This is a genomic window from Pseudomonas sp. YQ_6 (assembly GCF_043103245.1).
Classification (GTDB): Bacteria; Pseudomonadota; Gammaproteobacteria; order Pseudomonadales; family Pseudomonadaceae; genus Aquipseudomonas; species Aquipseudomonas alloputida.
In genome coordinates this window covers 1-57,411 of sequence record NZ_JBICJR010000009.1, presented here as the reverse complement: position 1 = coordinate 57,411, position 57,411 = coordinate 1, and the positions used below count along the sequence as shown (strand labels likewise).

The 57,411-nt window shown below is 62.3% G+C and carries 56 protein-coding genes; 53 read left to right on the top strand and 3 right to left on the bottom strand.

The genetic code is table 11. From position 1 onward, the window contains the following. Positions 1-418: 418 nt before the first annotated feature. From flgB to ACF8FG_RS03005, 53 genes are all read left to right on the top strand, one after another. Positions 419-829, top strand: a complete 411-nt coding sequence (flgB, locus tag ACF8FG_RS03265; RefSeq protein WP_392518604.1) for a flagellar basal body rod protein FlgB — start codon at positions 419-421, stop codon at positions 827-829. 2 nt (positions 830-831) lie between these two features. Continuing rightward, the gene (gene flgC, locus ACF8FG_RS03260; protein ID WP_003254469.1) at positions 832-1,275 is read left to right on the top strand and encodes a flagellar basal body rod protein FlgC; all 444 of its coding nucleotides are present in this window, start codon (positions 832-834) and stop codon (positions 1,273-1,275) included. Between the two features lie 12 nt (positions 1,276-1,287). Next, entirely contained in the window at positions 1,288-1,989 is a 702-nt protein-coding gene (gene flgD, locus ACF8FG_RS03255) for a flagellar hook assembly protein FlgD (RefSeq protein WP_014590121.1), read from the top strand. A gap of 28 nt (positions 1,990-2,017) precedes the next feature. Beyond that, entirely contained in the window at positions 2,018-3,340 is a 1,323-nt protein-coding gene (gene flgE, locus ACF8FG_RS03250; protein WP_014590122.1) for a flagellar hook protein FlgE, read from the top strand. A 71-nt stretch (positions 3,341-3,411) separates the two neighbouring features. Then, positions 3,412-3,603 carry a hypothetical protein gene (locus ACF8FG_RS03245; protein WP_003254464.1) on the top strand — a complete coding sequence of 64 codons (192 nt, stop codon included), beginning with the start codon at positions 3,412-3,414 and terminating at the stop codon, positions 3,601-3,603. A 160-nt stretch (positions 3,604-3,763) separates the two neighbouring features. After that, positions 3,764-4,504, top strand: a complete 741-nt coding sequence (gene flgF, locus ACF8FG_RS03240; protein ID WP_010955101.1) for a flagellar basal-body rod protein FlgF — start codon at positions 3,764-3,766, stop codon at positions 4,502-4,504. Positions 4,505-4,551: 47 nt separating this feature from the next. Continuing rightward, positions 4,552-5,337 (top strand): flagellar basal-body rod protein FlgG, encoded by a 786-nt coding sequence (flgG, locus tag ACF8FG_RS03235; RefSeq protein ID WP_003254462.1) that lies wholly within the window; start codon positions 4,552-4,554, stop codon positions 5,335-5,337. Between the two features lie 36 nt (positions 5,338-5,373). Continuing rightward, positions 5,374-6,069 carry a flagellar basal body L-ring protein FlgH gene (flgH, locus tag ACF8FG_RS03230; protein ID WP_003254461.1) on the top strand — a complete coding sequence of 232 codons (696 nt, stop codon included), beginning with the start codon at positions 5,374-5,376 and terminating at the stop codon, positions 6,067-6,069. Positions 6,070-6,081: 12 nt separating this feature from the next. Continuing rightward, on the top strand, positions 6,082-7,191 hold the full coding sequence (locus ACF8FG_RS03225) for a flagellar basal body P-ring protein FlgI (protein ID WP_004575771.1): 1,110 nt from the start codon (positions 6,082-6,084) through the stop codon (positions 7,189-7,191). Between the two features lie 11 nt (positions 7,192-7,202). Further along, a complete protein-coding gene (flgJ, locus tag ACF8FG_RS03220) occupies positions 7,203-8,357 on the top strand; it encodes a flagellar assembly peptidoglycan hydrolase FlgJ (protein WP_318081823.1) in 1,155 nt (384 codons plus the stop codon). A gap of 12 nt (positions 8,358-8,369) precedes the next feature. Continuing rightward, a complete protein-coding gene (gene flgK, locus ACF8FG_RS03215; RefSeq protein WP_318081824.1) occupies positions 8,370-10,412 on the top strand; it encodes a flagellar hook-associated protein FlgK in 2,043 nt (680 codons plus the stop codon). 13 nt (positions 10,413-10,425) lie between these two features. Continuing rightward, a complete protein-coding gene (locus tag ACF8FG_RS03210) occupies positions 10,426-11,988 on the top strand; it encodes a flagellar hook-associated protein 3 (protein ID WP_014590126.1) in 1,563 nt (520 codons plus the stop codon). Positions 11,989-12,407: 419 nt separating this feature from the next. Further along, positions 12,408-13,337, top strand: coding sequence for a ketoacyl-ACP synthase III (locus tag ACF8FG_RS03205; RefSeq protein ID WP_003254453.1), 930 nt, complete (start codon positions 12,408-12,410; stop codon positions 13,335-13,337). Positions 13,338-13,730: 393 nt separating this feature from the next. Beyond that, positions 13,731-15,176: a flagellin gene (locus ACF8FG_RS03200; protein ID WP_064491814.1), complete on the top strand. Its 1,446-nt coding sequence runs from the start codon at positions 13,731-13,733 to the stop codon at positions 15,174-15,176. A 76-nt stretch (positions 15,177-15,252) separates the two neighbouring features. Further along, the gene (locus tag ACF8FG_RS03195) at positions 15,253-15,609 is read left to right on the top strand and encodes a flagellar protein FlaG (RefSeq protein WP_190869603.1); all 357 of its coding nucleotides are present in this window, start codon (positions 15,253-15,255) and stop codon (positions 15,607-15,609) included. 83 nt (positions 15,610-15,692) lie between these two features. Next, a complete protein-coding gene (gene fliD / locus ACF8FG_RS03190; RefSeq protein WP_119714055.1) occupies positions 15,693-17,081 on the top strand; it encodes a flagellar filament capping protein FliD in 1,389 nt (462 codons plus the stop codon). 126 nt (positions 17,082-17,207) lie between these two features. Continuing rightward, positions 17,208-17,609: a flagellar export chaperone FliS gene (gene fliS, locus ACF8FG_RS03185; RefSeq protein ID WP_019438376.1), complete on the top strand. Its 402-nt coding sequence runs from the start codon at positions 17,208-17,210 to the stop codon at positions 17,607-17,609. 16 nt (positions 17,610-17,625) lie between these two features. Beyond that, positions 17,626-17,919 carry a flagellar protein FliT gene (locus ACF8FG_RS03180; RefSeq protein WP_318081825.1) on the top strand — a complete coding sequence of 98 codons (294 nt, stop codon included), beginning with the start codon at positions 17,626-17,628 and terminating at the stop codon, positions 17,917-17,919. 168 nt (positions 17,920-18,087) lie between these two features. After that, complete coding sequence (gene fleQ, locus ACF8FG_RS03175) at positions 18,088-19,563, top strand: transcriptional regulator FleQ (protein ID WP_119714053.1); 1,476 nt, start codon at positions 18,088-18,090, stop codon at positions 19,561-19,563. Between the two features lie 202 nt (positions 19,564-19,765). Beyond that, positions 19,766-20,983 carry a PAS domain-containing sensor histidine kinase gene (locus ACF8FG_RS03170; protein WP_076402696.1) on the top strand — a complete coding sequence of 406 codons (1,218 nt, stop codon included), beginning with the start codon at positions 19,766-19,768 and terminating at the stop codon, positions 20,981-20,983. Continuing rightward, positions 20,983-22,338, top strand: coding sequence for a sigma-54 dependent transcriptional regulator (locus ACF8FG_RS03165; RefSeq protein ID WP_064491809.1), 1,356 nt, complete (start codon positions 20,983-20,985; stop codon positions 22,336-22,338). The genes ACF8FG_RS03170 and ACF8FG_RS03165 overlap by 1 nt, the downstream gene beginning before the upstream one ends. A 262-nt stretch (positions 22,339-22,600) precedes the next feature. Continuing rightward, positions 22,601-22,933, top strand: a complete 333-nt coding sequence (gene fliE, locus ACF8FG_RS03160; protein WP_003254438.1) for a flagellar hook-basal body complex protein FliE — start codon at positions 22,601-22,603, stop codon at positions 22,931-22,933. A gap of 15 nt (positions 22,934-22,948) precedes the next feature. Further along, positions 22,949-24,727, top strand: a complete 1,779-nt coding sequence (gene fliF, locus ACF8FG_RS03155; protein WP_014590150.1) for a flagellar basal-body MS-ring/collar protein FliF — start codon at positions 22,949-22,951, stop codon at positions 24,725-24,727. After that, positions 24,720-25,739 carry a flagellar motor switch protein FliG gene (fliG, locus tag ACF8FG_RS03150; RefSeq protein ID WP_003254434.1) on the top strand — a complete coding sequence of 340 codons (1,020 nt, stop codon included), beginning with the start codon at positions 24,720-24,722 and terminating at the stop codon, positions 25,737-25,739. The genes fliF and fliG overlap by 8 nt, the downstream gene beginning before the upstream one ends. A 162-nt stretch (positions 25,740-25,901) precedes the next feature. Then, positions 25,902-26,693 (top strand): flagellar assembly protein FliH, encoded by a 792-nt coding sequence (gene fliH / locus ACF8FG_RS03145; RefSeq protein WP_019438391.1) that lies wholly within the window; start codon positions 25,902-25,904, stop codon positions 26,691-26,693. Then, the gene (gene fliI / locus ACF8FG_RS03140) at positions 26,683-28,038 is read left to right on the top strand and encodes a flagellar protein export ATPase FliI (protein ID WP_014590152.1); all 1,356 of its coding nucleotides are present in this window, start codon (positions 26,683-26,685) and stop codon (positions 28,036-28,038) included. Before fliH ends, fliI begins: the two co-directional genes overlap by 11 nt. Before the next feature lie 6 nt (positions 28,039-28,044). Beyond that, positions 28,045-28,497: a flagellar export protein FliJ gene (fliJ, locus tag ACF8FG_RS03135; RefSeq protein WP_003254427.1), complete on the top strand. Its 453-nt coding sequence runs from the start codon at positions 28,045-28,047 to the stop codon at positions 28,495-28,497. A 172-nt stretch (positions 28,498-28,669) separates the two neighbouring features. Further along, complete coding sequence (locus ACF8FG_RS03130; RefSeq protein WP_003254426.1) at positions 28,670-28,975, top strand: STAS domain-containing protein; 306 nt, start codon at positions 28,670-28,672, stop codon at positions 28,973-28,975. An 8-nt stretch (positions 28,976-28,983) separates the two neighbouring features. Next, positions 28,984-30,675: a fused response regulator/phosphatase gene (locus tag ACF8FG_RS03125; RefSeq protein ID WP_014590153.1), complete on the top strand. Its 1,692-nt coding sequence runs from the start codon at positions 28,984-28,986 to the stop codon at positions 30,673-30,675. Positions 30,676-30,723: 48 nt separating this feature from the next. Next, a complete protein-coding gene (locus ACF8FG_RS03120) occupies positions 30,724-31,071 on the top strand; it encodes an Hpt domain-containing protein (protein ID WP_004577674.1) in 348 nt (115 codons plus the stop codon). Between the two features lie 71 nt (positions 31,072-31,142). Further along, positions 31,143-32,408, top strand: coding sequence for a flagellar hook-length control protein FliK (locus ACF8FG_RS03115; protein ID WP_014590154.1), 1,266 nt, complete (start codon positions 31,143-31,145; stop codon positions 32,406-32,408). Positions 32,409-32,626: 218 nt separating this feature from the next. Then, on the top strand, positions 32,627-33,124 hold the full coding sequence (gene fliL, locus ACF8FG_RS03110) for a flagellar basal body-associated protein FliL (RefSeq protein ID WP_010955083.1): 498 nt from the start codon (positions 32,627-32,629) through the stop codon (positions 33,122-33,124). Positions 33,125-33,133: 9 nt separating this feature from the next. Then, positions 33,134-34,102 carry a flagellar motor switch protein FliM gene (gene fliM, locus ACF8FG_RS03105; RefSeq protein ID WP_003254418.1) on the top strand — a complete coding sequence of 323 codons (969 nt, stop codon included), beginning with the start codon at positions 33,134-33,136 and terminating at the stop codon, positions 34,100-34,102. Between the two features lie 47 nt (positions 34,103-34,149). After that, positions 34,150-34,617: a flagellar motor switch protein FliN gene (fliN, locus tag ACF8FG_RS03100; protein WP_029615633.1), complete on the top strand. Its 468-nt coding sequence runs from the start codon at positions 34,150-34,152 to the stop codon at positions 34,615-34,617. Positions 34,618-34,629: 12 nt separating this feature from the next. Further along, a complete protein-coding gene (gene fliO / locus ACF8FG_RS03095; protein ID WP_010955081.1) occupies positions 34,630-35,064 on the top strand; it encodes a flagellar biosynthetic protein FliO in 435 nt (144 codons plus the stop codon). Then, on the top strand, positions 35,064-35,819 hold the full coding sequence (fliP, locus tag ACF8FG_RS03090) for a flagellar type III secretion system pore protein FliP (protein WP_003254415.1): 756 nt from the start codon (positions 35,064-35,066) through the stop codon (positions 35,817-35,819). The genes fliO and fliP overlap by 1 nt, the downstream gene beginning before the upstream one ends. A 21-nt stretch (positions 35,820-35,840) precedes the next feature. Beyond that, positions 35,841-36,110, top strand: a complete 270-nt coding sequence (fliQ, locus tag ACF8FG_RS03085; protein WP_014590156.1) for a flagellar biosynthesis protein FliQ — start codon at positions 35,841-35,843, stop codon at positions 36,108-36,110. A 7-nt stretch (positions 36,111-36,117) separates the two neighbouring features. Further along, the gene (fliR, locus tag ACF8FG_RS03080; RefSeq protein WP_014590157.1) at positions 36,118-36,894 is read left to right on the top strand and encodes a flagellar biosynthetic protein FliR; all 777 of its coding nucleotides are present in this window, start codon (positions 36,118-36,120) and stop codon (positions 36,892-36,894) included. Positions 36,895-36,896: 2 nt separating this feature from the next. Next, positions 36,897-38,039 (top strand): flagellar biosynthesis protein FlhB, encoded by a 1,143-nt coding sequence (gene flhB / locus ACF8FG_RS03075; RefSeq protein ID WP_014590158.1) that lies wholly within the window; start codon positions 36,897-36,899, stop codon positions 38,037-38,039. A gap of 218 nt (positions 38,040-38,257) precedes the next feature. Next, on the top strand, positions 38,258-40,387 hold the full coding sequence (flhA, locus tag ACF8FG_RS03070) for a flagellar biosynthesis protein FlhA (protein ID WP_014590159.1): 2,130 nt from the start codon (positions 38,258-38,260) through the stop codon (positions 40,385-40,387). Between the two features lie 11 nt (positions 40,388-40,398). Further along, positions 40,399-41,706, top strand: a complete 1,308-nt coding sequence (flhF, locus tag ACF8FG_RS03065) for a flagellar biosynthesis protein FlhF (protein ID WP_014590160.1) — start codon at positions 40,399-40,401, stop codon at positions 41,704-41,706. 93 nt (positions 41,707-41,799) lie between these two features. Then, positions 41,800-42,633, top strand: a complete 834-nt coding sequence (gene fleN, locus ACF8FG_RS03060; protein WP_003254408.1) for a flagellar synthesis regulator FleN — start codon at positions 41,800-41,802, stop codon at positions 42,631-42,633. Next, positions 42,630-43,370, top strand: coding sequence for an RNA polymerase sigma factor FliA (fliA, locus tag ACF8FG_RS03055; protein WP_003254406.1), 741 nt, complete (start codon positions 42,630-42,632; stop codon positions 43,368-43,370). The genes fleN and fliA overlap by 4 nt, the downstream gene beginning before the upstream one ends. Before the next feature lie 107 nt (positions 43,371-43,477). After that, positions 43,478-43,852, top strand: coding sequence for a chemotaxis response regulator CheY (locus ACF8FG_RS03050; protein ID WP_010955070.1), 375 nt, complete (start codon positions 43,478-43,480; stop codon positions 43,850-43,852). 22 nt (positions 43,853-43,874) lie between these two features. Continuing rightward, a complete protein-coding gene (locus ACF8FG_RS03045) occupies positions 43,875-44,663 on the top strand; it encodes a protein phosphatase CheZ (protein ID WP_392518603.1) in 789 nt (262 codons plus the stop codon). Positions 44,664-44,675: 12 nt separating this feature from the next. Then, entirely contained in the window at positions 44,676-46,919 is a 2,244-nt protein-coding gene (locus tag ACF8FG_RS03040) for a chemotaxis protein CheA (protein ID WP_014590162.1), read from the top strand. Positions 46,920-46,965: 46 nt separating this feature from the next. Beyond that, positions 46,966-48,078 carry a chemotaxis response regulator protein-glutamate methylesterase gene (locus tag ACF8FG_RS03035; protein ID WP_003254400.1) on the top strand — a complete coding sequence of 371 codons (1,113 nt, stop codon included), beginning with the start codon at positions 46,966-46,968 and terminating at the stop codon, positions 48,076-48,078. Continuing rightward, the gene (locus ACF8FG_RS03030; RefSeq protein WP_014590163.1) at positions 48,078-48,818 is read left to right on the top strand and encodes a flagellar motor protein; all 741 of its coding nucleotides are present in this window, start codon (positions 48,078-48,080) and stop codon (positions 48,816-48,818) included. The genes ACF8FG_RS03035 and ACF8FG_RS03030 overlap by 1 nt, the downstream gene beginning before the upstream one ends. 3 nt (positions 48,819-48,821) lie before the next feature. Beyond that, positions 48,822-49,679 carry a flagellar motor protein MotD gene (gene motD, locus ACF8FG_RS03025; RefSeq protein ID WP_012051647.1) on the top strand — a complete coding sequence of 286 codons (858 nt, stop codon included), beginning with the start codon at positions 48,822-48,824 and terminating at the stop codon, positions 49,677-49,679. A gap of 223 nt (positions 49,680-49,902) precedes the next feature. Beyond that, the gene (locus ACF8FG_RS03020) at positions 49,903-50,691 is read left to right on the top strand and encodes a ParA family protein (RefSeq protein ID WP_010955064.1); all 789 of its coding nucleotides are present in this window, start codon (positions 49,903-49,905) and stop codon (positions 50,689-50,691) included. Then, positions 50,691-51,584: a CheW domain-containing protein gene (locus ACF8FG_RS03015; RefSeq protein WP_019438396.1), complete on the top strand. Its 894-nt coding sequence runs from the start codon at positions 50,691-50,693 to the stop codon at positions 51,582-51,584. The genes ACF8FG_RS03020 and ACF8FG_RS03015 overlap by 1 nt, the downstream gene beginning before the upstream one ends. A 41-nt stretch (positions 51,585-51,625) precedes the next feature. Then, on the top strand, positions 51,626-52,105 hold the full coding sequence (locus ACF8FG_RS03010; protein ID WP_003254393.1) for a chemotaxis protein CheW: 480 nt from the start codon (positions 51,626-51,628) through the stop codon (positions 52,103-52,105). Position 52,106: 1 nt separating this feature from the next. Further along, positions 52,107-52,502, top strand: coding sequence for a DUF2802 domain-containing protein (locus ACF8FG_RS03005; protein WP_010955062.1), 396 nt, complete (start codon positions 52,107-52,109; stop codon positions 52,500-52,502). Between the two features lie 107 nt (positions 52,503-52,609). Here ACF8FG_RS03005 and ACF8FG_RS03000 read toward each other — a convergent pair whose 3' ends face one another. From ACF8FG_RS03000 to ACF8FG_RS02990, 3 genes are all read right to left on the bottom strand, one after another. Next, complete coding sequence (locus ACF8FG_RS03000) at positions 52,610-55,321, bottom strand: dermonecrotic toxin domain-containing protein (protein ID WP_318081692.1); 2,712 nt, start codon at positions 55,319-55,321, stop codon at positions 52,610-52,612. A 68-nt stretch (positions 55,322-55,389) separates the two neighbouring features. Next, positions 55,390-55,728 carry an EscU/YscU/HrcU family type III secretion system export apparatus switch protein gene (locus ACF8FG_RS02995; protein WP_014590166.1) on the bottom strand — a complete coding sequence of 113 codons (339 nt, stop codon included), beginning with the start codon at positions 55,726-55,728 and terminating at the stop codon, positions 55,390-55,392. After that, entirely contained in the window at positions 55,725-57,281 is a 1,557-nt protein-coding gene (locus tag ACF8FG_RS02990; protein ID WP_014590167.1) for a flagellar hook-length control protein FliK, read from the bottom strand. Before ACF8FG_RS02990 ends, ACF8FG_RS02995 begins: the two co-directional genes overlap by 4 nt. Positions 57,282-57,411 lie beyond the last annotated feature (130 nt).

Here is a 57,411-nt window from a genome sequence, read left to right as displayed (position 1 = left end):
TTCCTGCCGAGATCCCCGTAGGAGCGGGTTTACCCGCGAAGAGGCCGGCCCTGCTGGCCAATTTCCACCCGCCGTTCAGCGTTGTCGCCGCCACCGTATTCGCGGGTGAACCCGCTCCTACACAGATTGGTGGTGGACACACCTCGGAGGTTGGACACAGCCCGCCGTAGGAGCGGGTTCACCCGCGAAGAGGCCCGCACAGGAAAACACTGACGTCAATTTTTTGTTTTGCCGCTTTTGCCGCCCATCAATTGCCGCTTTTGTCACCTCAGGCGGAAGGCCTTTGCCGCTTTTCTGGCATCAATCTGACAGTACTGCGCTGCAAAACCCCATAAATACGGGCTTTCCAGTGGTTGGCACAGCCCTTGCTATACCTTGCTCAACGAAATTCCGGTCAACCTCTGAAGGTTTCCCCGACATGAGCATCAGTTTCGACAAGGCGCTTGGTATCCACGAAAAGGCCCTGGGCTTCCGCGCCCAGCGTGCCGAGGTGTTGGCCAACAATATCGCCAACGCCGACACGCCCAATTACAAGGCGCGTGACATGGATTTTTCTTCGGTGCTCGCCGCCGAGACCAGCAAGCAGCAAGGCGGCCGCTTCGCCATGGACCGTACCAACAGCCGGCACATCGAAGCCGAAGGCCTCACCATCGCGGCTGACGATACCCTCAAGTACCGCACGCCGCTGCAGCCGTCGATCGACCAGAACACCGTGGATGCGCAGATCGAGCAATCGAACTACACGGAAAACGCGATTGGCTTCCAGGCCAGCTTCACCTTGCTCAACAGTAAATTCAAAGGGCTGGTTTCCGCCCTGCGGGGAGAATGACCATGTCCCTTTCCAGTGTCTTCAATATTGCCGGTAGCGGCATGAGCGCACAGAACACGCGTCTGAACACCGTGGCGTCCAACATCGCCAACGCCGAGACCGTGTCTTCGAGCATCGACCAGACGTACCGCGCCCGCCACCCGGTGTTCGCCACCACCTTCCAGAATGCGCAGGCCGGCAGCAGCCAGTCGCTGTTCGAAGACCAGGGCGAGGCAGGGCAGGGCGTGCAGGTAAAAGGCATCGTCGAAGACCAGAGCACTCTGGAAGCACGCTACGAGCCGAACCACCCGGCGGCGAACAAGGACGGCTACGTCTACTACCCGAACGTCAATGTGGTCGAGGAGATGGCTGACATGATCTCCGCCAGCCGCGCGTTTCAGACCAACGCTGAACTGATGAACACGGCCAAGAACATGATGCAGAAAGTGCTGACCCTGGGGCAGTGATAGGAAGCCGACATGACCACCACCAATTCCACTACAGACGTCGGCAGCGCATACCTGACCTCGCTGCAGAAGCAGACGTCCAAGACTGACAGCTCTACCGGCGCCGCCGGCAGCGCGTTGGGCAAGGACGCGTTCCTGCAGTTGCTGGTCACCCAGATGCAGAACCAGAACCCGCTCGACCCGCAGGAAAACGGCGAGTTCGTAGCCCAGTTGGCGCAGTTCAGCAGCCTGGAAAGCATGCAGTCGCTGAACGACGCAGTGACCTACATCGCGGCTGGGCTGCAATCTTCCCAGGCCTTGCAGGCCTCCTCGCTGGTCGGGCGCAACGTCATTGTCCAGACCGATAAGGCTGTGGTCGATACCAGCAAGGACATGAAGGGCTCGGTCAACCTGACGTCGTCCAGTACCTCCACCTCGGTGGGGATCTACGACAAGGACGACAAGCTGGTGCGCACCATCGAGCTCGGGACCCAGAAGGCTGGCAGCATCGACTTTACCTGGGATGGCCTGAACGATGACGGTGAAGTCGCGGCCGCCGGGACCTACACCTTCAAGGCCACCGCCTCGATCGATGGCAAGGCCACGGCCATGACCACCAACCTGCCGGCCTCGGTTACCAGTGTGACCATGGGTAGCAACGGTTCGGAGATGACGCTCAACCTGGCCGGGCTGGGCAGTGTTGCGCTTTCCAAAATTCAAAGCATCGGCATCTAGGGCCTGAGCAAAACGACAGGAGTTACACATGTCTTTCAATATCGGCCTTAGCGGCCTCTATGCAGCAAACAAGGCCCTGAACGTTACCGGCAACAACATTGCCAACGTTGCCACCACTGGCTTCAAGTCGTCGCGTGCCGAGTTCGCCGACCAGTACTCCAACTCCATTCGCGGCACCAGCGCAGGCAAGACCGTGATCGGCACCGGGGTAAAGACTGCCGCGGTTTCGCAGCTGTTCACGCCAGGCAATATCAACGCCACCGGCCAGGCGCTGGACATGGCTATCGATGGCAACGGCTTCTTTGCCCTGAACGATAACGGCTCGAAGATCTACACCCGTGCGGGCGCTTTCTACAGCGACAAGGCCGGTTATGTGGTGAATGCTTCGGGTGCCAACCTGCAGGGTTATGCGGTCGGCGAGGATGGCAAGATCATCCAGGGCATCCTGACTGACCTGCAGATCGATACTTCCAACCTGACGCCGAAGCCGACCAGCCTCATCACCGAGAAGATCAACCTGAACTCGGCCGCGACCTCCCCGTCGGTGACGCCCTTCGATCCCACCAATGCCAGTTCCTACAACTTCACGTTCAATACCCCGGTGTACGACAGCCAGGGTAATGAACACCAGATGAATCAGTACTTCATCAAGGACGACGCGACCAATACCTGGTCCATGCACACCACTATCGATGGCCGCAACCCGGCCAATCCGGCTTCCACCACGCCGCTGGTCAACGCCGTGCCGTTCAAGTCCGATGGTACGCTGGACAAGGATGCAATGACTGCGGGTGACGTCGCGGGCGGCCTGAGCATTGGCGAAGACAAGATCTTCCAGCTCAACGACTGGATCCCGGCGCAGAAGAACGCCGCTGGAGAGTGGTCGGCCAATGGCGCCATCGCCAACGCGGACGGTGTGAAGCTGGACATGCTGGGTGCCACCCAATACAACGCGTCGTCCGCAGAAATCGCCAAAACCCAGGATGGCTTCGCCACCGGTGAGCTGTCGGGGCTGAGCATCGACCAGAACGGCTACCTGTTTGCCAGCTTCACCAACGGCAAGGACAAGGTGATCGGCCAGGTGGCGATTGCCAACTTCGCCAACCTGCAGGGCCTGACGCCGATTGGCGGTACCAACTGGAAAGAGTCCTATGCCTCGGGCGTGCCGGTGATCGGCGCTCCGGACACCGGTACCCTCGGCCAGATTTCCGGTGGTGCCCTGGAGGACTCCAACGTCGACCTGACCGGCGAGCTGGTCAACCTGATCAAGGCGCAGAGCAACTACCAGGCCAATGCCAAGACCATTTCCACTGAAAGCACCATCATGCAGACCATCATTCAGATGACCTGATGATTGTTTTTGCTTTGGGTGTTTGTAATTGGGGCCGCAAAGCGGCCCCAAGAATGTGAAGGTTCACGCGAATGAAGCGGCTGTCGTTACTGGCCTTGTTCCCCTTGCTGGTGCTGGTTCTGCCGGCCCCCGCTGCCCCCGCCCCGTTCTATCAATGGCAAAGCCTGGTCACCGGCCGCTACCTGTGTTCGGCCCACAACCCGGGCAAAGGCTGGGTGCGCCACTCTGGCCCCTACAACAACGCCGCCTGCCGCGCCCATTGAGCAAGCCCTTGCCGCAGGCGGCAAACATCCGCCGACAAACTGACGGTTATTGCCCCTTGCCGCGCTGAAAGCCCCGTAAACCGGGTGTTTCAGACTTGGTTCAATTATTGCTTGGAACCTGCCCAGTGACAGCGCGGCAGCTACGCGCAGAGGAGAAACTGTGGACAAGTTGCTTTATGTGGCCATGACCGGCGCCAGCCAGAACGCGCTGGCGCAGAAGGCCCACGCCAACAACCTGGCGAACATTTCCACCAACGGTTTTCAGCGCGACCTGGAGCAGGCCCGTTCGATGCCGGTGTTCGGTGACAGCTTTCCGGCGCGCGCCTTCGCCATGACCGAGCGCCCGGCCACCGACTTCAGTGAAGGCCCGTTGGTCGAAACTGGCCGCGACCTTGACGTGGCGGTGACCGGCAAAGGCTTTATCGCCGTGCAGGCGCCGGATGGCAGCGAAGCCTATGTGCGTACCGGTAGTCTGAACATCGATGCCCTCGGTGTGCTGCGTGCCGGCAATGGCATGCCGGTGATCGGCAACGGTGGCCCGATCGCCATCCCGCCGGAGCAGAAAGTGGAAGTGGGTGCCGACGGCACCATCAGCATCCGCTCCATGGGTGAAGACCCGCGGGTGATGGCCGAGGTCGACCGCATCAAACTGGTCAACCCGGACACCAAAGGCCTGACGAAGGGCCTGGACGGTCTGATCCATACCACTTCCGGCCAGCCGGCCGATGCCGACGTCAACGTGCGGGTGGTGGCTGGCTTCCTGGAAGGCAGCAATGTCAACGCTGTCGAGGAAATGACCTCGGTGCTGGCGCTGTCCCGCCAGTTCGAACTGCACGTCAAGATGATGAATACGGCCAAGGAAGGCGACGAAGCCATGGCTCGGGTTTTGCAAATCGGCTAATCACTTTTGAACGGGTGCCGTAAAACAGGCGCACGAGGAGAACTCACATGCTTCCGGCTCTTTGGGTCGCTAAAACCGGCCTGTCCGCTCAGGACACCAACCTGACGGTCATTTCCAACAACCTGGCCAACGTCTCGACCACCGGCTTCAAGCGTGATCGCGCCGAATTCGCAGACCTGCTCTACCAGATCAAGCGCCAGCCTGGTGCCCAGTCGACCCAGGACAGCGAGCTGCCCTCGGGCCTGCAGGTCGGTACCGGTGTGCGTATCGTGGGCACCCAGAAAAGTTTCGTCGCCGGCAGCCTGCAAACCACCGAAAACCCGTTGGACATGGCAGTCAACGGTCGCGGTTTCTTCCAGGTCCTGCAGCCGGACGGCACCGTGTCGTACACCCGTGACGGCACCTTCCACCTGAACTCCGATGGCCAGATCGTCACCGCCAACGGCTACGCCCTGGAACCTGCCATTGTCGTGCCTAACGACGCCCAGACCTTCACCGTAGGCCAGGACGGCACCGTGTCGATCACCACCGCCGGCAACCCGGCTGCACAGGTGATCGGCAACATCCAGACCGCCGACTTCATCAACCCGGCCGGCCTGCAGGCGATCGGTGACAACCTGTTCCTCGAGACCGCCGCCAGTGGCGCACCGCAGGTCGGCACCCCAGGCCTGAACGGTTTTGGCACCACCTTGCAGCAGACGCTGGAGAACTCCAACGTCAGCACCGTGGAAGAGCTGGTGAACATGATCACCACTCAGCGTGCCTACGAGATGAACTCCAAAGTCATTTCCACGGCCGACCAGATGCTGTCGTTCGTTACTCAACAGCTATAAGCCCTGTCACTCAGCTGCGCCCGTGAGGTAAGTGTCATGAATCGTCTGTTGTCCGTTTTCGCCCTGGGGGGGGCGGTGTTGCTGGCAGGTTGCGTCGCACCGACGCCCAAGCCCAACGACCCGTACTATGCGCCGGTGTTGCCGCGCACCCCGTTGCCGGCAGCGGCCAACAACGGTTCGATCTACCAGGCCGGTTTCGAGCAGAACCTGTACAGCGACCGCAAGGCGTTCCGGGTGGGTGACATCATCACCATCACGCTCAATGAGCGCACGTCCGCCAGCAAGAACGCGGGCTCACAGATCGCCAAGACCAGCAAGACCGACATCGGCCTGACTTCGCTGTTTGGTAGCACGCCCAACACCAATAATCCGTTCGGTGGCGGCGACCTTTCGCTGGAGGCCGGTTATAGCGGCGATCGCGCGACCAAGGGCGACAGCAAGGCCACCCAGGGCAACACGCTGACCGGTTCGATCACCGTCACCGTGGCCGAGGTGCTGCCCAACGGCATCATCGCCGTGCGCGGCGAGAAGTGGCTGACCCTGAACACCGGCGAAGAGCTGGTGCGCATTGCCGGCATGGTTCGCGCTGACGATATCGCCACCGACAACACCGTGCCGTCCACCCGTGTGGCCGACGCGCGCATCACCTACTCCGGCACCGGTTCGTTCGCCGATGCCAGCCAGCCCGGGTGGCTGGACCGCTTCTTCATCAGCCCGCTTTGGCCTTTCTGAGTACGGATGACCATGTTCAACGTGAGGCAGCTGATTGCCACAACCCTGCTTTTGTCCTGCGCCTTCGCTGCCCAGGCCGAGCGCCTGAAGGACATTGCCAGCATTTCTGGCGTACGTTCCAACCAGTTGATTGGTTACGGCCTGGTGGTGGGCCTCAATGGCACGGGTGACCAGACCACCCAGACGCCGTTCACCCTGCAAACCTTCAACAACATGCTGTCGCAGTTCGGCATCAAGGTGCCGGCCGGTTCCGGCAACGTGCAGCTGAAGAACGTTGCCGCAGTGTCGGTGCATGCCGACCTGCCACCGTTCGCCAAGCCGGGCCAGGTGGTGGACATCACCGTGTCGTCGATCGGTAACTCGAAGAGCCTGCGCGGCGGCAGCCTGTTGATGACCCCGCTCAAGGGTATCGACGGCAATGTCTACGCCATTGCCCAGGGCAACCTGGTCGTGGGCGGCTTTGATGCCGAAGGTCGTGACGGCTCGAAGATCACTGTCAACGTTCCGTCGGCTGGCCGTATTCCGGGTGGTGCCAGTGTCGAGCGTGCGGTGCCGAGCGGCTTCAACCAGGGCAATACCCTGACCTTGAACCTCAATCGCCCCGACTTCACGACCGCCAAGCGCATCGTGGACAAGGTCAACGACCTGCTCGGCCCTGGCGTGGCCCAGGCCGTGGATGGTGGTTCGGTACGGGTCAGCGCGCCGATGGACCCAAGCCAGCGCGTGGATTATCTGTCGATCCTCGAAAACCTCGAAATCGACCCGGGCCAGGCGGTGGCCAAAGTCATCATCAATTCGCGTACCGGCACCATCGTCATCGGCCAGAACGTCAAGGTGTCGCCGGCGGCGGTCACCCACGGCAGCCTGACCGTGACCATCACCGAAGACCCGATCGTCAGCCAGCCGGGGGCCTTCTCCAATGGCCAGACTGCCGTGGTGCCACGCTCGCGGGTCAATGCCGAGCAGGAAGCCAAGCCGATGTTCAAGTTCGGCCCGGGTACCACGCTGGATGAAATCGTCCGCGCGGTGAACCAGGTGGGCGCAGCGCCCGGCGACCTGATGGCAATCCTCGAAGCCTTGAAGCAGGCCGGCGCCTTGCAGGCCGACCTGATCGTGATCTGAGGACGGCGCGGATGAATATCAAAAGCCAGGTATCCGGTAGTGCCGACAGCGGCGCCTATACCGACCTCAACCGCCTGAGTGCCCTCAAGCACGGCGACCGCGACAGCGAAGCCAATGTGCGTAAGGTGGCCCAGGAATTCGAGTCGCTGTTCATCAGCGAAATGCTCAAGGCCTCGCGCAAGGCCAGTGACGTGCTGGCCGACGACAACCCGATGAACACCGAAACGGTCAAGCAGTACCGTGACATGTACGACCAGCAGTTGGCCGTGAGCATGTCCCGCGAAGGTGGCGGCATCGGCTTGCAGGACGTACTGGTGCGCCAGCTGACAAAGGGCCGCAGTGCAACGGCCAATACCAGCCCGTTCCCGCGCGTCGATAGCGGTGGCCCGGCATTGTGGGGCAACAAGGTTGCGGAGCCAGCGCATGCCATGGCCTCGTCCGCTACGCGCAATGACGTTGCTGCACTCAACGCGCGGCGCCTGGCCTTGCCCAGCAAGCTCACCGACCGCCTGTTGGCCGGTATCGTGCCGTTGGCGGAAACTGCCAATAACGCCGCCGTGCCTGCCCGTGACGGTCAGCCAGTCGCCAAGGCCTTCGCCGTGCCGGACAACGGCCTGCGCATTGTCGGCCGTGCCGTGGCCCAGCCACCGCTGGCGCCGAACAAGGCTTTCAGCGACAGCGACGCCTTCGTCGCCACCATGCTGCCAATGGCCGAACAGGCCGCCCGGCGCATTGGTGTCGACCCACGCTACCTGGTGGCCCAGGCCGCGCTGGAAACCGGTTGGGGCAAGTCGGTGATGCGCAACAGCGACGGCAGCAGCAGCCACAACCTGTTCGGTATCAAAGCCACCGGCAGCTGGCAAGGCGAGCAGGCGCGGGCGATCACCAGCGAATTCCGCGATGGCCAGTTCGTCAAGGAAACCGCGGCGTTCCGCAGCTACGACTCCTACCAGGACAGCTTCCACGATCTCGTTACCTTGCTGCAGAGCAATGCTCGCTATCAAGGTGCGCTGGATGCGGCCGATAACCCTGAGCAGTTTGCAAGAGAGCTGCAAAAAGCAGGTTATGCGACCGACCCGGGCTATGCGAAGAAAATCATCAGCATCGCCCAGCAAATGCAGTCAACCCCGCAATACGCCATGGCTGGCAGAACCACGAACTTATAAAAGGACTAAATCATGTCGAGCCTGATTTCCATCGGCCTGAGTGGCCTGAGTGCCAGCCAGGCGGCCTTGTCGGTAACCAGTAACAACATCGCCAACGCCGCGACCAGTGGCTACTCGCGCCAGCAGACGGTTCAGGCGGCGGGGCCTTCGCACAACATAGGCGCAGGGTTTCTGGGTACCGGGACCACGCTGGCGGATGTGCGTCGCATCTACAGCTCCTACCTGGACAACCAGCTGCAGACGGCCACCTCGTTGCAGGCAGACTCGCTGACGTTCCAGGATCAGATCACCAGCGTCGACAAGCTGCTGGCTGACCGTGACACCGGTATCAGTTCGGTCCTTACCGCCTTCTTTTCGGCGCTGCAGACTGCAGCGGCGAAGCCGGGTGACGTTGCCTCGCGTCAGTTGCTGCTGACCCAGGCGCAAACCCTGAGCAACCGTTTCAACGCGGTGAGCACCCAGCTGACCCAGCAGAACGCCACGATCAACTCCCAGCTCGACACCATGGCCGGCCAGGTGAACAAGCTCACCGCTAACATTGCCGAGTACAACAAGCAGATCACCGCGGCCAGCGCCTCCGGCAACACCCCCAACAGCCTGCTGGATGCGCGCAGCGAAGCCGTGCGCCAGCTCAACGAGCTGGTAGGGGTGACGGTGCAGGAGCGTGATGGCAACTACGACGTGTACCTGGGCAGTGGCCAATCGCTGGTCACCGGAACCAAGGCCAACACCTTGTCGGTGGAGCCGGGTGTGGCCGACAAGAGCCAGGTTGCCCTGCGCATCAACTATGACTCGTTCAGCTCGGACGTGACCTCGGTGGTGTCCGGGGGCGCCATTGGCGGCCTGTTGCGTTATCGCCAGGACGTGCTGACGCCGTCGATGAACGAGCTTGGTCGCGTTGCCCTGGTCGTCGCCGACAGCATCAATAGCCAGCTGGGTCAGGGCCTGGATGCCAACGGCCAGTTCGGCAGCTCGCTGTTCTCCAGCATCAACAGCGCCACTGCCATTGCCCAGCGCAGCCTGGCCTCGTCGAACAACAGTGCCGGCTCCGGCAATCTGGATGTCACCATCGCCAACAGCGGTGCGTTGACCACCTACGACTACGAGGTGAAGTTCACCAGCGCCAACCAGTACAGTGTGCGCCGCTCGGACGGCACCGACATGGGCAGCTTCGACCTGAATGCCGACCCGGCACCGGTGATCGATGGTTTCAGCCTGGCGTTGAAAGGCGGCGGCCTGGCGGCCGGCGACAGCTTCAAGGTCATCCCTACCCGTGCAGCTGCCGGGAGCATTACCACGACCTTGACCGATGCCAACAAGCTGGCCTTCGCCGGGCCCATCAGCGCTACCTCGGGCAGTGGCAACAGCGGTACTGGCACCATCACCCAGCCGACCCTGGGCGAGTCGCTGGACATCTACGGCGGTGCCGATACCGTGCTGATCCAGCAGTCGATTCGCGATTCGATGCCTGTGCGCGTGGTGTTCGACGCTGCCAGCGGTGGCTCCCAGGGCTACAAGCTGTTCGATGCCAAGGGTACCCAGATTGGTACCGGCAGCGTGGTGCCAGGTACCGACAACAAACTGTCGGTGACCGTGCCGATGCTCGATGCGGCCGGCGACCCGATTCTGGATGGCAGCGGCAACCCGCGCACGTTCGCCGTCGAGACCACCATCGGCGGCAGCCCTGCGGCCAATGACAGTTTTACCCTGTCGTTCAATGCCGACGGCAAGGCCGATAACCGCAACGCAACGGCGCTGCTCGACCTGCAGACCAAGTCGACGGTGAATACCGGTTCCGGTGGCGGTACCAGCTTCACTTCGGCCTACGCCTCGCTGGTCGAGCGCGTGGGTGCCAAGGCGAACCAGGCGTCCATCGACAGCACCGCGACCGAGGCGGTGCTCAAGTCCGCCAGCGAAAGCCGCAGCGCGGTGTCCGGGGTCAACCTGGATGACGAAGCGGCCAGCCTGGTCAAGTTCCAGCATTACTACACGGCGTCCTCGCAGATCATCAAGGCGGCGCAAGAAACCTTCAGCACCCTGATCAACGCTTTGTAAGGAGAAGACTATCGTGCGTATTTCCACTGCTCAGTTCTATGAGGCCAGCGCCAGTAGCTACTCCAAGAACTTCTCCAGCATGAACAAGACCAACGACCAGGTGACGTCGGGTATCCGTATCCAGACCGCAGCCGATGACCCGGTCGGTGCTGCGCGCCTGCTGCTGCTGCAACAGCAGCAATCGTTGCTGGACCAGTACAGCGGCAACATCAACACCGTGAGCAACTCGCTGTTGCAGGAGGAGAGCGTGCTCTCCACCATCAACGAGGCCATGCAGCGCGCCAGCGAGTTGGCGATCCGTGCCGGTGGCGCCGGGGTGACCGATTCTGACCGCGTGGCCATCGGCACCGAGCTGAAAGAGATCGAGGCCAACATCTTTGGCCTGCTCAACTCGCGCGATGCCAACGGCGACTACATGTTCGGAGGCTCCAAGAGCACCACGCCGCCCTATGTGCGTAACTCCGATGGCACCTATAGCTACCACGGCGACCAGACCCAGCTGAGCCTGCAGGTATCCGATACCCTGAGCCTGGCCACCAACGACACCGGTTTCAGCATCTTCGACTCGGCCAGCAACAAGAGCCGCACCCAGTCGACCCTGCTGGTGCCGGCGACTGACGATAGCGTGGTCGGGGTGTCGTCTGGTCTGCTGGCCTCGAGCACCACCTACAACAACAGTTTCACGGCAGGCCAGCCCTACAAGCTGACCTTCACCAGCGCGACGCAGTACACCATCACTGACGCCAACGGTAATGACATCACCTCGGAAACGCCCACCAACGGTACCTTCGACAGCAAAACCGAAGGTGCCAACAAGATTGCCCTGCGTGGCGTGGAGTTCGAAATAACCGTTACCTTGGAGGAGGGTGCCGATGCCGACGCCGCCGTGGGCGGGCGCGAGTTCTCTCTGGAAGCACGCCCGGATTCGTTCAATACCACCCGAAATGGCAGCAACACCTCCAGCGCCCAGGTCACCAGCAGTAGTGTGACTGATGAGGCCGCCTATCGCAGCACGTTCCCCAGTGATGGTGCGGTGATCAAGTTCACGGGGCCGGGTGCTTACGAGTTCTATGCCCAGCCGCTGACGGCCGACAGCAAGCCGGTCGCCAAAGGTACCTTTACGGCACCGTCGTTGACGGTGGCCGGGGTGACCTACCAGGTGTCCGGTTCGCCGGAGGCAGGCGACCAGTTTGCGGTCACGGCCAATACCCACCAGAACCAGAACGTGCTGGAAACCCTCAGCCAACTGCGGGCGGCACTGGAAACACCGGTGACCGGCGCTGGCGCGGCGAATGCGCTGAAAGATGCGGCGGCCTCGGCCATTGCAAACCTGGCCAGTGCCCGTGAGCAGGTCGATATCACCCGTGGTTCGATCGGTGCTCGCGGCAACTCGCTTGAGATTCAACGCCAGGAGAACACCAGCCTGGGGCTGGCCAACAAGACCACCCAGAACGCCATCGGCAACACCGACATGTCGCAGGCGGCCATCACTCTGACCTTGCAGCAGGCCATGCTGGAGGCCTCGCAGCTGGCCTTCTCGCGTATTTCCCAGCTGAGCCTGTTCAACAAGCTCTGATCTGCGTGCCTGTTCCTGGGGCTGCTGTGCAGCCCTGTCGCGACGCAAGGCCGCTCCCACAGGTCCTCCTCTCTCCTGAAGGTGGCGTATTTGTGGGAGCGGCCTTGCGTCGCGAAAGGGCCGCGAAGCGGCCGCATCGATATCGGCTGCGAAGCTGATCATTCGGGGTCCAGTGCCCGCCCGGTCATTCCGCAAATTCCCCAGTCCCCACACCCTCGCCACGGCTTTCGTAGCATTTCAATGTGACCAATGAGTCAAAACGCTCATCTTCCCTGTATTCTATGCAGCAGCTGTTGCAGCATTTTGTTACCGGTGCGCAGGCGAGCCCTGGCTACAACCCCTGGCGGTGACCGCTCCGGTATTTGGCGCCCTCAATTCATCGAGTGGTGGTCTTTGGCTGTTTTCATTGGGAAGCCAGAATGATTGGCATCAAAAGCATTGCGAGTTACGTGCCCACCGCTGGCCTGGACAACTACGTTCAGGGTGCGAAGTTCGGCAAGGACGAAGAGTTCATGTTCGGCAAGATCGGTGCGTCGTTCCTGCCGCGCAAGGCCGAAGAGCAAGAAACCTCCGACTTGTGCGTAGAGGCCGCCCAGGCGCTGTTCGCCAGCAACCCCGACCTTGATCCGCAATCGATCGATGCGTTGATCGTGGTCACCCAGAACGGCGACGAAGAAGGCCTGCCGCACACCGCAGCCATCGTCCAGAGCAAACTTGGCCTGTCTACCCGCGTGGCGGCATTCGACGTGTCGCTGGGCTGCTCCGGCTATGTGTATGGCCTGTATGCGATCAAAGGCTTCATGGAAGCGGCAGGCCTCAAGAACGGCCTGCTGATCACCGCCGACCCGTATTCGAAGATCGTCGACCCGGAAGACCGCAACACCACCATGCTGTTCGGCGACGCCGCCACCGCTACCTGGATGGGTGAAAACGCGGTTTGGAACCTGGGCCAGGCGCGTTTCGGCACTGACGGTTCCGGTGCCGAGCACCTGAAAGTCAGTGACGGCAAGTTCTTCATGAACGGCCGCCAGGTATTCAACTTCGCCCTGATCAAAGTGCCAGCGCACCTGCACGAGCTGCTGGATGCCAGCGGCCTGAAGTCGTCGGATATCGACGCCTTCTGCATCCATCAGGGCAGTGCGGCGATTGTCGACGCCGTGGCGCGACGCTTTGAAGAGCAACACCCGGAGAAGTTCGTCAAAGACATGCTGGAAACCGGCAATACGGTGTCCTCCAGTGTTCCGCTGCTGCTGCAGAAGCACATGCTCGATGGCAGCTGGAAGCGCGTGGCGATCAGTGGCTTCGGCGTGGGCCTGTCGTGGGGCTCGGCCATCCTGTACCGCGACTGATCCCCAGTCAGCCCACAAAAGCGCCCGGCGGCCCCCGCCCGGCGCTTTTTTTCTGCCGAAAATAAACTTCTGCCTGACGCAGCCCATTGTAGGAGCGGGTTTACCCGCGAAGAAGGCAGCTCGGTCTATGGCACCGGCTTCGCCGGTATTCGCGGGTGAACCCGCTCCTACAGACGGAATGAGGCATTCAGCCCAGCTCGAACAGTTTTTGACGCCAATAAACCGCCCTTAACCCCTTGATTTCTCAGGGCTGGCCCCATGCCAGTATTTTTTTTTTGAAAAAACCCTCAAGCAACCCGCGCACCCGACGATAACCATTACGAAGGTTCTCTAGGCCAATCCGGCGGTTGCCAAGGCCGGAAGCCGCAGTACCCATCCAACGAGGATTTCGTCATGGCTTTAACTGTAAACACCAACATTGCGTCGATCACCACCCAGGGCAACCTGACCAAGGCGAGCAACGCTCAGACCACTTCGATGCAGCGTCTGTCCTCGGGTCTGCGCATCAACAGCGCTAAAGACGACGCTGCCGGCCTGCAGATCGCCAACCGTCTGACCAGCCAGATCAATGGCCTGGGCCAGGCTGTGAAGAACGCCAACGACGGTATCTCGATCGCCCAGACCGCTGAAGGTGCAATGCAGGCCTCGACCGACATCCTGCAGAAAATGCGTACCCTGGCCCTGTCCTCGGCTACTGGCTCGCTGAGCGCCGACGACCGTAAGTCGAACAACGACGAATACCAGGCTCTGACCGCTGAGCTGAACCGTATCTCGGATACCACCACCTTCGGTGGCCAGAAGCTGCTGGACGGTTCGTACGGCACCAAGGCCATTCAGGTCGGCGCAAACGCCAACGAAACCATCAACCTGACTCTGGATAACGTTTCGGCCAAGAGCATTGGTTCGCAGCAAGTCAAGAGCGTTGGTATCACCCCAGGCGCAACCGGTATTGCTGGCGGTGCAGTCACCGTCACTGGTAACGGCCAGAGCACTGACGTGACGCTCGCTGCAGGTGCTTCCGCCAAGGAAATCGCCAAGACCCTGAACGGCGCAGTAGGTGGCCTGACCGCTACCGCAAGCACCGAAGTCGAATTCACCATTGACGAAGCAGCTATCGCTGCTGCCACCCCGGCATCCGCCAACTTCAAACTCGAAGTCGGCGGTCAGACTGTCGACTTCGTGGGTGTCACCGACACCGCCGGTCTTGCTGATCAGCTGAAGTCCAACGCTGCCAAGCTGGGTATCAGCGTCAACTATGACGAGACCAAGGGCACTCTGTCGGTCAAGTCCGATACCGGTGAAAACCTCAAGTTCACTGCTGCCGACGCCGGTGCTGTTGCAGGTATCGAAGTTGCTGCCAAAGACGGTTCGGGCAAACTTGGTACTGCCGCCGCGTTGGATGCAGCCACTCTGATCGTTACCGGCGCCGTTAACCTGGACTCCGCCAAGGGCTACTCGCTGACCGGCGCTGGCGTTGAAGACCTGTTCGCGGGTACTGGTGTTACCGCTGTGACTTCGGCCAAGACCTCTATCGCCGAAACCGACGTGACCGACGCCACCAACGCTCAGAACGCTCTGGCTGTTATCGACAAAGCGATCGGCTCCATCGACAGCGTCCGTTCGGGCCTGGGTGCTACCCAGAACCGTCTGCAGACCACCGTCGACAACCTGCAGAACATCCAGAAGAACTCCACCGCTGCCCGCTCCACCGTGCAGGACGTGGACTTCGCTTCGGAAACTGCCGAGCTGACCAAGCAGCAGACTCTGCAGCAGGCTTCGACTGCGATCCTGTCGCAGGCTAACCAGCTGCCATCGTCGGTCCTGAAACTGCTTCAGTAATTCAGGCGCTTGAGTGAAGGGTGAAAGGGTGCGTTTACGTGCCCTTTCACCCTTTTTGACATGAGGAGTTCGAAACATGGACATGAGTGTCAAGCTGAACCAGGTGTATCCAACCGTGTTACCCCAGGCGCCAGGAGCTGATCGCGAGCGGGACCCGGCTATGCCTGCCAAGGTGCAGGAAGCCGCTGCCTCCGATAATCAGCCGCACTCGCGCGAGGACCTGGAAAAAGCGGTTGGCGAAATTCGTGATTTCGTCCAGTCGAGCCAGCGCCAGCTGGACTTTTCCATTGACGATTCCACGGGCCGGATTGTAGTCAAGGTGATTGCTACCCAGTCCGGTGAGGTAATCCGGCAACTTCCATCGGAAGCTGCGCTGAAATTGGCGCAGAGCCTCAGTGAAGCCAGCAGCCTGCTGTTCGACGGTCAGGCATAGGCTGGCATGATTTTTGTTGTTGTCGACTATTTGATGGATTTATCCGCCAAGGATCCGGCAGCTACTGAACAAGGAGAGCAATGATGGCAGGTACAACAGTCAGCGGTATTGGCTCGGGCATCGATACCCAGGCGATCGTCGAATCCCTGGTGGCCGCGCAGAAGGCGCCGAAGCAGGCGCAGATCAATACCCAAACGCTGAAGGCAACCACCACGTTGTCCTCTATTGGCAAGATCCAGGCGGCCCTTGATGCGTTCCGCGGCGCCTTGACCAACATGACTGATTCCAACAGCTTTGGTGGCCTGAGCCTGAAGTCTTCGGATGAAAAAGTCGCGACCGTCACCATGGGGACTGGGGCTGCGAACGGCTCGTTCAAGCTGATCGTCGACAAGTTGGCGACTGCGTCAAAAGTTTCGACCAAAGTGTATGCAGATGGTGCGGGATCGGTAGTCAATAGTGGCAGTACCCCGACTACGCTGACCATCAGTCAGGGCGGCAAGGACTTCGACCTCAGTGTGCCCGCCGGCGCCACATTGCAGCAGGTGCGCGACAGCATCAATAGCCAGTTTGGCGTAGCGGGCCTTAGCGCCAACGTGCTGACGGATGCCAATGGCTCTCGCCTGATCGTCACCTCGACGAAAATGGGGGAGGGCTCTGACATTACCCTTTCCGGTAATTCGGGCATCGATACCGGCTATACCGTTGTAGATGAGCCGACGGACGCCGAGTACACCCTGGACGGCATTGCCATGAAGTCCAAGACCAACGACATCACCGATGCTGTCAGTGGTCTCAATATTAAGCTGGTGGGTGTTTCACCGATAAACGCTACCAGTGGCGAGCCTACGGCGACCATCCTCTCGCTGACTACCAGTTCCACAACGTTGAAGTCAGGCCTCAAAGGTTTCATCGATACCTACAATGCCTTGCTCACCGTGATGAACGAGGAAACCAAGGTCACCAAAAACGCCAATGGCACCATGACAGCTGCGGCGCTTACCGGTGATGCCACCATGCGCACGTTGATGACCTCCATTCGTGAGGAGCTCAATGCGGTATCGGGCAACGGAACCTTGAAATCGCTCGCTGCCTTTGGTGTCAGTTCGTCCCAGGATGGCGGTGCGCTGAGCCTGGACGACAAGAAGTGGGACAAGGTTGCCTCCACCAACGCGGCGGACCTGACCAGTATTTTCAATGGCAAGGATGGCCTGCTGGCGCGTCTGCAAAAAGTCACCGAGCCATTCGCCAAGGCCGCAACCGGCACCCTGGCCGAGCGCTCCAAGGTCCTGAGCGAGAGCCTGACCAAGCTCACGGCCGAGCAGGAAACCCTGGATGCTCGCATGGAAGCCCTGCAGAAGAGCCTGCAGGACAAGTACAACAACATGGATACCCTGGTCACCCAGCTGCGTCAGCAGCAGAACTCGGTGCTGAGTACCCTCAACGCACTGAACAAGGCGAACAGCGACGATTGATCCGTGAACCTTGCATGAAGTCCTGCAAGATGCCGGGCTTCATGTCATCGGTCGGTAAAGTTTTTCGCCGCCTGCCCGATACAAGGAATATCTCCCCCTTAAGCCTGCCCGTCACGAGGTCGCAAGATGAATCCCATGAGAGCCCTTCGTCAGTACCAGAAGGTCAATTCCCATGCCCAGATTTCCGAAGCCACGCCCCATCGCCTGGTGCAGATGCTGATGGAAGGCGGCCTCGATCGCATGGCGCAGGCCAAGGGTGCGATGGCGCGTGGCGACATTGCGGAAAAGGGCCTGATGCTGGGCAAGGCGATCGACATCATCATCGGCTTGCGCGATGGCTTGTCGCCTGAAAAAAGCGAAAACCCGGAGTACGTCGAAAAGCTCGACGCCCTCTATGTCTACATGACCAATCGCCTCATGCAGGCCAATGTGGATAACGATGCCAGCATTATCGACGAAGTTGCCCAGCTGCTGATTACCGTGAAAAGTGGCTGGGACGGCATTGCCGACGCCCAGCCTGCCAGCTGATGGCAAGGAGATTACCGTGAGCGCACTGCAACGCCTCGATGACACCTGCGATGCCCTGATCGGGGCCTTGGATGAGCGTGACTGGGAAGCCATTGCCAAGCTGGATGTGGCGTGCCGCGCGTGCATCGACGAGGTGCTGGAAACCCATGCGATGGACCAGGCGTTGCTGCGCGAGAAGCTGGAAGGGGTGCTGCGGCTCTACCGTAACCTGATCGATGTGACAACCGGTGAACGCCAGGCAATTGCCGAAGAGATGATGCAGATCAATCAAGCGAAAAATGCATCGAAGGTTTACCATCTCTTCAGTTAAGATGCGCACGACTTAACAAAAGGCGCCATAAATTTGACTGTGTGGGCCTTTTTGACTTTACTAGTGGCTGTTTTCGAATTTCAGACGTCCGAACACTGACCATTCAGTCGGAATGATGTCGAGCACGCCCCTGCAGGGCGCCGATATGACTAGGGAAGTTGCTATTGCATGTGGCGTGAAACCAAGATTCTGCTGATCGATGACGACAGCGCGCGCCGCCGCGACCTTGCGGTGGTGCTGAACTTCCTCGGCGAAGAAAACCTCGCGTGTGCCAGCCATGACTGGCAGCAGGCGGTCGAGCCATTGTCCTCGAGCCGCGAAGTGCTGTGCGTGCTCATCGGCACCGTAAATGCTCCGGGCAATCTGCTTGGGTTGCTTAAGACAGTGGCTACCTGGGATGAGTTCCTTCCAGTTTTGCTTTTAGGTGAAATTTCTTCCGCCGAGCTGCCGGAAGACCTTCGCCGCCGGGTGCTTTCCAACCTGGAAATGCCGCCAAGCTACAGCCAATTGCTGGACTCGCTGCACCGTGCCCAGGTCTACCGCGAAATGTATGACCAGGCGCGCGAGCGGGGTCGCCAGCGCGAGCCCAATCTGTTCCGTAGCCTGGTTGGCACCAGTCGTGCCATTCAGCACGTGCGGCAAATGATGCAGCAAGTGGCGGATACCGACGCCAGCGTGCTGATCCTGGGTGAGTCGGGCACCGGCAAGGAAGTGGTGGCGCGTAACCTGCACTACCATTCCAAGCGCCGCGAAGCGCCGTTCGTGCCGGTCAACTGTGGCGCGATCCCGGCCGAGCTGCTGGAAAGCGAACTGTTCGGCCACGAGAAGGGCGCCTTTACCGGGGCCATCACCAGCCGTGCCGGGCGGTTCGAGCTGGCCAACGGCGGTACCCTGTTCCTCGACGAAATCGGCGACATGCCGTTGCCGATGCAGGTCAAGCTGCTGCGTGTGCTGCAGGAGCGCACCTTCGAGCGCGTGGGCAGCAACAAGACCCAGAGCATCGACGTGCGCATCATCGCTGCAACGCACAAAAACCTCGAGAACATGATCGAGGACGGCACCTTTCGCGAAGACCTGTACTACCGCTTGAACGTGTTCCCTATCGAAATGGCACCGCTGCGTGAGCGGGTGGAAGACATCCCGTTGCTGATGAACGAGCTGATTTCGCGCATGGAGCACGAGAAGCGCGGTTCCATTCGCTTCAATTCCGCCTCGATCATGTCGCTGTGTCGTCACGGCTGGCCGGGCAACGTGCGCGAGCTGGCCAACCTGGTCGAGCGCATGGCGATCATGCACCCGTACGGGGTCATTGGCGTGTCGGAACTGCCGAAGAAATTCCGCTATGTCGATGACGAAGACGAGCAGATGGTCGACAGCCTGCGCAGCGACCTGGAAGAGCGCGTGGCGATCAATGGCCACACACCAAACTTCAGCAACCACGCCATGCTGCCGCCCGAAGGCCTGGACCTCAAGGACTACCTGGGTAGCCTGGAGCAGGGCCTGATCCAGCAGGCGCTGGACGATGCCAACGGTATCGTTGCGCGCGCGGCTGAACGTTTGCGTATTCGCCGTACCACCCTGGTGGAGAAAATGCGCAAGTACGGCATGAGCCGCCAAGGTGGCGAGGAACAGGCGGAAGATTGAAGCCTGGCGGTTGCCTATGATGGCTTCTTCGCGGGCACGCCCGCTCCCACAGGATCGATACACATCTTCAATTCGGTGATATCCCTGTGGGAGCGGGCATGCCCGCGAAGAGGCCGGCACAAATCCCTATCTCCGGCACGGCTATTGCTACACCGCTGGCAACACACCGTTTTTATGACGGTCAGCCACGCGAGAGAGCACGATGCCCCAGGCCGCCCACGTATCCCGAGCCCCCGATCAGCAGGGGCAAACCCCGGTCGCGCAGGACAGCGGCCAGGGTATCGCGCAAGCCTTTGCCCTGTTCAATCAGGTGTCTAGCCAGCTGAGCCAGTCCTACAGCCTGCTTGAAGCCCGGGTCAGTGAGCTCAAAGGTGAGCTGGCCGTGGTCAGCGCCCAGCGCATCGACGAACTGAGTGAAAAGGAACGCCTGGCCAACCGCCTGCAGAACCTGCTCGACTTGCTGCCCGGCGGGGTGATCGTGATCGACGGCCAGGGCCTGGTGCGCGAAGCCAATCCGGCTGCCTGCGAGTTGCTCGGCGAGCCTCTGATCGGCCAATTGTGGCGCCAGGTGATCACCCGTAGCTTTGCTCCGCGCAAGGACGACGGCCATGAAGTCTCGCTGCGCGACGGTCGCCGCCTGTCGATCGCCACCCGCTCGCTGGATGCCGAGCCTGGCCAATTGGTGCTGCTCAACGACCTGACTGAAACCCGTCGCCTCCAGGACCAGCTGGCTCGCCACGAGCGCCTGTCGTCGTTGGGGCGCATGGTTGCCTCGCTGGCCCACCAGATCCGCACACCGCTGTCGGCAGCCATGCTGTATGCCGGCCACCTGGCCGATAGCGAGCAAGCGCTGAGCGCGGAAACCCGCCTGCGCTTCGCCGCGACCCTGAAGGAGCGCCTTCACGAGCTGGAACATCAGGTGCGCGACATGCTGGTGTTTGCCCGTGGCGAGTTGCCGCTGGGGGATCGGGTGACCCCGAAAGCGCTATTCCAGGCCTTGCAACAGGCGGCCCAGGCACATGTGCAGGGGCACGCCGTGCGCTGGCAGTGCGACAGTCATCTGGGTGAGTTGCTGTGCAACCGCGACACCCTGGTCGGCGCCTTGCTCAACCTGATTGAAAATGCCCTGCAGGCAAGCGATGGCCCGGCACGGCTGAAGGTGCACCTGTACCGCCGCGAACGTAGCTTGCACCTGTGCGTCAGCGATGCCGGCAGCGGTATCGATGCAGGCTTGCTCGGCCGTTTGGGCGAGCCGTTCCTTACCACCAAGGCCACTGGTACCGGCCTGGGCCTGGCCGTGGTCAAGGCGGTGGTGCGTGCGCATCAGGGCACGATCAACCTGCGCTCGAAAGTCGGCCGTGGTACCTGCGTGCGGGTAGAGCTGCCGTTGATCGACGGGCAATTGGCGGAGGGGGTGTAATGGCAATCAAGGTGCTGCTGGTCGAGGATGACCGCGTATTGCGCCAGGCGCTGGGCGATACCCTGGAAATCGGCGGTTTCGCCTATCAGGCAGTGGGCAGTGCCGAAGAAGCGCTGGAGGCCGTACTCGAAGACGCGTTCAGCCTGGTGGTCAGTGACGTCAACATGCCCGGTATGGATGGGCACCAGTTGCTGAGCCAGCTGCGCCGCCAGCAGCCACAGTTGCCGGTGCTGTTGATGACGGCGCATGCCGCCGTCGAGCGTGCGGTCGAGGCCATGCGTCAAGGCGCCGCCGACTACCTGGTCAAACCGTTCGAGCCCAAGGCGCTGCTCAACCTCGTGGAGCGGCATGCCGCCGGGCGTGTGACCGGCGAAGAAGGGCCGGTGGCCTGCGAGCCGGCCAGCCGCCAATTGCTGGAGCTGGCGGCCCGTGTGGCGCGCAGTGACTCGACCGTGCTGATTTCCGGCGAGTCCGGTACTGGCAAAGAAGTGCTGGCGCGCTACATTCACCAGCAGTCCCCGCGTGCGGCGCAGCCCTTCGTGGCGATCAACTGCGCGGCGATCCCCGACAACATGCTCGAGGCCACCCTGTTCGGCCACGAGAAGGGTGCCTTCACCGGTGCTATTGCGGCTCAGGCTGGCAAGTTCGAGCAGGCCGAAGGCGGCACCTTGCTGCTCGACGAAATCTCGGAAATGCCCATGGCCTTGCAGGCCAAGCTGCTGCGTGTGCTGCAGGAGCGCGAGGTGGAGCGGGTAGGCGGGCGCAAGCCGATCAGCCTGGACATTCGGGTGCTGGCCACCACCAACCGCGACCTGGCCGGCGAGGTGGCGGCCGGGCGCTTCCGCGAAGACCTGTACTACCGCCTGTCGGTGTTCCCGCTGGCCTGGCGCCCGCTGCGTGAGCGGCCGGGCGATATCCTGCAGTTGGCCGAGCGCCTGCTGGCGCGCCATGTGGCCAAGATGAAGCATGCCCCGGTGCGCCTCTCGCCAGCGGCTCGGGCCTGCCTGCAAGCCTATGCCTGGCCGGGCAACGTGCGCGAACTGGACAACGCCCTGCAGCGGGCGTTGATTCTGCAGCAGGGTGGCGTGATCGAGGCGGCGGATTTTTGTCTGGCAGGCGCCATTCCATTGTCGGCTGGCACCGAGCCATCTCTCGAGGTGGTTGCTGATGCCGGCGGCCTGGGGGATGACATGCGTCGCCATGAGTACCAGATGATCATCGACACCCTGCGCGCCGAGCGCGGCCGCCGCAAAGAGGCGGCCGAACGCCTGGGGATCAGTCCGCGGACGTTGCGCTACAAGCTGGCGCAGATGCGGGATGCCGGGTTTGACGTCGAGGCCAGCCTGTTCGGCTGATTGGCCAATCATCTGCAACTGGCGCGGACCTCTGGGGAGCGGCCTTGTGTCGCGAATGGGGCGCGAAGCGGCCCCAGGTCTTCAGCTCCGCCGCAAAGATCGCCGGGGCCGCTTTGCGGCCCATTCGCGACGCAAGGCCGCTCCCACAGGAATTGTGTGATCCCAGGGAAATTAGTCGCGAAGGCTGGCACCTTTGTTGCTTTAGGTAGGTCATTCGCCGCATGACTGTCAAAAAAATGCGGCCGCAGGAGAGAGAAGGGTCATGAGCCAAGGTGTTGAATTCAATCGTCTGATGTTGGACATGCGGGCCATGCAGGCCGATGCCATGTCGTTGCCCAAGGTCACTGCCGCCCCCGAGCTGGCGCCAGGGCAAAGCACCTTCGCCGACATGCTCGGCCAGGCCATCGGCAAGGTGCATGAGACGCAGCAAGCTTCGACCCAACTGGCCAACGCGTTCGAAATCGGCAAGAGCGGCGTCGACCTGACTGACGTGATGATCGCTTCGCAAAAGGCCAGCGTGTCGATGCAAGCCATGACCCAGGTACGCAACAAGCTGGTCCAGGCGTACCAGGACATCATGCAGATGCCGGTTTGAGGACGGATGTAACCCATGGCTGAAGCAGTCGTCGAAAACGCCCCCGCCAAAGCTGGCTCGCCAGCGGCCAAGCCGCCGCTGTTTGGCATGGCGTTTCTGGAAAACATCTCGCAGATGCCCATGCTGCGCCAGATCGGCCTCATGGTCGGCCTGGCGGCCAGCGTGGCCATCGGCTTTGCCGTGGTGCTGTGGTCGCAACAACCCGATTACCGTCCGTTGTACGGCAGCCTGTCGGGCATGGACACCAAGCAGGTCATGGACACCCTGGCTGCTGCTGACATCCCCTATAACGTGGAGCCCAACTCGGGTGCCCTGCTGGTCAAGGCCGACGACCTCTCCCGTGCGCGCCTGAAACTGGCAGCCGCCGGCGTGGCGCCGAGCGACGGCAATGTCGGCTTCGAACTGCTCGACAAGGAGCAGGGCCTGGGCACCAGCCAGTTCATGGAAACCACCCGCTACCGCCGCAGCCTGGAAGGCGAACTGGCACGTACCGTTTCCAGCCTCAACAACGTCAAGGCTGCGCGCGTGCACCTGGCCATTCCGAAAAGTTCGGTGTTCGTGCGTGATGAACGCAAGCCCAGCGCCTCGGTACTGGTCGAGCTGTACCCAGGCCGGGCACTGGAAGCCGGGCAGGTGATGGCCATCGTCAACCTGGTCGCCACCAGCGTGCCGGAACTGGACAAATCCCAGGTCACCGTCGTCGACCAGAAGGGCAACCTGCTGTCCGAGCAGATTCAGGATTCCGCGCTGACCCAGGCCGGCAAGCAGTTCGACTACAGCCGCCGGGTGGAAAGCATGCTCACCCAGCGTGTGCACAACATTCTGCAGCCGGTGTTGGGCAACGACCGCTACAAGGCCGAAGTGTCCGCCGACCTCGACTTCAGCGCGGTCGAGTCCACCTCCGAACAGTTCAACCCCGACCAGCCGGCGTTGCGCAGCGAGCAGTCGGTCGACGAACAACGTGCCAGCAGCCAAGGCCCGCAAGGCGTGCCTGGCGCGCTGAGCAACCAGCCACCCGGTGCCGCTTCGGCACCGCAGACCACCGGTGGCGCGGCTACCCCGGCTGCCGCCATTCAGCCTGGCCAACCGCTGGTGGATGCCAACGGCCAGCAGATCATGGACCCGGCCACCGGTCAGCCGATGCTCGCGCCGTACCCGTCAGACAAACGTCAGCAAAGCACCAAGAACTTCGAGCTGGACCGTTCCATCAGTCACACTCGCCAGCAGCAGGGGCGCATGACCCGCCTGTCGGTAGCGGTGGTGGTGGACGACCAGGTCAAGATCGACCCGGCCACTGGCGATACCACGCGGGCACCGTGGGGTGCCGAGGACCTGGCGCGCTTTACCCGCCTGGTGCAGGACGCAGTCGGCTTCGATGCCAGCCGTGGCGACAGCGTGACGGTAATCAACGTGCCGTTCGCCGCCGACCGTGGCGAGGAAATCGCCGATATCGCTTTCTACCAGCAACCCTGGTTCTGGGACATCGTCAAGCAGGTGCTGGGTGTGGTGTTCATCCTGGTGCTGGTGTTCGGCGTGCTTCGGCCAGTGCTGAACAACATTACCGGGGGCGGCAAGCAGGCTGCCCCGGACAGCGACATGGAGCTGGGCGGCATGATGGGTCTGGATGGCGAACTGGCCAACGACCGCGTCAGCCTGGGTGGCCCGACAAGCATTCTGCTGCCTAGCCCGAGCGAGGGTTACGAGGCACAGCTCAACGCAATCAAAGGCCTGGTGGCCGAAGACCCGGGCCGTGTGGCTCAGGTCGTGAAAGACTGGATCAACGCCGATGAGTGATAACCGAGCCGTTACCGCCAAGCTGAGCCGCGTCGACAAGGCGGCGATCCTTCTGCTCTCGCTGGGCGAGACCGATGCGGCCCAAGTGCTGCGGCACATGGGCCCGAAGGAAGTGCAGCGGGTAGGTGTGGCAATGGCGCAGATGGGCAATGTGCACCGTGACCAGGTCGAACAGGTGATGAGCGAGTTCGTCGACATTGTCGGCGACCAAACCAGCCTGGGCGTCGGTTCTGATGCGTACATCCGCAAGATGCTCAACCAGGCTCTGGGCGAGGACAAGGCCAACGGCCTGGTCGACCGCATCCTGCTCGGTGGCAATACCAGCGGCCTGGACAGCCTCAAGTGGATGGAACCGCGTGCCGTGGCCGACGTGATCCGCTACGAGCACCCGCAGATCCAGGCCATCGTGGTGGCCTATCTCGATCCTGACCAGGCCGGTGAAGTGCTGAGCAACTTCGACCACAAGGTGCGCCTGGACATCGTCTTGCGCGTGTCATCGCTGAACACCGTGCAACCCGCGGCGCTGAAGGAGCTGAACCAGATTCTCGAGAAGCAGTTCTCGGGCAACTCCAACGCCGCGCGCACCACCCTGGGTGGCATCAAGCGGGCGGCGGACATCATGAACTTCCTCGACAGTTCGGTGGAAGGCGCACTGATGGACGCGATCCGCGAAATCGACAGCGACCTGTCGGAGCAGATCGAAGACCTGATGTTCGTCTTCAACAACCTGGCCGACGTCGACGACCGGGGCATCCAGGCGCTGTTGCGCGAAGTGTCCTCCGACGTGTTGGTAGTGTCGCTCAAGGGCGCCGACGAGCGGGTCAAGGACAAGATTTTCAAGAACATGTCCAAACGTGCTTCGGAGCTGCTGCGCGACGATCTGGAGGCCAAAGGGCCGGTACGGGTCAGCGACGTGGAAACCGCGCAAAAAGAAATCCTCACCATTGCCCGGCGTATGGCCGAGGCCGGCGAAATCGTCCTCGGCGGCAAGGGCGCCGAGGAAATGATCTAAGGTATTCGCGATCCCATAGCCGACGTCGCCTTTTGTAGGAGCGGGTTTACCCGCGAAGGCGTCGGTCCTGGCAATCGAGGTTGTCGCTGCCGACGCATTCGCGGGTGAACCCGCTCCTACAAGGGGCCGTGTCGGCCGAACATGGTTTGAGAACATGACAGCATGTCCACTAAAGAACACCACCCCAGCGACTTGATCCGCGCCCGCGACCTTGAGGGCGTGGACGTGTGGGCGCTGCCCAGCTTCGACCCGGAACCGGAGCCCGAACCGGAGCCTGAGCCTGAGCCCGAGGTCATCGAGGAAGTCGAGGAAGTGCCGCTGGAAGAAGTCCAGCCGCTGACCCTGGAAGAGCTCGAAGCCATCCGTCAGGAGGCCTACAACGAGGGTTTCGCCACCGGTGAGCGCGAGGGCTTCCACAGCACCCAGCTCAAGGTCCGGCAGGAGGCCGAAGAGGCCCTGAAAACCAAGCTCGACAGCCTCGAACGGCTGATGGCCAACCTGATGGAGCCTATCGCCGAGCAAGACACGCAGATCGAGAAAAGCCTGGTGCACCTGATCGCGCACATGAGCCGCCAGGTGATTGGTCGCGAACTACGCAACGATTCCAGTCAGATCACTCAGGTGCTGCGCGAAGCGCTCAAGCTGCTGCCCATGGGCGCGGACAATATCCGCATCCACCTCAACCCGCAGGATTTCGAGCTGGCCAAGGCCCTGCGCGAACGCCATGAGGAGAACTGGCGGCTGCTGGAAGACAGCGCGCTGCTGCCGGGTGGTTGCCGCATCGAGACGGCCCACAGCCGTATCGATGCCACCATGGAAACGCGTATCGAAAAAGCGGTGGCGCAGCTGTTCGACCAGTTGCACGATCATTCCCTGCACCCGGCGGCGCCAGACATGTCGATAGACCTGGATGCGCCGGTCGAGCGTACCGTGGGCCGCCCAGATGCGCCTTGAACGCACCAGCTTCGGCAAGCGCCTGGGCACTTACGCTGAGGCCATCGAGCTGCCGGCCCAGCCCATCGTCGAAGGCCGCTTGCTGCGTATGGTCGGCCTCACCCTGGAAGCCGAAGGCCTGCGCGCAGCAGTGGGCAGCCGCTGCCTGGTGATCAACGATGACAGTTATCACCCGGTGCAGGTCGAGGCCGAAGTCATGGGCTTTTCCGGGCCCAAGGTGTTTCTGATGCCGGTGGGCAGCATCGTCGGCATCGCTCCGGGGGCCCGGGTAGTGCCGCTGGATGACGGCGGCCGTTTGCCCATGGGCATGAGCATGCTGGGCCGGGTGCTCGACGGCGCCGGCCGTGCGCTGGATGGCAAGGGCGGGATGAAGGCCGAGGACTGGGTGCCGATGGACGGCCCGGTGATCAACCCGCTCAACCGCGACCCTATCAGCAAGCCGTTGGATGTGGGCATTCGCAGTATCAATGGCCTGCTTACCGTCGGCCGTGGCCAGCGGTTAGGCCTGTTCGCCGGTACCGGGGTGGGTAAATCGGTATTGCTGGGCATGATGACCCGTTTCACCGAGGCCGAAATCATCGTGGTCGGCCTGATCGGTGAGCGGGGGCGCGAGGTAAAGGAGTTCATCGAGCACATCCTCGGTGAGGAGGGCCTCAAGCGCTCGGTGGTGGTGGCTTCGCCGGCCGACGATGCGCCGCTGATGCGCCTGCGCGCCGCCATGTATTGCACACGCATTGCCGAGTATTTCCGCGACAAAGGCAAGAATGTGCTGTTGCTGATGGACTCGTTGACCCGTTTCGCCCAGGCCCAGCGGGAAATTGCCCTGGCCATCGGCGAGCCGCCGGCCACCCGGGGTTATCCGCCCTCGGTGTTCGCCAAGCTGCCCAAGTTGGTGGAGCGGGCAGGCAATGGCGAACCTGGCGGTGGTTCGATCACTGCGTTCTATACCGTGCTGTCTGAAGGCGACGATCAGCAAGACCCGATCGCCGACTCGGCGCGGGGCGTGCTTGACGGCCACTTTGTGCTGTCGCGTCGGCTGGCTGAGGAAGGCCATTACCCGGCCATCGACATCGAAGCGTCTATCAGCCGGGTCATGCCCCAAGTGGTTGATGCCGACCATTTGCGCCAGGCACAGAAGTTCAAGCAATTGTGGTCGCGTCTGTCGCAAAGCCGCGACCTGATCAGCGTGGGGGCTTATGTCGCCGGCGGTGATCCGGAGACCGACCTGGCCATTGCCTTGCAATCGAAGCTGGTTGAGTTTCTGCGCCAGGGCCTGCGCGAGAACGTGGGCATGGCGCAGAGCCGCGAACAGCTGGGGGCGATTTTCACGCCCCCGGCAGGTTGATAGGCCGTGGCGCTGCCCGGACGTGCCGCGCGCCTGGCGCCGGTGGTGGACATGGCCGAAGAGGCCGAGCGCAAGGCGGCTCAGCGCCTTGGCCATTTCCAGCAGCAGGTGGCCACGGCCCAGGCCAAGCTGGCCGAACTGGAGCGCTTTCGCGAGGATTACCAGCTGCAGTGGATCAACCGCGGCGGGCAAGGGGTCAATGGCAGCTGGCTGGTCAATTACCAGCGTTTTCTCGGCCAACTGGAAACGGCCATGACCCAGCAGCGCCAGAGCCTGGTCTGGCACCAGAACAACCTCAATAACGCCCGGGGTACCTGGCAGCAGGCCTATGCCCGGGTGGAGGGTTTGCGCAAGCTGGTACAGCGCTACCAGGACGAGGCCCGGCGCGCTGAAGACAAGCGCGAGCAGCGCTTGCTGGATGAGCTGTCGCAGCGCCTGCCGCGGCAAAACCATCTATAGGTGTTCGCCGCAGGCCTTGCAGCGGAATAATTGGCCCGAAACAAATGAGAGGTCTTGCCCGCGAATGCGCCGCACGGGCGCCGCAGGTACCAGGGTGAACACTTGCCTCCCCCAGCATCGCCTGCTAAACCTTAAAGCAGTTGCATCCGCCATCATCGAAGGAATCGCTAGCATGGCAGTCGAGACTGATTTTTCGCAGGACGGGAAAAAGCTGACCATCAAGATCAAAGGGCGCTTCGATTTCGGCAAGCATCAGGAGTTTCGCGACGCCTACGAACGCCAGCCCAGGCGGCCGGATTCGGTGGTCGTCGACCTGAAGGACACCACCTACCTCGACAGCTCCGCGCTTGGCATGCTGCTGTTGCTGCGCGACCACGCGGGCGGCGACGAGTCGGATGTGCGGGTAGTGCATGCCAGCTCCGACGTGCGCAAGATTCTCGCTATCTCCAATTTCGAAAAACTCTTCGATATCAGTTGAGCGCCGACATGCCGGCCGAACAGGCGTTAACCGTGCTGGTCGCCGAAGACAGTGCTGTCGATCGCCTTCTACTTGCGCAGATCGTACGCCGCCAGGGGCATCAGGTATTCACTGCGGAAAACGGCGAGCAGGCGGTAGCGCTGTACCTCGAGCGGCGCCCGCAACTGGTGCTGCTGGACGCCCTGATGCCGGTCATGGATGGCTTCGAGGCGGCGCGGCAGATCAAGGCATTGGCTGGCGAAGCGTTGGTGCCGATCATTTTCCTGACATCGCTGAATGAAGAAGAAGGCCTGGTGCGTTGCCTGGAGGCGGGGGGCGATGATTTCATGGCCAAGCCCTACAGTGCGGTGATCCTCGCTGCCAAGATTCGCGCCATGGATCGTCTGCGCCGCTTGCAGGCAACGGTACTGGAACAGCGTGACCAGATCACCCGGCATCACCATCACCTGCTTAACGAACAGCGGGTCGCCAAGGCGGTGTTCGACAAGGTGGCCCACTCTGGTTGCCTTTCTGCGCCCAACATTCGCTACCTGCAATCGCCCTACGCGCTGTTCAATGGCGACCTGATGCTGGCGGCATTTACCCCGGCCGGCGACATGCGTGTGCTGCTTGGCGATTTCACCGGTCACGGCCTGCCGGCGGCGGTCGGCGCCATGCCGATGGCAGAGGTGTTCTACGGCATGACCGCCAAGGGCTACGGCATGGCGCAGATCCTGCGCGAGATGAATGCCAAGCTCAAGCGCATCCTGCCGGTGGACATGTTCTGCTGTGCGCTGTTGCTCAACCTCAGCATGCAGCGCGGCTCGGTGGAGGTGTGGAATGGCGGTATGCCTGATGGCTATCGCCTGTCGGTGGATGGCCAAGTGCTGTCGGCACTGAGTTCGCGGCACCTGCCGCTGGGCATTCTGGCCGCTGAGCGTTTCGATGACAGCACGGAGGTGTTGCCGCTGGCACCGGGCGAGCGCCTGTTGCTGCTGTCAGACGGTGTGATCGATACCGCCGACGACCAGGAACGTCTGTTTGGCGTACAGCGCCTGCGAGCGGTGCTGGCCGACAACCGCGACCCGGTGAAGTTGTTCGATGAGCTGATGCTGGCCCTGGAGCGTTTTGGTGGGCAGCCACGCGATGACATCAGCTTGTGCGATATTCGCATGTTCACTGCCGAGGAGCGGGTGGCGGCCCCGATGATCTACTCTGATAGTGGCCGCTCCAGCCCGCTGGACTGGTCGCTGAGCTTCGAGGTGCGTGGCGAAAGCCTGAAACGCTTCAACCCTGTGCCGTACCTGGTGCAGTTGTTGCAGGAAATTCATGGCCTGCGCGCACGTACCGGCAACCTGCACAGTGTGCTTAGCGAGTTGTATTCCAATGCGCTGGAGCATGGTGTGCTGGGCCTGGACTCACAGCTCAAGCGCGATGTGCAAGGCTTTACCGACTATTACCAGGAGCGTGCCCGGCGCCTGGAATCGCTGACCGAAGGCTTTGTAAGCATCGATTTCAAGGTTGAACCGCATGGTGGCGGTGGGCGTCTGATGATCAAGGTGCGCGACAGCGGTGCCGGCTTCGACGTGCAGCGCGTGCTTGCGCGGCCTTCGCCGGACCAGGGGCTGAGCGGCCGCGGTCTGAATCTGGTGCGGCAGTTGGCCAGTGACGCGCGCTGGAGTGAAGGCGGGCGTTGCGCGCATGTGGAGTTCGTATGGTGAGCCACGGGTTGGCTCGGGCATAATCTGGCTTGATCAAGGAGTGAACAAGTGACTGACATGCATATTGACCACAAGGTACTCAGTGACCTGCGTGAGGTCATGGAAGATGGCTACCTGCAGTTGGTGCAGACTTTTCTGGACGACTCGGAGCGGCGTCTTGGGCAGTTGCACGCGGCCAAAAGCGCCGAGGAACTTGGCGCGGCAGCTCACAGTTTCAAGGGCAGCAGCAGCAACATGGGCGCGGTGGCCTTGGCCAGCCTGTGTCAGCAGCTCGAAGAGCGCGCGCGGCGGCCCCCGTTGTACGGTATTGAAGACTTGATCAGCCGCATCGACATGGAATTCGTCGTGGTGCAGCACTTTTACCGCGGTGAGCAGCAACGTATTTCCGCAGGCTGATACGTGAGTTGGCGCGAGTCTTGCCTGTCTCTGCCTCGATGATTTTTTGTTTCTGGCGCGGAGACCGCTCGATGCCTGTCGCACCCAACCCTTTGCTGCAAGCCAATGCCATTGCCAAAACCTCGCGCTCGGCCACCGTGCAGGCGGACAAACCGCTGCAGGCGCTGGGTGACAAGGGCGATGCCTTTGGCCAGGTGATGGCCAGGCAGGGCCGCGACAAGGTTACCGGGCAGGACGACAAGGTCGCTCAGGCCAAGCCCAAGGACAAACCTGATGCGGCAGTTGGCGGCAAGAAAGACCCGGCTGGCAAAGCTGCAGTTGCCGATGACGGCAACAAGTTGCCAGAAGAGGATTCGGCCCAGGCCGATACGGGTGTGCGTGATGCCAGCCTGGTGGCCGGTCAGGTCACTGATGCCCAGCCCGGCGCACAACTGATCCAGGCGCAGGCCGAGGCGGTGGCGCCCGTGCTGCAGGCGGCCACGGCGCAAACCCAGGTTGCCGCGGTACTGCCTGAAGAGCCGTCCGCGGAGGAGGCCTTCGATCCGGATGCTGACCCCCTGGCCAACCTGCCGACCCTGCGCCTGGCGCTGGAGCACAGTGCCCAGGCTAAAGGTGGCACCTCGGCACATGCCCTTGATGCTGCCCAGGCTCAGGGCGAGGAAGGGCAGGCAGCCGTCAATACCTTGGCGAATCTGGTCGAGAATACCGATGGCGAGAGTGGCGAACCCGGTGGCAAGGCCTTTGGCGCCTTGCTTGAAGACGGCCTGAAAGACACCAAGAGCGCCAGCAGCGACACCCGCATCGATGATTTTGCCAACCGCCTGGCCAGCCTGACCCAGGCGGCCACGGCCAAGACCGCCAACGCCGTACCGGCCACTGCGAACCCGCTGCATCAGCCATTGCCGATGAACCAGAACGCTTGGGCCGAGGGCCTGGTCAACCGGGTCATGTACCTGTCCAGCCAGAACCTCAAGTCGGCTGATATCCAGCTGGAACCGGCAGAACTCGGTCGCCTCGACATTCGCGTCAATGTTGCGGCGGACCAGGCCACCCAGGTCACCTTCATCAGCGGCCACGCCGGCGTACGTGACGCCCTTGACAGCCAGGTGCACCGCCTGCGCGAACTGTTTGCCCAGCAGGGTTTGGCGCAGCCGGATGTCAACGTGGCTGACCAGTCGCGCGGGCAGCAACAGCAGCAGGGGCAGGCCCAGGGCAGCAACCTTTCCGGGGTGGCGGCGCGCCGGGCCGAGCAGGGTGCGGCCGAGGCGGTCGATAGTGCCCGGCCTTTGGAGCAGCAGGTGGTTGTCGGCGACAGTGCGGTCGATTACTACGCCTGATAACTGTTGGCCTGGGCTGGCTTCTTCGCGGGCGAGCTCGCTCCCACAGGAATTTCGTTGATTTCGAGCCCTGTGCGGTACCTGTGTGAGCGGGCGTGCCCGCGAAGAAGCCAGCACCGCAAAACCTGCTGGAATCCATCCCCTGCAAAATCTGGCATAACACTTGCTCAAGCCAAGCCATTCTCCTTTGAACCCCCGATGGACGACGGATTATTGGCATGGCGAAGAGCGAAGCAGTCAAAGACCCCGCCACTAAAGGCAAACTCAAGCTGATCCTGCTGGCTGTCGTCGGCCTGTTGCTGGCGATCGGCCTTTCGGTGGGCGCTACCTGGTTCATCATGCACAAGAGCGAGCCGGCTCCGGCCGCCGAGGCCACGGCCAGCAACGTCAAGCCAGGGGCGATCTACGAGGCGCTGACCCCGGCCTTCGTGGTCAACTTCAACCAGAACGGCCGCCAGCGCTACATGCAGCTGAGCATCACCCTGCAGGCGCGTAACCAGGCCGACCTGGATGCCCTCAAGGTGCACATGCCGGTGATCCGCAACAACCTGGTGATGATGTTCTCCGGGCAAGGGTTCGACACCCTCGCCAGCAGCCCGGTAGGGCAGGAGATGCTGCGCCAGAAGGCCACCGCAGTGGTCCAGGAAGTGGCGCAGAAGGAAGTCGGCAAGCCGGTCATCGACCAGTTGCTGTTCACCAATTTCGTATTGCAGTAGGAGTCCGCAATGGCCGTACAGGACCTGCTGTCCCAGGATGAAATCGATGCCCTGTTGCATGGTGTCGACGACGGGCTGGTGCAGACCGAGAGTGCATCCGAGCCTGGCAGTATCAAAAGCTACGACCTGACCAGTCAGGACCGTATCGTGCGGGGTCGCATGCCGACCCTGGAAATGATCAACGAGCGCTTCGCCCGCTATACCCGTATCAGCATGTTCAACCTGCTACGCCGCTCCGCAGACGTGGCCGTGGGGGGCGTGCAGGTCATGAAGTTCGGCGAATACGTGCACTCGCTGTACGTGCCGACCAGCCTCAACCTGGTCAAGATCAAGCCGTTGCGCGGCACCTCGCTGTTCATCCTTGACGCCAAGCTGGTGTTCAAGCTGGTAGACAACTTCTTTGGCGGCGATGGCCGCCACGCCAAGATCGAAGGGCGTGAGTTCACCCCGACCGAACTGCGTGTGGTGCGTATGGTGCTGGACCAGTGTTTCGTCGACCTCAAGGAAGCCTGGCAGGCGATCATGCCGGTCAGCTTCGAGTACATGAACTCCGAGGTCAACCCGGCCATGGCCAACATTGTCGGCCCCAGCGAGGCGGTGGTGGTGTCCACCTTCCACATCGAACTGGACGGCGGCGGCGGCGATCTGCACGTGACCATGCCGTACTCGATGATCGAGCCGGTGCGGGAAATGCTCGATGCCGGCTTCCAGTCGGACCTGGACGACCAGGACGAGCGCTGGGTCAAGGCCCTGCGCGAGGACGTGCTGGACGTGGCCGTGCCAATGACCGCCACGGTCGCGCGACGCCAGCTGAAGCTGCGCGACATCCTGCACATGCAGCCGGGTGACGTGATCCCGGTCGAGCTGCCCGAGCACCTGGTGCTGCGCGCTAACGGGGTGCCAGCGTTCAAGGCGCGGCTGGGCTCGCACAAGGGCAACCTGGCCCTGCAGATCATCGACCCGATCGAACGCCGCTGACGGTGTGCCGGTCGCTTACAACGAATTGAATGCCTGTCGAGGAAATCATGGCTAACGAAAACGAGATCACCTCCCCAGAGGACCAGGCGCTGGCCGATGAGTGGGCCGCAGCGTTGGAAGAAACCGGTTCTGCCGGGCAGGCCGACATCGATGCACTGCTGGGCGGGGACACCGGCAGCAGCAGCGGCCCGGGCCGCCTGCCGATGGAAGAATTCGCCAGCTCGCCGAAGCCGAACGAAAATGTCAGCCTCGAAGGCCCGAACCTGGACGTGATCCTGGACATCCCGGTGAACATTTCCATGGAGGTGGGCAGCACCGAGATCAACATCCGCAACCTGCTGCAGCTCAACCAGGGCTCGGTGATCGAGCTCGACCGCCTGGCCGGCGAGCCGCTCGACGTGCTGGTCAACGGCACGCTGATCGCCCATGGCGAAGTGGTCGTGGTCAACGAAAAGTTCGGCATCCGCCTGACCGACGTGATCAGCCCCAGCGAACGTATCAAGAAGCTGCGCTGAGTGAAGGGCACGATGCGCGCCATCGCCGCGGCAGCGGTGCTGTTCGCCAGCCACGCCTGCCTGGCTGCGGCCACGCCAGCAGCCACCCCGGCGGCTCAACCTGGCAGTCTCGGCGGGCAGCTGGCGCAGATGGTCTTGGGCCTGCTGCTGGTGGTGGGCCTGATCTTCTTCCTGGCCTGGCTGCTGCGGCGGCTGCAGAGCACCGCAGTGAAGGGTGGGCAGGTGATCGAGATTGTCGGCAGCCGTGCCATCGGCCCGCGTGACCGCCTGCTGTTGGTGCAGGTGGGCAAGGAGCAGATCCTGATCGGCCATACCCCCGGCACCATTGAGGCCCTGCACGTACTGGCCGAACCCGTGGAAGTGCCGGCAAGCGCCCGTCAGGCGACGCCGGAGTTTGCCCAGCGGCTGATGGAGCTGATGGGCAAGGACCCTAAGGACAACAAGTGATGAGCGGCGCGCTGCGTACGTTGTTGACTCTGGCGCTGCTGCTGGCTGCGCCGCTGGCCCTGGCCGCCGACCCGCTGTCGATCCCGGCCATCACCCTGTCCAACACCCCGGACGGGCAACAGGAATATTCGGTCAGCCTGCAAATCCTGCTGATCATGACCGCGCTGAGCTTCATCCCGGCGTTCGTCATTCTGATGACCAGCTTTACCCGCATCATCATCGTGTTTTCGATTTTGCGCCAGGCGCTGGGCCTGCAGCAGACGCCGTCCAACCAGTTGCTGACTGGCATGGCGCTGTTCCTGACCATGTTCATCATGGCGCCGGTGTTCGATCGGGTGAACCAGGACGCGCTGCAGCCTTACCTGAAGGAGCAGATGACTGCCCAGCAGGCGATCGACAAGGCTCAGGGGCCGCTCAAGGACTTCATGCTGGCGCAAACCCGGCAAAGCGACCTCGACCTGTTCATGCGCTTGTCCAAGCGTACTGACATCGCCGGCCCCGACCAGGTGCCGCTGACGATCCTGGTGCCGGCGTTCGTCACTTCCGAGCTGAAGACGGCGTTCCAGATCGGTTTCATGATCTTCATCCCGTTCCTGATCATCGACATGGTCGTGGCCAGTGTGCTGATGGCCATGGGTATGATGATGCTGTCGCCGCTGATCATCTCGCTACCGTTCAAGATCATGCTGTTCGTGCTGGTCGATGGCTGGGCGTTGATCATGGGCACCCTGGCCAGCAGTTTCGGCGGCGTCTGACGCCGTCAAGGAGAGCCGCCGATGACACCTGAAGTAGCTGTCGACCTGTTTCGTGATGCCCTGTGGCTGACCACCCTCATGGTCGCCGTGCTGGTGGTGCCGAGCCTGTTGGTGGGCCTGGTGGTGGCGATGTTCCAGGCTGCCACGCAGATCAACGAACAGACCTTGAGCTTTTTGCCGCGCCTGCTGGTGATGCTGATCACGCTGATCATCGCCGGGCCGTGGCTGGTGCAGAAGTTCATGGAGTACTTCACCACCCTTTACACCAACATCCCGCAGCTCATTGGTTGATGCGGCGATGCTGGAGCTGACCGACACGCAGATTGGCACCTGGGTCGCCACCTTCATCCTGCCGTTGTTCAGGGTGACTGCGGTGCTGATGACCATGCCAATCTTCGGTACCCGCATGTTGCCGGCGCGGATTCGCCTGTACGTGGCGGTGGCGGTGACCGTGGTGATCGTGCCGGCATTGCCGCCGCTGCCCGAGTTCGACCCGTTGAGCCTGCGCGGTATGCTGTTGTGCGCCGAGCAGATCATCGTTGGTGCGCTGTTTGGCCTGGCCTTGCAGTTGCTGTTTCAGGCTTTCGTGGTTGCCGGGCAAATCGTCGCGGTACAGATGGGTATGGCGTTCGCCTCGATGGTCGACCCCGCCAACGGGGTCAACGTCACGGTAATCAGTCAGTTCATGACCATGCTGGTGAGTGTGTTGTTCCTGTTGATGAACGGCCACTTGGTGGTGTTCGAGGTACTGACCGAAAGTTTTACCACCTTGCCGGTGGGGAGTGCGCTGGTGGTCAATCACTTCTGGGAGCTGGCCGGGCGCATGGGCTGGGTGTTCGGTGCCGGTCTGCTGTTGATTCTGCCGGTGATCGCTGCGCTGCTGGTGGTGAACATTGCCTTTGGCGTAATGACCCGCGCCGCGCCGCAGCTGAACATTTTCTCCATCGGCTTCCCGCTGACCTTGGTCATGGGCATGTTCATCTTCTGGGTCGGCCTGGCCGATGTCCTGTCCCACTATCAGGCATTGGCCAGCGAAACGCTGCAATGGCTGCGTGAGTTGGCGAGGGCGCGCTGAGCATGGCAGAAAGCGAGAGCGGTCAGGACAAGACAGAAGACCCCACTGAAAAGCGCAAGCGCGACGCCCGCGAGAAGGGCGAGGTCGCCCGCTCCAAGGAGCTGAACACGGTGGCTGTGACCCTGGCGGGTGCCGGTGGCCTCCTGGCGTTCGGCGGCCACGTGGCCGAGACATTGCTGGCGTTGATGCGCATGAACTTCAGTTTGACCCGCGACATCATCGTCGATGAACGGGCCATGGGTGCCTTCCTGCTGGCCTCGGGCAAGATGGCCATATGGGCGGTGCAGCCGGTGCTGATCCTGCTGTTCGTGATTTCCTTCGTGGCGCCCATCGCGCTTAGCGGCTTCCTGTTCTCGGGCAGCTTGTTGCAGCCAAAATTCAGCCGCATGAACCCGCTGTCGGGGATCAAGCGCATGTTCTCGATGCAGGCCTTGACTGAATTGCTCAAGGCGCTGGCCAAGTTCTTCGTGATTCTGGTGGTGGCGGTGGTGGTGCTCTCCGGTGACCGCCAGGCCTTGCTGTCGATTGCCAATGAGCCGCTGGAGCAGGCGATCATCCACAGCCTGCAGGTGGTGGGCTGGAGTGCCTTGTGGATGTCAGCCGGGCTGTTGCTGATTGCCGCGGCAGACGTGCCGTTCCAGCTGTACCAGACGCACAAGAAAATGAAGATGACCAAGCAGGAAGTGCGCGACGAGTACAAGGACAGCGAAGGCAAGCCCGAAGTCAAGCAACGTATTCGCCAACTGCAGCGCGAGGTGTCGCAGCGGCGCATGATGGCGGCGGTGCCGGATGCAGACGTGATCATCACCAACCCGACGCATTATGCGGTGGCTTTGCAGTACGACCCGGAGAAAGGCGGTGCGGCGCCGTTGCTGCTGGCCAAGGGTAGCGATTTCATGGCGTTGAAGATTCGTGAAATTGGCGTGGAGCACAACATCCAGATCCTCGAATCGCCGGCGCTGGCGCGGGCGATCTATTACTCCACCGAACTTGAGCAGGAAATCCCGGCGGGGCTGTACCTGGCGGTGGCCCAGGTGCTGGCGTATGTGTTCCAGATTCGCCAATACCGCGCCGGCAAGGGCAAACGCCCAGAGCCGCTGAAGGACGACCTGCCGATCCCGCCGGACCTGCGCCGCGACAGTTGACCTTGTGTCATGGCTTCTGGCCCTTTCGCGGGTAAACCCGCTCCTACACTGATCTGGGGGCACATTGGTGGGCATAGTCCGTCGTAGGAGCGGGTTTACCCGCGAATACGGTAGCGGCGGCAACATAAATCCCCCGTCGAGCAAAGTTGGAAAGCTTCTTGCAAAGCCACGCCCAGGCGCCCCCTGGGCGTCAAAGTTTTGCATCAAGAGGACTCGCGGTGGATCGCACTCAGTTAATCAGCAACGCCCGCAACAACCTGGCCGGGCTCGGCCGGGGCAACCTGGGTGTGCCGCTGTTGTTGCTGGTGATGTTGGCAATGATGATGTTGCCGATACCGCCGTTCCTGCTCGACGTGTTCTTCACCTTCAACATCGCCCTGTCGATCGTGGTGCTGCTGGTCTGTGTATACGCCTTGCGCCCGCTCGACTTTGCCGCGTTCCCGACCATCTTGCTGGTGGCCACGTTGTTGCGCCTGGCTCTGAACGTGGCGTCCACCCGTGTGGTCATGCTGCATGGCCAGGAGGGCCATGGCGCTGCCGGTAAAGTGATCCAGGCCTTCGGTGAAGTGGTGATCGGCGGTAACTACGTGGTCGGTGCCGTGGTGTTCGCCATCCTCATGATCATCAACTTCGTGGTGGTGACCAAGGGTGCCGGGCGTATCTCGGAAGTGAGTGCGCGTTTCACCCTCGACGCCATGCCTGGCAAGCAGATGGCCATCGACGCCGACCTCAATGCCGGCCTGATCGACCAGGCCCAGGCCAAGCATCGCCGTGCCGAGGTGGCGCAGGAGGCCGAGTTCTACGGTTCGATGGACGGTGCCAGCAAGTTCGTGCGCGGCGACGCCATCGCCGGCTTGCTGATCCTGTTCATCAACCTGATCGGCGGCATGCTCATCGGCATGCTGCAGCACAATATGTCGTTCAGCGAGGCCGGCAAGGTCTATGCCCTGCTGACCATCGGTGACGGTTTGGTGGCGCAATTGCCATCACTGCTGCTGTCCACCGCCGCCGCGATCATGGTGACCCGCGCGTCGGGTTCCGAGGACATGGGCAAGCTGATCAATCGGCAGATGTTCGATTCGCCCAAGGCCCTGGCGGTGTCTGGCGCGTTGATGATCGTCATGGGCCTGGTGCCGGGCATGCCGCACATTGCCTTCCTCAGCCTCGGCCTGATGGCTGCCGGCGGCGCCTACCTGGTGTGGAAGAAGCAGCAGCAGGCCAAGGTCAAAGCCCAGCAGGAGGCGCAGCGCCAGCAGGACCTGCTGCCCTCGCCTCAGCGCGCGCTGGAAACCAAGGAGCTGGGTTGGGACGACGTCACCCCCATCGACATGATCGGCCTGGAGGTCGGCTATCGGCTGATCCCGCTGGTCGACCGCAACCAGGGCGGCCAGCTGCTGGCGCGGATCAAGGGCGTGCGCAAGAAGCTGTCGCAGGACCTGGGTTTCCTGATGCCCACCGTGCACATTCGCGACAACCTCGACCTGCAACCCAGCGCGTATCGCCTGACCCTGATGGGGGTGATTCTGGCCGAGGCGGAGATCTATCCGGACCGCGAACTGGCGATCAACCCTGGGCAGGTGTTTGGCACCCTCAACGGTATTGCCGCGCGCGACCCGGCGTTTGGCCTGGAGGCGGTGTGGATCGACGTCGGCCAGCGCTCACAGGCGCAGTCGCTGGGTTACACCGTGGTCGATGCCAGCACCGTGGTGGCCACCCACCTCAACCAGATCCTGCAGAAGCACTGCCACGAGCTGATCGGCCACGAAGAGGTTCAGCAACTGCTGCAGGTGCTGGCCAAGGCATCGCCTAAACTTGCAGAAGAGCTGGTGCCGGGCGTCATTTCCTTGTCGGGGCTGCTCAAGGTGCTGCAAGCCCTGTTGTCGGAACAGGTGCCAGTGCGCGATATTCGCAGTATTGCCGAGGCCATCGCGAACAACGCGGGCAAGAGTCAAGATACCGCCGCGCTGGTGGCGGTGGTGCGCGTCGGATTGTGTCGCGCCATCGTGCAAAGCATTGTCGGCGTTGAGTCGGAGCTACCAGTGATTACCCTGGAGCCAAGGTTGGAACAGATTTTGCTGAATAGTCTGCAAAGGGCTGGGCAGGGTCAGGAAGACGGTGTTCTTCTGGAACCTAGCATGGCCGAGAAGCTGCAACGTTCGCTGATCGAGGCGGCCCAGCGCCAGGAAATGCAGGGTCAGCCGGCCATTCTGCTGGTCGCCGGCCCGATCCGCGCCATGTTGTCGCGTTTCGGTCGCCTGGCTGTACCGAATTTGCATGTTCTGGCGTATCAGGAAATACCTGACAACAAGCAAGTCACCATCGTTGCCACCGTGGGCCCTAACGGCTGAGGTAGGGGATAATGCAAGTTAAGCGATTTTTCGCCGCCGATATGCGTCAGGCCATGAAACTGGTCCGTGACGAGCTGGGCGCCGATGCCGCGATCATCGGCAACCGCCGCATTGCCGGTGGTGTCGAGCTGACGGCCGCGCTGGACTACAAGCTGTCCGCCCTGGCCCCGCGTGTGCCCAACGCCGAGCTGGAAGAAGAGCTGCGCAAGACCCATACGCGCATTGCCACTGCCCAGGCCGAGCTGGACCAGCGTCAGGACAGCAGCGACAACAACCGCCAATTGTTCGCCGGGCAATCTTTGACCGCTGCCGAACCGTTGATCGAGCCGCACGTCGAGGCCCCGGAGGCCGCGGCCGTACCGGCTGCTGCGCCGGTTGACCCACGCCTGTTCGATGCCATGCGCTCCGAGCTGTCGGGCCTGCGCGAGCTGCTGGAAGTGCAACTCGGTTCGCTGGCCTGGAATCAGCTGCAGGGCAGCAAGCCGCAGCAGGCCAACCTTTGGCGCCGCCTGCAACGTATTGGCCTGTCCGGGCCGATCGCCCGCGAGCTGCTGGACCTGACCGCCGAGATCGAAGAGCCGCGCCAGGCCTGGCGCATGCTGCTGGCTCACTTGGCACGGATGATCGAAGTGCCTGAAATCGAGCCGATCGAAGAGGGCGGGGTGATCGCCATGGTCGGCCCGGCGGGCATGGGCAAGACTACCACCCTGGCCAAGCTGGCCGCGCGCTACGTGCTCAAGTACGGCGCGCAGAACCTGGCGTTGGTGAGCATGGACAGCTTCCGTATTGGCGCCCAGGAGCAGCTCAAGACCCTGGGCCGCATCCTCAACGTGCCGGTGACTTACGTCGACCCGGGCCAGTCGCTGGCAGCAGCGCTGGAACCACTGCTGCGCAAGCGCGTGGTGCTGATCGATACTGCCGGCCTGCAAGCCAGCGACCCTGCGCTGCGCATGCAACTGGAAACCTTGGCCGGGCGTGGCATTGCCGCGAAGAACTACCTGGTGCTGGCCACCACCAGCCAGAAGCAGGTGCTGACCGCCGCCTACCACAGCTACAAGCGCTGTGGCCTGGCCGGCTGCATCCTGACCAAACTCGATGAAACGGCGAGCCTTGGCGATGTGCTGAGCCTTGCCATCAGTCATGAACTGCCAGTGGCCTATCTTACCGATGGCCCACGCATTCCTGACGACCTGCACCTGCCGCGGGGCCACCAGTTGGTCACGCGGGCGGTGAATGTGCAGCAGCAGGATGAGCCCAGCGAAGAGGCCATGGCCGACATGTTCGCTGATCTCTATCACAACCCACGGCGAGCGGGTTGACCATGAAGCGTGTGCAAAGTCGCTATGCCAAGGGGCACGCAGAATTGCCCTACGTGTGGCCTGAGTCCCAGCGAGACAAGGTAAAGAACAGACATGGGTAGCATGCATCCCGTACAGGTGATCGCCGTGACCGGTGGCAAAGGTGGCGTCGGCAAGACTAACGTTTCAGTGAACTTGTCCCTGGCGCTGGCCGAGCTTGGCCGCAGGGTCATGCTGCTGGACGCCGACCTGGGCTTGGCCAATGTCGACGTGTTGCTGGGCCTTACCCCCAAACGTACCCTCGCCGATGTGATTGAAGGGCGTTGCGAGCTGCGTGACGTGATGCTGCAGGGCCCCGGCGGTGTGCGTATCGTACCGGCAGCCTCGGGCACCCAGAGCATGGTGCATCTGGCCCCGGCCCAGCATGCCGGGTTGATCCAGGCGTTCAGCGAGATCGGCGACAACCTCGATGTGTTGGTGATCGATACCGCTGCGGGTATCGGTGACTCGGTGGTCAGCTTCGTTCGCGCCGCCCAGGAAGTGCTGCTGGTGGTGTGTGATGAACCTACCTCGATTACCGACGCGTACGCGTTGATCAAGCTGCTCAATCGCGACTATGGCATGAACCGTTTCCGTGTGTTGGCCAACATGGCGCAGAGCCCGCAGGAAGGGCGCAACCTGTTTGCCAAGCTGACCAAGGTCACCGACCGCTTCCTTGACGTTGCCCTGCAGTACGTGGGTGCCGTGCCGTACGACGAGTGCGTGCGCAAGGCGGTGCAGAAGCAGCGTGCCGTCTACGAAGCCTTCCCTCGCTCCAAGTGCGCGCTGGCCTTCAAGGCGATTGCCCAGAAGGTCGACAGCTGGCCGCTGCCGGCCAATCCGCGCGGCCATCTGGAGTTCTTTGTCGAGCGCTTGGTGCAACCCACCAGCGCGGGACCCGTACTATGAACGCCAGCGGCTTCAAGATGTACAGCCGGGCGGCGAAGGACGCCCAGTACGAGCTGATCGAACGCTACGCCCCGCTGGTCAAGCGCATCGCCTACCACCTGTTGGCGCGCTTGCCGGCCAACGTGCAGGTCGAGGACCTGATCCAGGCCGGCATGATCGGCCTGCTGGAAGTGGCCAACAAATACGACGCCAGCAAGGGCGCCAGCTTTGAGACCTACGCCGGCATCCGCATCCGCGGGGCCATGCTGGACGAAGTGCGCAAAGGCGATTGGGCACCGCGTTCGGTACACCGCAACACCCGTATGGTCAGTGATGCCATGCGTGCAGTTGAGGCCAGAACAGGCCGTGACGCTAAAGATCATGAAGTTGCTGCCGAACTCCAATTGAGTCTCGATGATTACTACGGGATCTTGAACGATACCCTGGGCAGCCGCCTGTTCAGCTTCGACGACCTGTTGCAGGACGGCGAGCACGAAGGGCTGCATGAGGATGGCGCCAGTGGCCAGGTCGAACCTGCGCGCGGCCTGGAGGAGGAGCGCTTCCAGGCTGCCCTGACCGAGGCTATCGCCAACCTGCCGGAGCGTGAGCGCCTGGTGCTGGCGCTGTACTACGACGAAGAGCTGAACCTCAAGGAAATCGGTGAGGTGCTGGGTGTCAGCGAGTCGCGGGTCAGCCAGTTGCACAGCCAATGTGCCGCGCGCCTGCGCAGCCGCCTGGGGGAATGGCGGGCACGTTGAGCCCACTGTCGTTGCAGTCGTTTTCCACGTTGTACCGAATTGAATGAGTGCGTGCTCGGTAGGCCGAGCGCGTTTGAGACTGCTTGGAGGTCTAATTGGACAAGAACATGAAAATCCTCATCGTTGACGATTTTTCGACGATGCGGCGGATCATCAAGAACCTGTTGCGTGACCTGGGGTTCACCAACACCGATGAAGCCGATGACGGCACCACGGCGTTGCCGATGCTGGAAAACGGCCACTACGATTTCCTGGTGACCGACTGGAACATGCCGGGCATGTCCGGCATCGACCTGCTGCGTAAAGTGCGTGCCAGCGACAAGCTGAAAAGCATGCCGGTCTTGATGGTGACCGCCGAAGCCAAGCGCGACCAGATCATTGAAGCGGCCCAGGCCGGCGTCAATGGTTACGTGGTCAAGCCGTTCACCGCTCAGGTGCTCAAAGAGAAGATCGAGAAGATCTTCGAACGCGTCAACGGCTGAGTCACGTCAGGGGGGGCGCGTCATGGATTCATCACAAACGTCTTTGGGCGAGTTCGAGTCGACCCTGAAGAAGCATGCCCAGGAGTTGGTCGAAAGCCTGGAGCGGGGCCGTTTCGGCGAGGCGGTGCAGTTGATTCACGAACTGAACCAGACCCGCGACCGCGGCCTGTACCAGGAAGTCGGCAAGCTGACTCGCGAGCTGCACAGTGCCATCGTCAGTTTCCAGATCGACCCCACCATGCCGCAGGCAGAAGAGGTGTCGCAGATTACCGACGCCACCGAGCGCCTGTCGTATGTGGTCAAGCTCACCGAGGGCGCGGCCAACCGCACCATGGACTTGGTCGAGGAAAGCACGCCGGTGCTCAATGAGCTGGCCAGCGAGGCCAAGGCCCTGAGCACCGACTGGCAGCGCTTCATGCGCCGCGAAGTGGCTGCGCCGGAATTTCGTGATCTGGTCAAGCGAGTCGACAGTTTCCTGACGCACAGCGCCGAGGGTAACTGCAAGGTTTCCGGGCACCTCAATGACATTTTGCTGGCCCAGGACTATCAGGACCTGACCGGCCAGGTGATCAAGCGCGTCACCGCACTGGTGACCGAGGTGGAAAGCAACCTGCTCAAGCTGGTGCTGATGGCCAGCCAGGTCGACCGCTTTGCCGGTATAAAACATGACCACGATCAATTGCGTGCAGAAAAAGATCGAGAAAAACATCCGACTCGGGGTGAAGGTCCGCAGATTCATGCCGATAAGCGTGAAGACGTCGTGTCCGGTCAGGACGATGTCGATGATCTGCTGTCCAGCCTTGGTTTTTAAGGAGCACGTTTGATGAGCTTCGGCGCCGATGAAGAAATCCTCCAGGATTTCCTGGTAGAAGCCGGCGAAATACTTGAGCAATTGTCCGAGCAACTGGTCGAGCTGGAAAGCCGACCTGACGATGCCGACCTGCTCAATGCGATCTTTCGCGGTTTCCACACTGTAAAAGGGGGCGCCGGCTTCCTTCAGCTGAACGAGCTGGTGGAGTGCTGCCATATCGCCGAGAACGTGTTCGACGTCCTGCGCAAAGGTGAGCGCCGGGTCGATGCGGAACTGATGGATGTGGTGCTCGAGGCACTGGATACGGTCAACAGCATGTTCGGCCAGGTGCGCGAGCGTGCCGAAGTGACACCGGCCACCCCCGCACTGCTGGCAGCGCTGTCGCGCCTGGCCGAACCTGGCGCAGCCGAAGCTGTTGCAGCGCCTGCACCGGCGCCGGTTGCCGACGTGGTGGTTGCAGCACCGGCCGAGGCCGAGGAGCAACACCAGGACATCACTGACAGTGAGTTCGAGCAGTTGCTCGATTCGCTCGATGCGGTCAAGGCGCAAGCGGCGGCCGACGAGCAGATGCAGGGCGAGACTGTCAGCGGTGCTGGTGATGAAATCACCGACGCCGAGTTCGAATCGCTGCTCGACCAGTTGCACGGCAAGGGCCAGTTCAATGCCGAGGTCGCCGCGCCGCCGGTTGCCGTCAGCAGCGAAGCGGTCAGTGATGAGATCACCGACGCCGAATTCGAATCGCTGCTCGACCAGTTGCATGGCAAGGGCACCTTCCAGGCTGGCGCCTTGCCAGCCGCCCAGGCACCAGCACCTGCCGCGCCAGACAACAGCGCCACCAGCGATGAAATCAGCGAGCATGAGTTCGAAGCCCTGCTGGACCAGTTGCACGGCAAGGGCAAGTTCGGTGGCGATGTTGCCGCTGTAGAAGCTCCGGCTGCTGTCCAGGCGCAAGCGCCGGCTGCCGCCAAGGCCGAAAGCCAGCCGGTGGCCAAGCCCGCTGCCGCGCCAGCGCCTTCGCCGGCCAGCAAACCTGCCGCGGCGCCTCGCGCGCCGGCCCCGGCCGCCGAAAAGCATGCCGCCAGCGAAGCGGAAACCACGGTACGCGTCGATACCGCGCGCCTGGACGAGATCATGAACATGGTCGGTGAACTGGTGCTGGTGCGTAACCGCCTGGTGCGCCTGGGCCTGAACAGCGGCGACGAGGCCATGTCCAAGGCCGTGTCCAACCTTGACGTGGTCACCGCCGACCTGCAGACCGCGGTGATGAAAACCCGTATGCAGCCGATCAAGAAGGTCTTCGGCCGCTTCCCGCGCCTGGTCCGCGACCTGGCGCGCCAGTTGAAGAAAGAGATCAATCTGGAGCTGGTCGGCGAAGAGACCGACCTTGACAAGAACCTCGTAGAAGCCTTGGCCGACCCGCTGGTGCACTTGGTGCGCAATGCGGTCGACCACGGTATCGAGATGCCCGACGAGCGTGAAGCGTCTGGCAAGGCGCGTACCGGCCGCGTAGTGCTGTCGGCTGAACAGGAAGGCGACCACATCCTGCTGTCGATCTCGGACGACGGCAAGGGCATGGACCCGAACATCCTGCGCGCCAAGGCCGTGGAAAAGGGCCTGATGGACAAGGACGCCGCCGAGCGCCTGAGCGAGTCGGACTGCTACAACCTGATCTTCGCTCCGGGCTTTTCGACCAAGACCGAGATTTCCGATGTGTCCGGGCGTGGCGTGGGCATGGACGTGGTGAAAACCAAGATCTCCCAGCTCAACGGCTCGATCAACATTTTCTCGGCCAAGGGCCAAGGCTCCAAGATCGTCATCAAGGTGCCGCTGACCCTGGCGATCATGCCCACCCTGATGGTGATGCTGGGCAACCAGGCGTTTGCCTTCCCGCTGGTCAACGTCAACGAGATCTTCCACCTCGACCTGTCGCGCACCAACGTGGTGGACGGCCAGGAAGTGGTGATCGTGCGCGACAAGGCGCTGCCGCTGTTCTACCTCAAGCGCTGGCTGGTCCAGGGCCAGGTGCACGAAGAGCAGCACGAGGGCCACGTGGTGATTCTGTCGGTCGGCACCCAGCGCATCGGTTTTGTCGTTGACCAGCTGGTGGGCCAGGAGGAAGTGGTCATCAAGCCGCTGGGCAAGATGCTGCAAGGCACCCCGGGCATGTCCGGGGCCACCATTACCGGCGACGGTCGCATCGCGTTGATTCTCGACGTCCCGAGCATGCTCAAGCGTTACGCCGCGCGGCGTATTTGATTTCGGTGGCGCGCCCTGGCGGGTTGCGCCGCCTAATGGAGTGTTTATGGCAGTCAAGGTCCTGGTGGTGGATGATTCTGGTTTCTTCCGCCGCCGTGTCTCGGAAATCCTCTCGGCGGATCCAACGATCCAGGTAGTGGGTACCGCGACCAACGGCAAGGAAGCAATCGACCAGGCGCTGGCGCTCAAGCCCGATGTGATCACCATGGACTACGAAATGCCCATGATGGATGGCATTACCGCCGTGCGGCACATCATGCAGCGCTGCCCGACGCCCGTGTTGATGTTTTCGTCGCTGACCCATGAAGGCGCCCGTGTCACCCTCGACGCGCTGGATGCCGGCGCTGTGGACTACCTGCCGAAAAACTTCGAGGACATCTCGCGCAACCCTGACAAGGTCAAGCAGTTGCTGTGCGAGAAGGTGCACACCATTTCGCGCAGCAACCGCAGGATCGGCAGCTATGCCAGAACGGCGCCGGTCGCCGCGCCAGCGCCCGCCAGCACTTTCGCCAGCCAGGCGCAGACGCGCCCGGCAGCGCCTGCCCGTGCAGCGGCCCCGACACCGGCGGCCTCGCAGTCGCCGGCACCCAAGCGCAAACCCTACAAACTGGTGGCCATCGGTACCTCCACGGGGGGGCCGGTGGCGCTGCAGCGGGTACTGACCCAGCTGCCGGCCAATTTCCCGGCGCCGATCGTGTTGATCCAGCACATGCCGGCGGCGTTCACCAAAGCTTTTGCCGAACGCCTGGACAAGCTGTGCCGCATCAGCGTCAAGGAAGCCGAAGACGGCGACATGCTGCGCCCGGGCCTGGCCCTGCTGGCTCCCGGTGGCAAGCAGATGATGATCGATGGCCGTGGCACGGTGAAGATCCTGCCGGGCGACGAGCGCCTGAACTACAAGCCGTGCGTGGACATCACCTTCGGTTCGGCGGCCAAGTCGTATGGTGACAAGGTGTTGTCGGTGGTGCTCACCGGCATGGGCGCCGATGGCCGCGAGGGCGCACGCCTGCTCAAGCAGGGGGGCAGCACGGTGTGGGCCCAGGATGAAGCCAGCTGCGTGATTTATGGCATGCCCATGGCCATCGTCAAGGCCAACCTGGCGGATGCCGTGTACAGCCTGGACGAAATCGGCAAGCACCTGGTGGAGGCGTGCGTCTGATGGACGTCCTCAGCCTGATCGGTCTGATCCTGGCTTTCGTTGCCATCGTTGGTGGCAACTTCCTTGAAGGCGGTCATGTCGGTGCACTGGTCAATGGTCCGGCGGCTCTGATCGTGCTGGGAGGCACCCTGGCGGCGGCGTTGTTGCAGTCGCCGCTGTCGTCGTTCAAGCGCGCCTTGCAGATTTTGCGTTGGATCCTGTTTCCTCCGCGGGTTGATCTGGCGGGCGGCATCGACCGCGTGGTGAACTGGAGCCTGACCGCTCGCAAAGAAGGCCTGCTGGGCCTGGAAGGGGTAGCGGACAGCGAGCCCGACCCCTATGCGCGCAAGGGCCTGCAACTGCTGGTGGATGGCGCCGAGCCGGAAGCCATCCGCAGCATCCTCGAGGTCGACCTCCTTACCCAGGAGGGCCGTGACATCCAGGCAGCCAAGGTATTCGAAAGCATGGGCGGCTATGCGCCGACCATCGGCATCATCGGTGCGGTCATGGGCCTTATCCATGTGATGGGCAATCTGGCCGACCCGTCGCAACTGGGCAATGGCATTGCCGTGGCTTTTGTCGCGACCATTTACGGTGTGGCCAGTGCCAACCTTGTGCTATTGCCGGTCGCCAGCAAGCTCAAGGCTATCGTCATGCGCCAGTCGCGCTACCGCGAAATGCTGCTCGAAGGCCTGCTGTCGATTGCCGAAGGTGAAAACCCGCGCTCGATCGAGCTGAAGCTGCAAGGCTTCATGGAGTAACCCATGCGTCGCCGTCGTCATACCGAGGAACACGAAAACCACGAGCGCTGGCTGGTGTCGTACGCCGACTTCATCACGTTGCTGTTCGCCTTCTTCGTGGTGATGTATTCCATTTCCTCGATCAACGAGGGTAAGTACAAGGTTATTTCCCAGGCGTTGCTCGGGGTATTCAACGACCCCGAGCGCAGTATGAAGCCGATCCCGATTGGCGATGAGCAGCCGCTGAGCGTGCGCCCGGCCGAACCGCTGGTCAAAGACAGCGAGCAGACTGAAGCGGGCCTGGCGGCGACCAATGTCGACCCCTTGAAAACCATCAGCGATGACGTGCGCGATGCCTTCGGTGACCTGATCAACAGCGACCAGATGACTGTGCGCGGCAACGAGCTGTGGGTCGAGATCGAGCTCAACTCATCGCTGCTGTTTGGCAGCGGTGATGCGATGCCCAGTGACAAGGCGTTTGCGATCATCGAGAAGGTGGCCAACATTCTCAAGCCGTTCGCCAACCCGGTACACGTCGAAGGCTTCACCGACAACCTGCCGATCCGCACCGCGCAGTACCCCACCAACTGGGAGTTGTCCTCGGCGCGCGCGGCCAGCATCGTGCGCCTGCTGGCCATGGAGGGCGTCAACCCGGCACGCATGGCTTCGGTGGGCTACGGCGAATACCAGCCGGTGGCCAGCAACGATACCGCCGAAGGGCGCGCACGCAACCGCCGGGTTGTGCTGGTGATTTCCCGTAACCTGGAAGTGCGCCGCAGCCTGACAGGCTCGGGCAGTGCCAATGCCACACCGGATGCCGCATTGCGCCGGGCTGGCACACAAAGTGCACCGGCAATACAAGCAACGGTAGCGAGGCCGTGATACGTCAATTCCCCGTCGCCGATACGAACACGATTTTGAATGTGCCGCCGCCCCCTGTGGGAGCGGGCATGCCCGCGAAGCCAGCGACTCGGTGAATGGCACCGGCTACGCCGGTGTTCGCGGGCTTGCCCGCTCCCACAGAGGGGAGTGCGAGCTTTGAAGTTTTGCGCATGACGGTTGTTTCTACAGTGTCCCTGCCAAATCAATAGATAGAGTTTGCTTGATGAGAGTCTGGGCAGTAGCCAATCAAAAAGGTGGTGTCGGCAAGACCACCACTACCATTGCCCTGGCCGGCCTGCTGGCCGAGGCCGGCAAGCGCGTGGTCGTCGTCGACCTCGACCCGCACGGCTCGATGACCAGCTACTTCGGGCACAACCCGGATGCCCTGGAGCACAGCTGCTACGACCTGTTCCTGCACAAGGGCACGGTGCCCGAAGGCTTGCCCGGGCAACTGCTGCTGCCCACCAGCGATGAGCGCATTTCGCTGTTGCCGTCGAGTACCGCGCTGGCGGTGCTGGAGCGCCAGTCGCCAGGGCAGAATGGCCTGGGCCTGGTAATCGCCAAGAGTCTGGCGCAGCTGTGGCAGGATTTCGACTATGCCCTGATCGACAGCCCACCCTTGCTGGGTGTGCTGATGGTCAATGCCCTGGCCGCCAGCCAGCAGCTGGTGATCCCGGTGCAAACCGAATTCCTTGCGGTGAAGGGCCTGGAGCGCATGGTCGGCACCCTGGCCATGGTCAACCGTTCGCGCAAGCAGGCGCTGCCGTACCAGATCGTGCCGACCCTGTTCGACCGTCGTACCCAGGCGTCGCTGGGCACCCTCAAGCTGCTGCGTGACACCTATGGGCAACATGTGTGGCAGGGCTACATCCCGGTGGATACGCGCCTGCGCGATGCCAGTCGCAAGGGCGTCACGCCTTCGCAGTTCGACAGCAAGAGCCGTGGGTTGATCGCCTACAGGGCGCTGCTCAAGCACCTGCTCACCTACAAGAACGCAGTGCAGGTGGCCTGATGACTCAAACCCGGCAAACCAGCACCCGGCCCCAGATGGCACTGCAATCGTACCTGGACGGCTTGCTGCAGGAGGCCACCGAGGCCGAAGACCTGAGCGAGCAGCCGGCAGTGGCGGATGAGTTCGCCGAGGCGGTGCGCGAGGAGCAGGCTCGCGATGCCCGGCAGCCAGCCCGGCCAGAGCCCGCCGAAGCCGCCGCCAGCTTTGCCCCGCGGCCGTTCGCTGAACCCCGGCTGGCGGTACTGCCCAGCGTGATGCCGGTGGAAGCCCCGGTGGTGACGGTGGTCGAGCAGGAGATCGTGGCTGAAGCCAGCATCCCGGTACTGATCGAAGAACAAACGGTGGAACCGGCTGTGCCGCTGGTCGATGTGCATCTGCCGGCACCCAACCTGCCCGTGCCCCCGGCCACTGTCGACGGTCGTCCGGTGTGGGCGGCCGAGCCGTTCGAATGCCTGCTGTTCGACGTTGCCGGCCTGACCCTGGCGGTGCCGTTGGTGTGCCTGGGCTCGATCTACACCCTGGCTGGCCAGGAGCTGACGCCACTGTTCGGCCAGCCCGACTGGTTCCTCGGCATCCTGAGCTGCCAGGCCGGCAACCTGAAGGTGCTGGACACTGCGCGTTGGGTAATGCCCGACCGCTACCGCGATGATTTTCGCCAGGGCCTGCAATACGTGATTTCGGTGCAGGGCTACGAATGGGGGCTGGCGGTGCATCAGGTCAGCCGCTCGCTGCGCCTGGACCCGTCGGAGATCAAGTGGCGCAGCCAGCGTGGCCAGCGCCCGTGGCTGGCCGGCACCGTAATCGAACACATGTGCGCACTGCTCGACGTCGCCGCACTGGCCGAGCTGATCGCCAGCGGTGCGGTCAAGCAGATGCACGCCAAACAGAAATGACACAGAACATACCGCCAACGGCGGATTTTGAGGGTAGGGGAATGAAAAAGTCGTCTGCACAAGGTTCCGAAGATCCGATCCTGCAGTGGGTTACCTTCCGTCTGGACAACGAGTCCTACGGCATCAATGTGATGCAGGTGCAGGAAGTCCTGCGCTACACCGAGATTGCCCCGGTGCCGGGTGCGCCGAGCTACGTGCTGGGCATCATCAACTTGCGCGGCAACGTGGTGACGGTGATCGACACGCGTCAGCGTTTTGGCCTGATGCCGACCGAAGTGACCGACAACACCCGTATCGTCATCATCGAAGCCGACAAGCAAGTGGTCGGCATTCTGGTCGACAGCGTGGCCGAAGTGGTTTACCTGCGCCAGTCCGAAATCGAGACCGCGCCGAACGTGGGTAACGAAGAGTCGGCCAAGTTCATTCAGGGCGTGTGCAACAAGAATGGCGAACTGCTGATCCTGGTCGAACTGGACAAGATGATGACCGAGGAAGAGTGGTCCGAGCTGGAGAACATCTGAGTTGATCCTAGAGGTTGCTGTCATCTTCCTGGCGCTGGCCTGGGCGCTGAGCCTGTGGTTTTTCCTCAACTACAGCAAGCGCCAGCGCGAGCTGGCTGCGCAGCAGGCCGAGGGCGATGCGCTGCGTGACCAGCGCATCAAGGACTTGGCCAAGCGTCTGGATGACTACCAGAACGGCACGGTGCGCATGGGTGAGGCCATCCATGAGCTGCGTGCGGCGGTGGCCACCCTGCCGGACCGGCTGGAGCGCCTCGAGCAGCGCGACCCCAGCAACGTTACCTTCAGCCAGGCGGCCAAGCTGGTGGGGATGGGGGCGAGTATCGATGAGTTGACCCAGAGCTGCGGCCTGACCCAGGCCGAGGCGGAGTTGATGAGCAAGGTGTACCGGGCTCCTTGACGGGGGTACCCTCGGCAGCAGGTACGTCGCCTGGGAAATCGAGCGGCGCCCATGCGTCGCCCGATCTGAAAGGTGTCGGCAGGCCCGTTCAGTACCCGCAGCTCATTTCAATTGCGAACCCAGGAGTGATTGCCGCCCACGCCGGCGAACCGGTTCAGGGGCAGCAGTTGCTTCAGGGCTGTATTGGCTTGCGAAGGGTTGATGAATGGATAGGTGTTGACGCGTGGTATGGTGTGCAGGTTTATGATCTGGCGCAGGGTCCGCAACCCGGGTAGATGGCGATCGACCACTTCGGTGAGCAGTGCCGGCCCGGTGAGGTAGCTGAGCGTGTTGGCATAGCGGTAGAAACCGCTCGGGTCCTGTTCCAGGCTCGGTCGGCTTTCGTAGAAGTCTGCATGGGTCTGGAAACGTGCGAGCATTTCATCGGAGATCGCATCCAGCAGTGGGTTGCCTGGGTGGCTACCAATGAGGCTGGTGTTGTACAGGCAATTCATGCTCATTTTCTCGTTGGACATCGGCGGTGGCAGCAGCAGCCCATCGGGTGGGGTGCGCAGCTCGACCTGATCGATCGTTTCGCCCTTGCCGTCCGGCAGCAGGAAGTCGTCCACGTCCATGTACAGCCCACCCTCATGGTGCAGCATCCGGTAGCGCAGCACATCGGTCGCAGACGCGTAATTGGTGGCGATGCCACCGTTGCCATCCAGCGCTGCCTCGTACTGCGCGTAATAGCGGCTCTGGCGGAAGGCCCGGAAGAAGCCTTGCTCTTCAAGCGGCAATACCTGCAGCCCTGGCGCCCGGGCTGCCAATAGCCTTGCGTTCTGTTCGTAGGCGGTAGGCGAAGCCTTCGACAGAAACAGGCGCATGCTGTATTCACTGTCGCTCAGGCGCGCGGCGTTGGCGGCAAGGTTGGCCAGCAATGGCTCGCTTATGACTTTGTCGCCGACCCAGAGGCTGGAGATAAGTTTGGGGATGGGGGCGCTGTCCGGGGCCGGTGTCGGAATGGTGACTGGCAGTTGCAGGTCGACACCCAGCGCGCGCAAGGTGCGGGTGCGCATGGCGTCGGTGACTGGGCGCGGCCTGTCGAGCGCTACAAGGTCACGGCTGCCAGGCACTGCGATGTAGGCTTGCGGCTCGACCTCGTTGACGGTTTCCTTGATGATGAAAGCGTCGTGCTCCAGGTCATAGACCACGCGTGCATTGTAGGTTTCGATGCTGCATTCCAGGTCGTCCAGTTCGCCATCGTAGTGTGGCAAGCGTATCACCGCGCCGGCAACAGCCGGGTCGCCTTCGTCAAGCGGTGTAATCGGCTCGTGGTGGTGGAAGTACTCCGCGCCTTCTGGCTCTGGAAGCCGCGGTGGGCTGGTTGGGCTTAGCGGATAGCCGAGCTGCTCGTTGACCTCGCGCGGCATGACAAAACCATCGCTTTTGAACTCGAACAGGGCCTTGATGCCTGCGGTGCCCTCCGTTGCCAGCGGTACGGCGTTGAACAACCCCCAGGCGATGTCGCCCACCCCGTCCTGTTTGGCTTTCAGGCTGTGGCCGTTGATCACCTGATCCAGGCCCAAGCCCAACTGGGCAATGCCGCCGAGCGCCAGTAGTGGCGCCAGCCCCGGCACCACCAGACAAAGTGGCGCTAGCAGGTTGAGCGTGTTGGCGAGGTAGCCACGCCATTTGGCTTTGGTAACCTGGCTATCGGTGGTGATGACAAAATCGGCGTCGTCGTAGCTGCGCTGGCGCTGGCGCTCGGTCAGGGCTGCGAACATATCCCCGGTCAGTTTGGGGTTGTATTTGCCAGGTTTGTAGTTCACGTAGGTTCTGGGGGGCCAGACGCCATCATCGTTGAAATAACCATGTTCGGGCGGCAGCCGGTGCCGGTTTGGATAATCGCCAAGGCCCTCGAGCGCGGTGTCCAGGCCGCTGAAATCGAGGCCCTGAGGGCGGTCGGCGAGCCTGAAGTGTTGTTTGAGTGCCTCGCGTCGGGCGGGGTCCTTGCACTGATCGCCCACCCAGTCCTTGAGCAGGTTCTCGCTGGCGAATTCGAGCAAGGGCGAGCTGTTACCTGGCATGTACAGCAGGGTCAGATCGCTGTGGGGGGCATTGATGTACAGCAGGTCGGTGGCCGCGTAGCCATAGATGCTCAGCGTGCTCACCCGTATCTTGAAGCGCTGTGGCATCATGCCGGCGGCTTGCCATGCCAGCTCCCTGGCGGCATCGCTAAGGCGCCCCTGACTGACCTGGGCGTTGCAGGCGGCGATGAAATTGAGCTTGCTGGCCAGGCGGTGATTGCCTTGGTGTTGCTGCCAGTACGTGTCGAGCATGGCTTTGAACGGCCCGTGAAAATCCAGCGCTTCTATGAAACGCTGGAAAGCTTCAGCCGGTACCTGAACATGGGTCGAAGCATCGTAACGGGCAGGGGACGATCGCTGGAACAGGCCGTTGTACACTTCGAAGGCTGCGCCCTGATGGCCAAAGCCCAGCGCTGGCAGGCGATCGACCAGCTTCAAGGGCCCTTGGGGAAAGGTGCCTGCCCAGGGGTTGGCGAACAGCGCGCCGATGAGGTTGTTATCGGACTCCCCTTGCCAGTTGCCCAGCAGCGCCTGGGTCATGCTCTGGGTCTGCTGGACCGCTGCCACATACCCTTGATCATCCGGCCGGTAGTGCAGGGTGACCACATCGACGCGATCGGGGTCGATATGCACACCTTGCCCGGCAAGCCACTGCCGGATCAAGCGACTGGCTTCGCGGTCCGGGCGTGGGATGTTGGCCAGATGGTCTACTACGAACTGCACGCCTTTGGCGTTGATTCTGCTGTCGATCATGACGGTACACCTTGTACGTGGGAGGTCGACAAGGTTGGGCGCATGGAGGGGGAGGGGGTGGTAGATATTTACTGGCCAGTGCCGGGCAGCGGGGGCAATGGTGGGGTGATATCGCGTTCTGCCGGGCGCGGATCATCGAAGCCGGCGGGTACCTTGCCGCGCAGGTGCCAGGCGAAGGCGATGATCTCGGCAATGGTCAGATACAGCGCCTCGGGTATTTGATCGCCCAGCTCCAGCCGCGCCAGCAGGCGCACCAGCTCGGCGTTTTCGTAGATCGGCACTTCGTGTTCGCGGGCGAGCGCAAGGATGGCCTCGGCCAGCTCCTCGTCGCCCTTGGCGGTGAGAGTCGGTGCCTGATGGCCGTCGTAGTTCAGCGCTATGGCTTGGCGTGGCGTCGTGTCGTTCATGCGGTTTCGTCCACCCAGCGTTGTTCCATCCGTGTGCGTGGCCCCTGCGGCGGGATGCCCGGGTGGCACTCCAGGTCGCCGACTTCCAGGCCCCGGGCCAGCAGGCGCGCGCGCAGCGCGCCAAGCTGGGTGTCGATCAACCGCGCGGTCTGCTCGCGCTCCGCCCATAGCTGCCCGCTCAGGCGGCCCTCGCTCAGTTGTGCCTGCACTTGCATTGGGCCGAGCGGGGACAGGTCGAAGGCCAGCTCGATGCGCCACAGGGCTTGGCGAGGGTCTTGGGCTTCATGTTGGCGGTCGGCCTGTTGTTGTGGGGTTTCTTCGCGCTGCAGTTTGACTTGCAGCGGGATGAAGTCCTGGCCGTGGCGGATCGGCACTTCGGTTTGCCAGGTGGTCTGCAGGTTGCCGTTTTCCAGCGTGCCGGTTTGTTGCAGGCTGCTCATGGCGTGGCTCTGCAAGCGTGAGACGGCAGCAGCAGCCAGGCGCAGCAACTGTTGCAGGTCGCCTTCGTCCTCCAGGGCCTTGAGCAGGCGCGACGGTAATGGGAACGCGCCCGGCTGCGGCTTGGGGCTGACCCGCTCAAGCATGCCCAGTGCGCTGCGCGCCAAAGCCGGCATGGTCACGGCCAGGCTGGCGGGGTTGAGATTGGCAGGGCTTGCCGGGAGGGCAGGGGCCTGGGCCATCAGCCGCAGCAAATGCGCCTTGAGGTCGGTGGCGACGCTGGCGGTGGACCCGCTCAGCAGCTTCGCTTCGAGAAAGCTGCCGCTGTTGTTCAGGGCCTGGGCCACTGCCTTGGCGTCGCCCAGTTGTCGGGCATCCGGCAGCCCGGCCAGCAGGCGTTCGGCGCTGGCGCGCAGGTCGCCATCGACGCCGGGGTCGCGGGTGAGCTGTTGCAGGGCGTTGAGCAGGCCGGGCAGCGAGGCTTGGCGGTTCTGCTGGGTCAGCAGCTGTTGGGCAATGCTGAGTTGGTCCTGCCTGCCGCTGAGCGGCACGAAGCGCAATGACTGATCACCCTGCACCAGGGCGCTGAGCAGGCTGCCAATGGCCAGCGGGCGCGGGCTGTCGATGCTCAGTGTGGCACCGGCCTGATTGCTGTTGAGCAGGCTGACCAGCGCCCGGTACACGGCCGGTTGGCCGGGTGCCTGGGCCAGCAGCTGGTTGGTCAGGACCTTGCCTTGCAGCAAGGTGCCGACCGGCACCTTGCTGGTGTCCAGCTGGGTGAGGGTGGCGACCTGGCTGGCGCTGGCCTGTTGCAGCATGATCGCCAGGCGATTGCTTTCGGTCTGGCTGACGGTGATCTGGCTGCCTTGTGGCAGCGGCTGGCTGGCATTGGCCTGAAGCTGGGTCTGGACGCCGTTGGCCTGCATCAGCCGTAGCACCAGCTGAAAGTCCTGGCCCGTCTGGCGCAATGATAAAACCTCGGCTTGCGCGGTTTCGCCGGGGGCCAGCAGCCCAGGCTGCGCCTGGATCAGGCGCAGCAGATCGCCGGTCATGCCCGCCTTCATGGCTTGGCTGTTGATCGCGGTTTGTGCGCCGAGACTATTGATTTCAGTCATGATTGTATACAACCTGTCGAGCCCGGCCTCTTGGCAGCGCGGCGGCGCGTGTAATAATGCCGCGCGCCCGTGGTTGCCAGTATAACGGCAGCGCGCGGGGCGACTTGAGACACAAGGGTTTTGGAGCGGT

Coding starts and splice junctions, on each gene's coding strand:
- flgB (WP_392518604.1), top strand. CDS start 419: ATGAGCATCAGTTTCGACAAGGCGCTTGGTATCCACGAAAAGGCCCTG.
- flgC (WP_003254469.1), top strand. CDS start 832: ATGTCCCTTTCCAGTGTCTTCAATATTGCCGGTAGCGGCATGAGCGCA.
- flgD (WP_014590121.1), top strand. CDS start 1,288: ATGACCACCACCAATTCCACTACAGACGTCGGCAGCGCATACCTGACC.
- flgE (WP_014590122.1), top strand. CDS start 2,018: ATGTCTTTCAATATCGGCCTTAGCGGCCTCTATGCAGCAAACAAGGCC.
- ACF8FG_RS03245 (WP_003254464.1), top strand. CDS start 3,412: ATGAAGCGGCTGTCGTTACTGGCCTTGTTCCCCTTGCTGGTGCTGGTT.
- flgG (WP_003254462.1), top strand. CDS start 4,552: ATGCTTCCGGCTCTTTGGGTCGCTAAAACCGGCCTGTCCGCTCAGGAC.
- flgH (WP_003254461.1), top strand. CDS start 5,374: ATGAATCGTCTGTTGTCCGTTTTCGCCCTGGGGGGGGCGGTGTTGCTG.
- ACF8FG_RS03225 (WP_004575771.1), top strand. CDS start 6,082: ATGTTCAACGTGAGGCAGCTGATTGCCACAACCCTGCTTTTGTCCTGC.
- flgJ (WP_318081823.1), top strand. CDS start 7,203: ATGAATATCAAAAGCCAGGTATCCGGTAGTGCCGACAGCGGCGCCTAT.
- flgK (WP_318081824.1), top strand. CDS start 8,370: ATGTCGAGCCTGATTTCCATCGGCCTGAGTGGCCTGAGTGCCAGCCAG.
- ACF8FG_RS03205 (WP_003254453.1), top strand. CDS start 12,408: ATGATTGGCATCAAAAGCATTGCGAGTTACGTGCCCACCGCTGGCCTG.
- ACF8FG_RS03200 (WP_064491814.1), top strand. CDS start 13,731: ATGGCTTTAACTGTAAACACCAACATTGCGTCGATCACCACCCAGGGC.
- ACF8FG_RS03195 (WP_190869603.1), top strand. CDS start 15,253: ATGGACATGAGTGTCAAGCTGAACCAGGTGTATCCAACCGTGTTACCC.
- fliD (WP_119714055.1), top strand. CDS start 15,693: ATGGCAGGTACAACAGTCAGCGGTATTGGCTCGGGCATCGATACCCAG.
- fliS (WP_019438376.1), top strand. CDS start 17,208: ATGAATCCCATGAGAGCCCTTCGTCAGTACCAGAAGGTCAATTCCCAT.
- fleQ (WP_119714053.1), top strand. CDS start 18,088: ATGTGGCGTGAAACCAAGATTCTGCTGATCGATGACGACAGCGCGCGC.
- ACF8FG_RS03170 (WP_076402696.1), top strand. CDS start 19,766: ATGCCCCAGGCCGCCCACGTATCCCGAGCCCCCGATCAGCAGGGGCAA.
- ACF8FG_RS03165 (WP_064491809.1), top strand. CDS start 20,983: ATGGCAATCAAGGTGCTGCTGGTCGAGGATGACCGCGTATTGCGCCAG.
- fliE (WP_003254438.1), top strand. CDS start 22,601: ATGAGCCAAGGTGTTGAATTCAATCGTCTGATGTTGGACATGCGGGCC.
- fliF (WP_014590150.1), top strand. CDS start 22,949: ATGGCTGAAGCAGTCGTCGAAAACGCCCCCGCCAAAGCTGGCTCGCCA.
- fliG (WP_003254434.1), top strand. CDS start 24,720: ATGAGTGATAACCGAGCCGTTACCGCCAAGCTGAGCCGCGTCGACAAG.
- fliH (WP_019438391.1), top strand. CDS start 25,902: ATGTCCACTAAAGAACACCACCCCAGCGACTTGATCCGCGCCCGCGAC.
- fliI (WP_014590152.1), top strand. CDS start 26,683: ATGCGCCTTGAACGCACCAGCTTCGGCAAGCGCCTGGGCACTTACGCT.
- ACF8FG_RS03130 (WP_003254426.1), top strand. CDS start 28,670: ATGGCAGTCGAGACTGATTTTTCGCAGGACGGGAAAAAGCTGACCATC.
- ACF8FG_RS03125 (WP_014590153.1), top strand. CDS start 28,984: ATGCCGGCCGAACAGGCGTTAACCGTGCTGGTCGCCGAAGACAGTGCT.
- ACF8FG_RS03115 (WP_014590154.1), top strand. CDS start 31,143: ATGCCTGTCGCACCCAACCCTTTGCTGCAAGCCAATGCCATTGCCAAA.
- fliL (WP_010955083.1), top strand. CDS start 32,627: ATGGCGAAGAGCGAAGCAGTCAAAGACCCCGCCACTAAAGGCAAACTC.
- fliM (WP_003254418.1), top strand. CDS start 33,134: ATGGCCGTACAGGACCTGCTGTCCCAGGATGAAATCGATGCCCTGTTG.
- fliN (WP_029615633.1), top strand. CDS start 34,150: ATGGCTAACGAAAACGAGATCACCTCCCCAGAGGACCAGGCGCTGGCC.
- fliO (WP_010955081.1), top strand. CDS start 34,630: ATGCGCGCCATCGCCGCGGCAGCGGTGCTGTTCGCCAGCCACGCCTGC.
- fliP (WP_003254415.1), top strand. CDS start 35,064: ATGAGCGGCGCGCTGCGTACGTTGTTGACTCTGGCGCTGCTGCTGGCT.
- fliQ (WP_014590156.1), top strand. CDS start 35,841: ATGACACCTGAAGTAGCTGTCGACCTGTTTCGTGATGCCCTGTGGCTG.
- fliR (WP_014590157.1), top strand. CDS start 36,118: ATGCTGGAGCTGACCGACACGCAGATTGGCACCTGGGTCGCCACCTTC.
- flhB (WP_014590158.1), top strand. CDS start 36,897: ATGGCAGAAAGCGAGAGCGGTCAGGACAAGACAGAAGACCCCACTGAA.
- flhF (WP_014590160.1), top strand. CDS start 40,399: ATGCAAGTTAAGCGATTTTTCGCCGCCGATATGCGTCAGGCCATGAAA.
- fleN (WP_003254408.1), top strand. CDS start 41,800: ATGGGTAGCATGCATCCCGTACAGGTGATCGCCGTGACCGGTGGCAAA.
- fliA (WP_003254406.1), top strand. CDS start 42,630: ATGAACGCCAGCGGCTTCAAGATGTACAGCCGGGCGGCGAAGGACGCC.
- ACF8FG_RS03050 (WP_010955070.1), top strand. CDS start 43,478: ATGAAAATCCTCATCGTTGACGATTTTTCGACGATGCGGCGGATCATC.
- ACF8FG_RS03045 (WP_392518603.1), top strand. CDS start 43,875: ATGGATTCATCACAAACGTCTTTGGGCGAGTTCGAGTCGACCCTGAAG.
- ACF8FG_RS03040 (WP_014590162.1), top strand. CDS start 44,676: ATGAGCTTCGGCGCCGATGAAGAAATCCTCCAGGATTTCCTGGTAGAA.
- ACF8FG_RS03035 (WP_003254400.1), top strand. CDS start 46,966: ATGGCAGTCAAGGTCCTGGTGGTGGATGATTCTGGTTTCTTCCGCCGC.
- ACF8FG_RS03030 (WP_014590163.1), top strand. CDS start 48,078: ATGGACGTCCTCAGCCTGATCGGTCTGATCCTGGCTTTCGTTGCCATC.
- motD (WP_012051647.1), top strand. CDS start 48,822: ATGCGTCGCCGTCGTCATACCGAGGAACACGAAAACCACGAGCGCTGG.
- ACF8FG_RS03020 (WP_010955064.1), top strand. CDS start 49,903: ATGAGAGTCTGGGCAGTAGCCAATCAAAAAGGTGGTGTCGGCAAGACC.
- ACF8FG_RS03015 (WP_019438396.1), top strand. CDS start 50,691: ATGACTCAAACCCGGCAAACCAGCACCCGGCCCCAGATGGCACTGCAA.
- ACF8FG_RS03010 (WP_003254393.1), top strand. CDS start 51,626: ATGAAAAAGTCGTCTGCACAAGGTTCCGAAGATCCGATCCTGCAGTGG.
- ACF8FG_RS03000 (WP_318081692.1), bottom strand. CDS start 55,321: ATGATCGACAGCAGAATCAACGCCAAAGGCGTGCAGTTCGTAGTAGAC.
- ACF8FG_RS02995 (WP_014590166.1), bottom strand. CDS start 55,728: ATGAACGACACGACGCCACGCCAAGCCATAGCGCTGAACTACGACGGC.
- ACF8FG_RS02990 (WP_014590167.1), bottom strand. CDS start 57,281: ATGACTGAAATCAATAGTCTCGGCGCACAAACCGCGATCAACAGCCAA.